This is a genomic window from Tabrizicola caldifontis (assembly GCF_004762095.1).
Taxonomy (GTDB): Bacteria; Pseudomonadota; Alphaproteobacteria; order Rhodobacterales; family Rhodobacteraceae; genus Tabrizicola; species Tabrizicola caldifontis.
Genome location: NZ_SIJH01000016.1, coordinates 54105 through 95010, shown reverse-complemented (window position 1 = coordinate 95010; position 40906 = coordinate 54105). Strand labels below are relative to the sequence as shown.

At 65.5% G+C, this 40906-nt stretch carries 37 protein-coding genes (1 of these 37 running past the window's edge); 9 read left to right on the top strand and 28 right to left on the bottom strand.

What is annotated here, in order from left to right; translation table 11 throughout:
* The 10 genes from EYB42_RS14435 to EYB42_RS14390 form a co-directional block, all read right to left on the bottom strand.
* Positions 1–127: GTP-binding protein (locus EYB42_RS14435; RefSeq protein ID WP_231555447.1), on the bottom strand; the 127-nt coding region annotated here is incomplete at its 3' end.
* An 87-nt stretch (positions 128–214) separates the two neighbouring features.
* A complete protein-coding gene (fusA, locus tag EYB42_RS14430; RefSeq protein ID WP_135450827.1) occupies positions 215–2332 on the bottom strand; it encodes an elongation factor G in 2118 nt (705 codons plus the stop codon).
* Between the two features lie 12 nt (positions 2333–2344).
* Positions 2345–2815: a 30S ribosomal protein S7 gene (gene rpsG, locus EYB42_RS14425; RefSeq protein ID WP_135450826.1), complete on the bottom strand. Its 471-nt coding sequence runs from the start codon at positions 2813–2815 to the stop codon at positions 2345–2347.
* An 11-nt stretch (positions 2816–2826) separates the two neighbouring features.
* Positions 2827–3198, bottom strand: coding sequence for a 30S ribosomal protein S12 (rpsL, locus tag EYB42_RS14420; RefSeq protein WP_125325006.1), 372 nt, complete (start codon positions 3196–3198; stop codon positions 2827–2829).
* Between the two features lie 270 nt (positions 3199–3468).
* Positions 3469–4266 carry a carnitinyl-CoA dehydratase gene (locus tag EYB42_RS14415; protein WP_135450825.1) on the bottom strand — a complete coding sequence of 266 codons (798 nt, stop codon included), beginning with the start codon at positions 4264–4266 and terminating at the stop codon, positions 3469–3471.
* A complete protein-coding gene (locus tag EYB42_RS14410; RefSeq protein WP_135450824.1) occupies positions 4263–6251 on the bottom strand; it encodes an acetate--CoA ligase family protein in 1989 nt (662 codons plus the stop codon). Before EYB42_RS14410 ends, EYB42_RS14415 begins: the two co-directional genes overlap by 4 nt.
* A gap of 263 nt (positions 6252–6514) precedes the next feature.
* Complete coding sequence (locus EYB42_RS14405) at positions 6515–7678, bottom strand: acyl-CoA dehydrogenase family protein (RefSeq protein ID WP_135450823.1); 1164 nt, start codon at positions 7676–7678, stop codon at positions 6515–6517.
* A 7-nt stretch (positions 7679–7685) separates the two neighbouring features.
* Positions 7686–8441 (bottom strand): SDR family oxidoreductase, encoded by a 756-nt coding sequence (locus EYB42_RS14400; RefSeq protein WP_135450822.1) that lies wholly within the window; start codon positions 8439–8441, stop codon positions 7686–7688.
* On the bottom strand, positions 8438–9913 hold the full coding sequence (locus EYB42_RS14395) for a carnitine 3-dehydrogenase (RefSeq protein WP_135450821.1): 1476 nt from the start codon (positions 9911–9913) through the stop codon (positions 8438–8440). Before EYB42_RS14395 ends, EYB42_RS14400 begins: the two co-directional genes overlap by 4 nt.
* Before the next feature lie 160 nt (positions 9914–10073).
* Complete coding sequence (locus EYB42_RS14390) at positions 10074–10988, bottom strand: BKACE family enzyme (RefSeq protein WP_135450820.1); 915 nt, start codon at positions 10986–10988, stop codon at positions 10074–10076.
* A 72-nt stretch (positions 10989–11060) separates the two neighbouring features.
* Between EYB42_RS14390 and EYB42_RS14385 the strand changes: the two genes are divergently transcribed.
* Entirely contained in the window at positions 11061–12026 is a 966-nt protein-coding gene (locus EYB42_RS14385; RefSeq protein WP_135450819.1) for a GlxA family transcriptional regulator, read from the top strand.
* A gap of 102 nt (positions 12027–12128) precedes the next feature.
* Here EYB42_RS14385 and EYB42_RS14380 read toward each other — a convergent pair whose 3' ends face one another.
* From EYB42_RS14380 to EYB42_RS14370, 3 genes are all read right to left on the bottom strand, one after another.
* Positions 12129–14138, bottom strand: coding sequence for a M3 family metallopeptidase (locus EYB42_RS14380; protein WP_135450818.1), 2010 nt, complete (start codon positions 14136–14138; stop codon positions 12129–12131).
* 181 nt (positions 14139–14319) lie between these two features.
* Entirely contained in the window at positions 14320–15123 is an 804-nt protein-coding gene (locus tag EYB42_RS14375) for an amino acid ABC transporter permease (RefSeq protein WP_135450817.1), read from the bottom strand.
* Positions 15124–15162: 39 nt separating this feature from the next.
* Complete coding sequence (locus EYB42_RS14370; protein WP_135450816.1) at positions 15163–15948, bottom strand: transporter substrate-binding domain-containing protein; 786 nt, start codon at positions 15946–15948, stop codon at positions 15163–15165.
* A 267-nt stretch (positions 15949–16215) separates the two neighbouring features.
* On the opposite strand from EYB42_RS14370, the gene EYB42_RS14365 reads away from it, so the two are divergent.
* Positions 16216–17010, top strand: a complete 795-nt coding sequence (locus tag EYB42_RS14365) for a DODA-type extradiol aromatic ring-opening family dioxygenase (RefSeq protein ID WP_135450815.1) — start codon at positions 16216–16218, stop codon at positions 17008–17010.
* 68 nt (positions 17011–17078) lie between these two features.
* Positions 17079–17852, top strand: coding sequence for a tRNA pseudouridine(38-40) synthase TruA (gene truA / locus EYB42_RS14360; RefSeq protein WP_135450814.1), 774 nt, complete (start codon positions 17079–17081; stop codon positions 17850–17852).
* Positions 17853–17917: 65 nt separating this feature from the next.
* Here the strand turns inward: truA and EYB42_RS14355 are convergent, their stop codons facing one another.
* The 9 genes from EYB42_RS14355 to EYB42_RS14315 form a co-directional block, all read right to left on the bottom strand.
* Positions 17918–19990: an exonuclease domain-containing protein gene (locus EYB42_RS14355; protein WP_135450813.1), complete on the bottom strand. Its 2073-nt coding sequence runs from the start codon at positions 19988–19990 to the stop codon at positions 17918–17920.
* Positions 19991–20212: 222 nt separating this feature from the next.
* Positions 20213–20593, bottom strand: coding sequence for a response regulator transcription factor (locus EYB42_RS14350; RefSeq protein ID WP_135450812.1), 381 nt, complete (start codon positions 20591–20593; stop codon positions 20213–20215).
* A 3-nt stretch (positions 20594–20596) separates the two neighbouring features.
* On the bottom strand, positions 20597–21115 hold the full coding sequence (locus tag EYB42_RS14345; RefSeq protein ID WP_135450811.1) for a hypothetical protein: 519 nt from the start codon (positions 21113–21115) through the stop codon (positions 20597–20599).
* Between the two features lie 4 nt (positions 21116–21119).
* Positions 21120–22943: a DUF294 nucleotidyltransferase-like domain-containing protein gene (locus EYB42_RS14340; protein WP_135450810.1), complete on the bottom strand. Its 1824-nt coding sequence runs from the start codon at positions 22941–22943 to the stop codon at positions 21120–21122.
* Between the two features lie 57 nt (positions 22944–23000).
* The gene (locus EYB42_RS14335; RefSeq protein ID WP_135450809.1) at positions 23001–24956 is read right to left on the bottom strand and encodes a sodium:solute symporter family protein; all 1956 of its coding nucleotides are present in this window, start codon (positions 24954–24956) and stop codon (positions 23001–23003) included.
* A gap of 14 nt (positions 24957–24970) precedes the next feature.
* Positions 24971–25228, bottom strand: a complete 258-nt coding sequence (locus tag EYB42_RS14330) for a DUF4212 domain-containing protein (RefSeq protein ID WP_135450808.1) — start codon at positions 25226–25228, stop codon at positions 24971–24973.
* 61 nt (positions 25229–25289) lie between these two features.
* The gene (locus EYB42_RS14325) at positions 25290–25952 is read right to left on the bottom strand and encodes an adenylate kinase (protein ID WP_135450807.1); all 663 of its coding nucleotides are present in this window, start codon (positions 25950–25952) and stop codon (positions 25290–25292) included.
* A gap of 2 nt (positions 25953–25954) precedes the next feature.
* Positions 25955–27919 (bottom strand): acetate--CoA ligase, encoded by a 1965-nt coding sequence (acs, locus tag EYB42_RS14320; protein ID WP_135450806.1) that lies wholly within the window; start codon positions 27917–27919, stop codon positions 25955–25957.
* Between the two features lie 298 nt (positions 27920–28217).
* Positions 28218–29867: a SulP family inorganic anion transporter gene (locus tag EYB42_RS14315; protein ID WP_135450805.1), complete on the bottom strand. Its 1650-nt coding sequence runs from the start codon at positions 29865–29867 to the stop codon at positions 28218–28220.
* Positions 29868–29971: 104 nt separating this feature from the next.
* Here EYB42_RS14315 and EYB42_RS14310 point away from each other — a divergent pair, with 104 nt between their 5' ends.
* Positions 29972–30463 (top strand): pyridoxamine 5-phosphate oxidase, encoded by a 492-nt coding sequence (locus EYB42_RS14310; protein WP_135450804.1) that lies wholly within the window; start codon positions 29972–29974, stop codon positions 30461–30463.
* 106 nt (positions 30464–30569) lie between these two features.
* Here EYB42_RS14310 and EYB42_RS14305 read toward each other — a convergent pair whose 3' ends face one another.
* Both EYB42_RS14305 and EYB42_RS14300 read right to left on the bottom strand, forming a co-directional pair.
* Entirely contained in the window at positions 30570–32858 is a 2289-nt protein-coding gene (locus EYB42_RS14305; protein WP_135450803.1) for a right-handed parallel beta-helix repeat-containing protein, read from the bottom strand.
* Between the two features lie 222 nt (positions 32859–33080).
* A complete protein-coding gene (locus EYB42_RS14300) occupies positions 33081–33485 on the bottom strand; it encodes a DUF4864 domain-containing protein (protein ID WP_346763310.1) in 405 nt (134 codons plus the stop codon).
* A gap of 130 nt (positions 33486–33615) precedes the next feature.
* On the opposite strand from EYB42_RS14300, the gene EYB42_RS14295 reads away from it, so the two are divergent.
* The gene (locus tag EYB42_RS14295) at positions 33616–34485 is read left to right on the top strand and encodes a CHAD domain-containing protein (RefSeq protein WP_135450802.1); all 870 of its coding nucleotides are present in this window, start codon (positions 33616–33618) and stop codon (positions 34483–34485) included.
* Between the two features lie 43 nt (positions 34486–34528).
* Here EYB42_RS14295 and EYB42_RS14290 read toward each other — a convergent pair whose 3' ends face one another.
* Positions 34529–36109: a lysine--tRNA ligase gene (locus EYB42_RS14290; RefSeq protein WP_135450801.1), complete on the bottom strand. Its 1581-nt coding sequence runs from the start codon at positions 36107–36109 to the stop codon at positions 34529–34531.
* Positions 36110–36217: 108 nt separating this feature from the next.
* Between EYB42_RS14290 and EYB42_RS14285 the strand changes: the two genes are divergently transcribed.
* Positions 36218–36637 carry a tellurite resistance TerB family protein gene (locus tag EYB42_RS14285; protein WP_135450800.1) on the top strand — a complete coding sequence of 140 codons (420 nt, stop codon included), beginning with the start codon at positions 36218–36220 and terminating at the stop codon, positions 36635–36637.
* 306 nt (positions 36638–36943) lie between these two features.
* Here EYB42_RS14285 and EYB42_RS14280 read toward each other — a convergent pair whose 3' ends face one another.
* The gene (locus EYB42_RS14280; RefSeq protein WP_135450799.1) at positions 36944–37819 is read right to left on the bottom strand and encodes a 3-hydroxybutyryl-CoA dehydrogenase; all 876 of its coding nucleotides are present in this window, start codon (positions 37817–37819) and stop codon (positions 36944–36946) included.
* A gap of 231 nt (positions 37820–38050) precedes the next feature.
* Here EYB42_RS14280 and EYB42_RS14275 point away from each other — a divergent pair, with 231 nt between their 5' ends.
* Complete coding sequence (locus tag EYB42_RS14275) at positions 38051–38848, top strand: DUF6473 family protein (RefSeq protein WP_135450798.1); 798 nt, start codon at positions 38051–38053, stop codon at positions 38846–38848.
* Here EYB42_RS14275 and EYB42_RS14270 read toward each other — a convergent pair.
* Entirely contained in the window at positions 38836–39582 is a 747-nt protein-coding gene (locus EYB42_RS14270; protein WP_135450797.1) for a class II aldolase and adducin N-terminal domain-containing protein, read from the bottom strand. The two genes, EYB42_RS14275 and EYB42_RS14270, sit on opposite strands and share 13 nt — an antisense overlap.
* 269 nt (positions 39583–39851) lie before the next feature.
* On the opposite strand from EYB42_RS14270, the gene EYB42_RS14265 reads away from it, so the two are divergent.
* On the top strand, positions 39852–40283 hold the full coding sequence (locus EYB42_RS14265; protein ID WP_135450796.1) for a hypothetical protein: 432 nt from the start codon (positions 39852–39854) through the stop codon (positions 40281–40283).
* 42 nt (positions 40284–40325) lie between these two features.
* Here EYB42_RS14265 and EYB42_RS14260 read toward each other — a convergent pair whose 3' ends face one another.
* Positions 40326–40532: a cold-shock protein gene (locus EYB42_RS14260; RefSeq protein ID WP_103258321.1), complete on the bottom strand. Its 207-nt coding sequence runs from the start codon at positions 40530–40532 to the stop codon at positions 40326–40328.
* A 245-nt stretch (positions 40533–40777) separates the two neighbouring features.
* On the opposite strand from EYB42_RS14260, the gene parA reads away from it, so the two are divergent.
* A protein-coding gene (parA, locus tag EYB42_RS14255; protein WP_135450795.1) for a ParA family partition ATPase crosses the window boundary here: on the top strand, positions 40778–40906 show its beginning. Its footprint extends 501 nt past the window's final position; 129 of the gene's 630 nt are visible here — the first part of the coding sequence; the start codon lies at positions 40778–40780; its stop codon lies beyond the right edge, outside the window.

The following is a 40906-nucleotide window of genomic DNA, read 5'->3' as shown; positions in this document are numbered from 1 at the left end:
CGTAGGCCTTGAATTCACCGAAATACTTCGTGATCGCCGCCGTCAGCGTCGTCTTCCCATGGTCAACGTGACCAATGGTCCCGATGTTCACGTGCGGTTTCGTCCGTTCAAACTTTGCCTTCGCCATGATGGCTTCTCCTCATTCGGTTCTCGGTTGCGGTGCGCGGGTGCGCACCCTACGGGGTGGTAGGGCGGGGTTCTCCCCGCCGCACCGTCATGCGTATTTCTTCTGGATTTCCTGGCTAATGTTCTCCGGCACCGCGTCATAGTGGTCGAAGAGCATCGTGAACACCGCCCGGCCCGAGGTCATCGAGCGCAGGTTGTTGATGTAGCCGAACATGTTGGCCAGCGGGACCATCGCGTTGATCACGTTGGCGTTGCCGCGGCTGTCCTGCCCGGTCACCATGCCGCGCCGCGAGGTCAGATCGCCGATGACGCTGCCGGTGTATTCCTCCGGCGTCACCACCTCGACCTTCATGATCGGTTCCAGAAGCTTGGCGCCGGCCTTTTTCAGGCCCTCACGCATCGCCGCACGGGTCGCGATCTCGAAGGCAAGGACGCTCGAGTCGACATCGTGGAAGGCACCGTCCACCAGCGCCACCTTGAAGTCGATGACCGGGAAGCCGGCCAGCGGGCCCGAGTCCATGACCGACTTGATGCCCTTCTCAACGCCGGGGATGTATTCCTTCGGCACCGCGCCGCCAACGATGCGGCTTTCGAAGCTGAAGCCCTCGCCCGGTTCGGTGGGGGTAATCTCCAGCTTGACGCGGGCGAACTGGCCCGTGCCGCCGGTCTGCTTCTTGTGGGTGTAGTCGATCTCGGTCGGCCGCGAGATGGTTTCGCGGTAGGCCACCTGCGGAGCGCCGATGTTCGCCTCGACCTTGAACTCGCGCCGCATGCGGTCGACGAGGATGTCGAGGTGAAGTTCGCCCATGCCCTTCATGATCGTCTGGCCCGATTCCAGATCGGTCTCGACGCGGAAGGACGGATCCTCGGCCGCCAGACGCTGCAGCGCCAGCGCCATCTTTTCCTGGTCGGCCTTCGACTTCGGCTCCACCGCGATCTCGATCACCGGCTCGGGGAAGGTCATGGTTTCCAGCACGAGCGGCTTGTTCGGATCGCACAGCGTATCGCCGGTGGTGGTTTCCTTCAGTCCGGCCAGAGCGATGATGTCGCCCGCGAAAGCCTCTTCGATCTCTTCACGGTTGGCGGCATGCATCATCATCATGCGGCCCACGCGCTCGCGCTTGCCCTTGGTCGAGTTCAGCATCTGGTCGCCCTTCTTCAGGGTGCCCGAGTAGATGCGGGTGAAGGTCAGCGTGCCGACGAAGGGGTCGTTCATGATCTTGAACGCCAGCGCCGAGAAGGGCTCGGCATCATCGGGCTTGCGCTCGATGTTGCGGGTCTCGGTCTCGTCGCCGGGGGCGTAACCCATGTAGGGCGGGATATCCAGCGGCGAGGGCAGGTAGTCGATGACCGAGTTCAGAACCGGCTGGACCCCCTTGTTCTTGAACGCGGACCCGGCGGTGACCGGCACGAAGGACATGCTGAGGCAGCCCTTGCGGATCAGCTTGCGCAGCGTGTCCACGTCCGGCTCCTGGCCTTCGAGATAAGCCATCATCGCCTCGTCGTCCTGTTCGACGGCAAGTTCGATCAGCTTGCCGCGCCATTCGTTGGCTTCGGCCTTCAGGCTGTCACGGATGTCGCGGATTTCCCAGGTCGCGCCCAGGTCTTCACCCTGGTAGACCCATTCCTTCATCGTCACCAGGTCGATGATGCCTTCCAGCTTGTCCTCGGCACCGATCGGCAGGGCGATCGGGGCGGGGGTCGCGCCGGTGCGGTCCTTGATCATCTGGACGCACTTGAAGAAGTCGGCACCGATCTTGTCCATCTTGTTGACGAACACGATCCGCGGCACCTTGTAGCGGTCGGCCTGACGCCAGACCGTTTCGGTCTGCGGCTCGACGCCGGCGTTGGCATCCAGCAGGCACACCGCACCATCAAGAACCGCAAGCGAGCGTTCGACCTCGATGGTGAAGTCCACGTGGCCGGGAGTGTCGATGATGTTGAAGCGATGCTTCGGCCCCTCGGCGGTCTTGCCGTCGGTGGTGCGCTCCCAGAAGGTGGTGGTGGCAGCCGAGGTGATGGTGATCCCGCGCTCCTGCTCCTGCTCCATCCAGTCCATGGTCGCGGCGCCGTCGTGGACTTCGCCGATCTTGTGGGACTTGCCAGTGTAGTACAGGATCCGCTCGGTCGTCGTGGTCTTGCCCGCGTCGATGTGGGCCATGATCCCGAAGTTGCGGTAGAGGTGCAGCGGATATTCGCGTGCCATGATCTGCGCTCCTTACCAGCGGTAGTGGCTGAACGCCTTGTTCGCGTCGGCCATCTTGTGGGTGTCTTCGCGCTTCTTCACGGCGGTGCCGCGGTTCTGCACGGCATCGGCCAGCTCGGCGGCCAGACGCTCTTCCATCGTGTTCTCGTTGCGCTTGCGGGCGGCCTGGATCAACCAGCGGATCGCCAGCGCCTCACGGCGTTCGGCCCGGACTTCGACCGGAACCTGATAGGTCGCACCGCCCACACGGCGGGAACGGACCTCGACCGAAGGCTTCACATTGTCGAGCGCCTCGTGGAAGGCTTCGACGGCGGGGCGCTTCAGTCGGTTCTGCACGCGATCAAGCGCGCCATACACGATACGCTCAGCGACCGACTTCTTGCCGTCGAGCATCAGGTTGTTCATGAACTTGGTGACCACCCGGTCGCCAAACTTGGCATCGGGCAGGATCTCGCGCTTTTCGGCGGCGTGACGACGGGACATTCCTTATCTCCTCACTTCGGACGCTTGGCGCCGTATTTCGAACGACGCTGACGACGCTCTTTCACGCCCTGGGTATCCAGAACGCCGCGGAGGATGTGGTAACGCACACCCGGAAGGTCCTTGACCCGGCCGCCACGGATCAGGACGACCGAGTGTTCCTGCAGGTTGTGCTTTTCGCCGGGGATGTAGCTGATCACCTCGAACCCGTTGGTCAGGCGCACCTTGGCGACCTTCCGCATGGCCGAGTTCGGCTTCTTCGGGGTGGTGGTGTAGACGCGGGTGCAGACCCCACGCTTCTGCGGGCAGGACTCCAGGTGCTGAGACTTGGATTTCCGCGGCGCTGCTTCCCGGGGCTTCCGGATCAGCTGTTGAATCGTCGGCATTCACGTTCCTCGTTTCGATACTCGCCGGGTGCCACCCCGACGCCGCTTCTCGACCGTGTCTTGCGCGAATCGCAAAACACGAAAACCGCAACCACCGCCGTTCCCGGCGATGCCGCGGTGGACTTCCAGAGGATCGGGGCGGAAGGCCCGGATCATGACCACTTCAAGCGCTCTGACCCCGGCACCAGAGGACAGACCTCGGGCTTCGGGTTGGCGGGCGTATAGGGGGAATCGCGGGGGGTGTCAACATCAACCCCACCCCGGGCCAGCCTACCGCCCCTTCCAGACCGGATCGCGCTTTTCGGCGAAGGCGCGGGCGCCTTCCAGCTGGTCCTCGCTGGAATAAAGTCGGTCCACCGTCGCGAACTGGCGCTTCGTGATCCGGTTCAGCGCGTCCTGGAATCGCATGTCTTCGGCCTCGCGCACGATTTCCTTGATCGCGGCATAGACAAGGGGGGGACCGGATTCGAGCAGCCGCGCCAGATCCCAGGCCTTCGCCATGAGATCCTCGGGCGCGCAGATCTCCTTCACCAGCCCCCAGCGATGCGCCTCTTCCGCGTCGAACCAGCGCCCGGTCAACAGCAGGTCCATCGCCACATGATAGGGAATGCGCTTGGGCAGCTTGATACTGGCCGCATCCGCCACCGTGCCCGACCGGATTTCCGGCAGCGCGAAGGTGGCGTTCGTGGAACAGAGGATAAGGTCGGCCGACAGCGCCAGCTCCAGCCCGCCCCCGCAACAGATGCCCTGCACTGCGGCGATGACGGGCTTGTTGAGGTTCGGCAGCTCCTGTAGGCCGCCGAAGCCGCCCACGCCATAGTCGCCGTCCACCGCATCGCCCGCGGCCGCGGCCTTCAGGTCCCAGCCGGGGCAGAAGAACTTCTCGCCCGCCGCGCGCAGGATGCAGACGCGCAAGCTGTCGTCGTCGCGGAAGTCGCGGAACACCAGCCCCATGATCCGGCTGGTCTTCAGGTCGATTGCATTGGCCTTGGGCCGGTCCAGCGTGACCTCGAGGATGGCGCCCTCGCGCCTTGTTAGGATCGGCCCTTCGGTCCGCATTTCCATCATGTCGCCCTCCTGACCAGCGCATCCACCGCCACGGCGCCGGTTTCGCGCACCATGACCGGGTTGATCTCGATTTCCTCCAGGCTCGCGTCTGCTGCCATCAGCGCCCCCAGCCGCACCGCCAGCGCCGCGACAGCCCCCATGTCCGCCCTCGGCCGTCCGCGATAGCCGTCGAGCAGCGGCCAGAGCCGCAACCCCTTCGCCGCCTCCAGCACCTCGGCCTCGCCGACGGGCCAGACGAGCGTCACCGTATCGGCCAGCACCTCGGCCGTGACGCCGCCCAGCCCCAGGGTCAGCGTGATGCCATAGACCGGATCGCGGCGCAGTCCCAGCAGCACCTCGGCCACCGCGCCCGTCACCATCTCCTCGACCAGATAGCCGGTCGCCCCCGGCATCTCTGCCTGCCCCTCCAGCGTGGCAAGCCCCAGCCGCACCGCGCCTGCCTCCGTCTTGTGCGCAAATCCAAGCCCCTTCAGCACGAAGGGCGGCACCAGTCCCGCAAGGTCGAGACCGGCAAGCGTTGCAGCCGTCGTGGATTTCGGCACTGCCACCCCCACCGCGGCAAGAAGCGCCTTGGCCTCGGCTTCGTCCAGCATCCGGGTTTCGCGCTGGGGCAGGCTGTCCAAGGGCCGCCATCCCGGCTGCCCCGCAGGGGTCTGCGCCGCCCGAATTGCCGCAAGCGCCGTCTCGATCCCCAGAAGGGGACAGATGCCCTGCTCCATCATCGCCTGCACACGCGCCTCGCCGAAGTTTTCGGGCAGCGATGCCACCGGGAAGGCCGGCTTGCCCGCAGCCTTCTGGGCATCGACAATCGCCCGGAAGGCCGGGTCGTAGCCCGAGGGATCACTCCGGTCCGCCCGTGGCGCGTCGATGATGTAAAGGCCGGCGTCATAAGCCTCCAGCATTGCGCTGAAGACCTCGGTCGTCTTCGGCCCGTCGCCCCAGATGAAGGTGTGGTAGTCCAAGGGGTTCGAGATGGTCGGAATCTCTCCCAGCACGGCGAAAAGCCGGTCGTGCGTCGGCTGCGGCACCGGCGGAAATTCCAGCCCGAAAGGCGCAGCCAGATCGGCAACCAGACCTGCCTCGCCACCCGAGCAGGACAGCGAACAGAGACGCCTGCCAAGCCCCGGCCCATGCACATGGAAGATCTTCAGCGTCTCGATCAGTTCGGCCGGAGTATTCACCTCCGCCACCCCCGTCTGGCGCAGGAAGGCACTGGAAGCTGCCCCGCCGCCGGCCAGTGAAGCCGTATGCGAGGCGGCCGCACTGCGGGAAAGTTCGGTCTTGCCGGACTTGATCGCCACCATGCCCTTGCCCATGGCGCGTGCCCGCTCGGCCAGCTCGGCAAAGGCCGGGACATCGTCGATTCCCTCGATGTACAGCCCCACGGCGGTCACCCTGGGATCATCCAGCAGCGCCCCGGTCAGTTCCGCCAGCCCCACCACCGCAGCATTACCCAGACAGGCGACATAGGCCACGGGCAATCCGCGCTGCTGCATGCCGAGGTTGATCACGATGTTCGAGGACTGGCTTACCAGCGCCACACCCCTATCCACGCGCACCCCGCCATGCTGATCGGGCCACAGAAGCGCGCCATCCAGATAGTTGATCACCCCATAGCAGTTCGGCCCGAGGATCGGCATCTCGCCTGCGGCTGCGACAAGCCGGTCCTGCAGACCAGGCTCTCCGGCCTCGGTCCAGCCCGAGGCGAAACAGATGGCGCCCCCCGCCCCCATCGCAGCCAGTTCCGCGACCACCTCCAGAGTGGCAAAGCGGTTTACCCCGATGAATGCCGCATCCGGCGGTTCCGGCAGATCGGCAAGGCTGGGATAGGCCCGTAGCCCTCCGATCTCGGATCGGGTCGGATGCACCGGCCAGACCGGGCCCTGAAAGCCCATCTTGCGGCATTGCTCGATCACGTTCACAGCCCAGCCGCCACCCAGAACGGCAATGTGGCGTGGTCGCAGAAGACGGTCCAAGCGGCTCATCTCTGGCCTCGCGCTGTGGCATCGGCCCCGGGGGCTGTCTGCCCCCGGACCCCCGAGGATATTTGGGAACGGAAGAAGGGGCAGACCATGGCAACGCCCCGCCCGGAAAGGCCGGACGGGGCGCCTTCTCCCGTTACGGTCATCGGCGTCCCCGCCTGTACCGTGGCGCCACTGTGGCGATTCGAAGTTAACATTCCGTTGCTTCTTCCGTTCTCAAATATCCTCTGGGGGTCCGGGGGGCGAAGCGCCCCCGGTGCGACCGTTCAACCCCCGACCGCCCGCAGAAGTTCGCGGCTGATGATGTGGCGCTGGATCTCCGAGGTGCCTTCCCAGATCCGCTCCACCCGCGCGTCGCGCCAGATGCGCTCGAGCGGCAGCTCGTCCATCAGGCCCATCCCGCCATGGATCTGGATCGCCTCGTCCGCGATCATCGCCAGCACCTCGGTCGCCTTCAGCTTGGCCATGGCCATGTCGCCATCGGTCACCGTGCCCTGGTCGTACTTCCAGGCCGCCTCGCGCGTCAGCAACTCGGCCGCCTTCAGCTCCATCGCCATGTCCGCAAGCTTGAAGCTGATCCCCTGGAACTTGCCGATCTGCTGGCCGAACTGCTTCCGCTCGGCCGCATAGGAAATCGCAAGGGCCAGCGCCCGCTCTGCCCTGCCCAGACAGGTAGAGGCCACCTGCAGCCGCGTCGCGCCCAACCAGGAATTGGCCACCTCGAACCCCTTGTGGACCTCGCCCAGCACGTTTTCAGCCGGCACCCGGCAATCGTCGAACTCCAGCACCGAATTGGTGTAGCCGCGATGGCTGACGTTGCGATAGCCCTCGCGCACGGTGAACCCGGGGGTGCCCTTGTCCACGAAGAAGGCGGTGATCAGCTTCTTCGGGCCCCGCGGGGTCTGTTCCTCGCCGCTGGCCATGAAGACGATGGCGAAGCCGGCCAGATCGGCATGGCTGATGAAATGCTTGGTGCCGTTCAACACCCAGTCGCCGCCCTCCCGCCGGGCCGATGCCTTCATCCCCCGCAGGTCCGACCCTGCGCCGGGTTCGGTCATCGCCAGGCAATCCCACGTCTCGCCCCGGATGCAGGGCATCAGATACCGCTCGCGCTGTTCGGCGTTGCCGGCCAGAAGGATGTTCGAGGGCCGCGCGACGCAGGTCCAGTGCAGGGCATAGTTGGCCCGACCCAGTTCCTTTTCGTATAGAAGCCAGGACAGCGTATCCAGCCCCGCCCCGCCGACCTCGACCGGCATGTTGGCGGCGTAAAGCCCGGCGGCGATCGCCTTCTGCTGGATCTCGCGGATCAGCTCCAGGGGAAGGTGGCCGGTGCGTTCGACCATCTGCTCGTGCGGATACAGCTCTGCCTCGACAAAGGCCCGCGTCGTGGCGACGATCATCGCTTGTTCTTCGGTCAGTCCGAAATCCATGTTGTCCTCACGGGTCCACGTTGTAGGTCATGCCGTCCACCGCCAGCGCCTGTCCTGTAACCATGCGCGCGCCATCGGACGCCAGAAAGACCGCCATATCGGCCACATCCTGAGCCTCGGTCAGCCGCTTCATCGCCGTGCCCGAGGCATAGCCCTGCCGCACCGCTTGCGGGGTCATTCCCTTGGCCGCCGCTTCCGCCTCGATCACCCGGTCGATCCGGGGGCCGTTCACCGAACCCGGACAGATCGCGTTGGCGCGAATGCCGTGCGGCCCAAGTTCCATCGCCACGGTCTTCATCAGCCCGATGACCCCCCATTTCGCCGCCACATAGGGTGCACGGAACGGGGTGCCGTAAAGGCCCGAGGTCGAGGAGATGAAGATGATGACCCCCTGCCGTGCCGGTTTCATCAGCCGCGCCGCGCCGCGCGCAAGCAGCATCGCCCCGTCCAGGTTCACCCCGAGGCACTGGTGCCAGCCTTCCAGCGGCATTTCCTCGATGGCGGCGGTCGGACCCTTGATCCCGGCATTGGCGACAGCGATGTCGAGGCCGCCCCACTCCTGCGCAATGTCCGCAAAGAGGAGGTCTATCGCCGCCTCGCTGGCCGCATCGCAGACCGTGCCCCGGATCCCCGCCGGCAGTGCGGCCACTGCGGCCTCGTCCACATCCGTCACCCGGACCCGGTCGCCCAGCGCGGCGAAGGCCCGGGCCATGACCAGCCCGATTCCGTTCGCGCCCGCGGTGATGAGGACCCGGCGGTTCACTTCTTCTGCCCGACCGCCCGGCCCGCACCTTCCGGCATCGGCAGCGCGGCGTGGGCGTCGGCAATGGCCTTCAGGTTCTTCCAGACCTCGACCGACGCCGGCACGGTCTTGCCCGCCTGCATGTCGACATGCAGGCACAGCTGTTCGACCGTCGCCACGCAGTCCTCGCCCTTCATGATCCGCACGAAGCTGCGGAAGCGCTTCTCGTCGGCGCCGATGATCTGCAATTCTCCCCGCAGCTGGTCGCCGAGCTTTGCCTCGCCCAGATGGCGGATGTGGGTTTCGGCGGAATAGTAGCTGTGACCGGCAGCTACATAGTCCATGCCCGCGCCGATCATCCGCAGGAAGTTGTCCACAGTTTCCGAATTGCAGAAATAGTAGCGGCTTTCGGTCATGTGGCCGTTGTAGTCGATCCAGCCCGGCAGCACCTGCCCCTGCCACATGACCAGGGGCGCAGGTTGCGGGCCCGTGTCCAACCCCTTCTGCATCTCGGCAAGGAAGGCCGCGGCACGGCGTTCATCGTGTTCCTTCAGCACCTTCCCCGCACCCCAGTTCCGCTCCTTCAGCGCGCGCAGGAAGCCCACCAGGTTGCGGTCGCGGATGCGTTCAAGCTCCCGGATGCCATACATGCCGGACTGCGCGTCGGACTGGCTGGCCACAAGATCCACCAGTTCGCCATTGAACTCGGGCACGTCCATGAGTTTCGTCCAGGGCCATTTCAGCGCCGGGCCGAACTGGGCCATGAAATGTCGCATCCCTGCCTCGCCGCCCGCGATGCGGTAGGTTTCGAACAGGCCCATCTGCCCCCAGCGCAGACCGAAACCCATGCGGATCGCATCGTCGATCTCTTCGGTCGTGGCTATGCCGTCCTTCAGCATCCACAGCGCCTCGCGCCACACCGCCTCGAGGAACCGGTTGCCGATGAAGGCGTCGATCTCGTGCCGGATCACCAGCGGGAACATCCCGATGTCGCGCATGATCTGCACGGTGCGATCGACCACCTCGGGCGGGTTCGCCGGGCTACCCGAGACTTCCGACAACGGCAGCAGATAGACCGGGTTGAACGGATGCGCGACGATGATGTTTTCGGGCGCAGGAGAACCCTTCTGCAGGTCGCTTGCCTTGAACCCGCTGGTCGACGATCCGATCAGGACGCCGGGATTAGCCTGTTGCAGCTGGGCATATACCTTGTGCTTAAGTTCGATCCGCTCGCTGACCGATTCCTGCACATACTCCGCCCCTTCGACCGCCTCGCCGATGGTGCCGTGGAAGCTGAGCTTGCCTTCGGGTGGCATCGGGACATCCGACAGCGCGGGCAGGGCCGCCCGCGCGTTCGACAACACCGCGGCGATCTTGCGCTCTGCCTCGGGATCGGGATCGAACACCCCGACGTCCCAGCCATTCAGCAGGAACCGCGCGGCCCAGCCGCCGCCGATGACCCCGCCACCGATGATCGCTACCTTGCGCGCCATGTGTCCCGTCCCATTGCGGTTCCCCCATCCCGGCCCATCCCCGGCAAGCGGGGAAGGGCAGTTCTTACCTTCCGATGGCAGGCCGTGGGCACCCGCTCCGCGCTCGCCCCCGCGTCGAAGAGGGAAAGGGAGGGGGGCCGATCCGCGATCGGTTTCGCGGCTACCTTGCCAGCGGTGCGCGCTTTTCCAGCTTCAGCCGCGCCCGCACCTCGGCCGGGGTGATGACCCGCGCGCCAAGGTTCTCGATGATGTTAGCCGCACGTTCTACCAGCTGGGCATTGGTGGCCAGCACCCCCTTTTCCAGCCACAGGTTGTCTTCCAGCCCCACCCGCACATTGCCCCCTGCAAGCACGGCCGCGGCAACATAGGGCATCTGATGCCGTCCCAACGAAAAGGCCGACCAGTGCCAGCCCTGCGGAACGTTGTTCACCATCGCCATGAAGGTATTCAGGTCATCCGGCGCGCCCCACGGCACACCCATGCAAAGCTGTACCAGCACCGGCTCGGGGATCACACCTTCCTTCACCAGTTCCTTGGCCAGCCACAGATGGCCAGTGTCGAAGGCCTCGATCTCGATCCGCGCGCCTGCGGCCGTCATCCGCCGGGCCATGTCGCGCAGCATGCCGGGCGTGTTGACCATCACATAGTCGGCCTCGTTGAAGTTCATCGTGCCGCAGTCCAGCGTGCAGATCTCGGGCCGGCATTCCACGACATGGGCCACGCGCTCTTCCGCGCCGCACATGTCGGACTTGTCGGCCATCCGGGTCATGGCCTCGGTGCCGTCAAAATACATGTCGCCGCCCATGCCCGCGGTCAGGTTCAGTACCACATCCGTGTCGCTGTCGCGGATGCGCTCGGTCACTTCGCGGTAGTATTCCAGCTTGCGGCTGGGCTTGCCGGTTTCCGGGTCGCGGACGTGGCAATGCACCACAGCAGCCCCCGCCCTGGCCGCTGCGATGGCACTTTCGGCAATCTGCTTCGGGCTGCGCGGCACATGCGGGCTGCGGTCCTGCGTTCCGCCCGATCCGGTCACGGCACAGGTGATGAAGACCTCACGATTCATGGTCAGCGGCATGGCTTTCTCCCAAAAGGTTGGCGACACCATAGCCGCCTTGCCAGCCCACGCTTTGCGTATTACGAAATATTCATGACGGAAAACGCTATCTTTCTGCCTTCGGACCAGAGCCTGACGATAGCGCTGTTCGTGCTGCCGCAAGCCTCGATCCTGGAGGTTGCCAGTGCCCTCGACCCGCTGCGCAACGCCAATCGCCATCTCGGCAACGAAGCCTATCGCTGGCGTGTCGTCACCCCGGACGGCCGTCCCGCGCCGCTGACATGCGGGCTAGAACTGCCCTCCTCCGGCCCCCTCGCGCATGCCGCCGGGGCCGAGGCATTGATCGTTATTGCGGGATACCGGCTGAACGAGGTGGCCACCCGCCCGCTGATCAGCGAACTGCGACGGATCGCACCGCGCTTTCGGCTGGTCGGCGGCATCGATGCTGCCCCCAGGGTGCTGGCCAGGGCGGGGCTTCTTGACGGATACCGCGCCACGGTCCACTGGGAGGATCTGGAGGATCTCGCCGCGGCCCATCCCGAAATCGACGTGGTTCCCGACCGTTTCGTGATCGACCGTAACCGGGTGACGATTTCCGGTGCCGCACCGGCTGCGGACTTCATGCTGCATCTGATCCGCGCCCGCCACGGCGCGGCGCTGGCACGGCAGGTTGCGGCCAGCTTTCTGGCAACAGTGCGCAAGGGGTCTGAACCGCAGATCGGTCGGGGCCCCGATCCCGACCTCGATCCCCGCGTGGCTGCGGCGCTTGCGCGGATGGAGGCGCGGATCGACGCGCCCGAACCTGCCTCGGCCACGGCCCGCGCGGTCGGCGTTTCGCCACGCCGCCTGGAAGGCCTGTTCCGGGCAAGCCTGGGCACGACGCCCGCGGCCCATGCACTTGATCTGCGCCTGCAGGCCGCCCGTCGGATGCTGACCGATACGCGGCACCCCTTGGCAGAGGTCGCGCTGCGCACAGGCTTTTCCAGCCCCTCGACCCTGTCCCGCGCCTTACGCGCACGGTTCGGCCAGCCACCCGGCGCCCTGAGGCGCCAGATCTGAAGCGTCAGCACGTCCCGGGCGACGCAGCCGTCCACCCGGGGGTCAAGGCTGCATTGAACTCATCGCCGGGTTGCGGGGGCCCGGGCACCGTCGGATGCCCCTTCAGGCCGCGTCCAGAAGACCCCGCCCCTTCAAGAGCGCCTCGACCCCCGGCATCCTGCCGCGGAACTTCAGATAAAGCGCCTCGGCCTCTTCGGACCCGCCCGCCGACAGGATATACCGCTCCAGCCGCGCCGCGGTTGCGGGGTCGAAGGGATCGCCCGCCTCCTCGAAGGCCGCGAAGGCATCGGCATCCATCACCTCCGACCACATGTAGCTGTAATAGCCGGCGGAATAGCCGTCGCCGCTGAACACATGCGCGAAATGCGGTGTCGCATGGCGCATGCGGATCGCGCGCGGCATGCCCAGCGCCTCCAGCACCTCGGCCTGGCGCTGCATCGGGTCGGCGGGCGGCTGGCCGGTGTGGAACTCGAGGTCCACCATGGCCGAAGCCACGAATTCCACCGTGGCAAAGCCCTGGTCATAGGTGACCGCGTCCAGAAGCCGCTTCAACATTTCGGCGGGCATCGGCTCGCCGGTCTCATGGTGCCGCGCATGGGCCTCCAGCACCTGCGGCACCTCCAGCCAGTGTTCGTAAAGCTGGCTCGGCAGTTCGACGAAGTCGCGCGCCACGGATGTCCCGCTGATGAAGCCGTAGGTCACGTCCGACAACATCTGGTGCAGCGCATGGCCGAATTCATGGAACAGCGTCCGCGCATCGTCCCAGGACAGCAAGGCCGGCTCGCCCCTGGCGAAGTTGCAGACGTTCACCACGATCGGCCGCTGATCGCCCCCAAGCTTCCTTTGCGACCGCATCGCCGAACACCAGGCGCCCGAGCGTTTCGATCCCCTGGCAAAGTAATCCCCCAAGAAGACCGCGACATGGCGGCCATCGCGCGTGACCTCCCAGCCGCGCACATCGGGGTGATAGAATGGCCCCTCGATCTCGCGGAACTCCAGCCCGAACAGCCGCGTCGCGCAGTCGAACATCGCCCGCAGCATCGCCTCCAGCGACAGGTAGGGCTTCAGCGCCGCCTCATCCAGGTCATGCTCTGCCTTCCGCCGTTTCTCGCTGTAATAGTGCCAGTCCCAGGGTTCCAGCGGCCCGGTGAACCCGTCGGCATGCAGCATCGCTTCCAGCACAGCCGCATCCGCCAGCGCCCTGGCCCGCGCCGGCTGCCAGACCCGCAGCAACAGTTCGCGCACCGTATCGGGGGTCTTCGCCATCTCCGGTTCCAGCTTGAAGGCCGCGAAGTCGGGATAGCCCAGAAGCTGCGCGCGCTCTGCCCGCAAGGCCAGGATTTCCGCTGCAATCGCCCGGTTGTCCGTTTCGCCGCCGTTCGCCCCGCGCGCCACCCACGCATGGTAGGCCCGTTCGCGCAACGCGCGGTTGGGCGAGAACTGCAGGAACGGCACGATCAGGCTGCGGTTCAGCGTCACCACCGGGCCAAGGCCCCGCTCGGCCCCCGCCGCCCGAGCAGCATCCTGCACGAAGGCCGGCAAGGCGGCCAGATCGGCCTCGGCCAGCTCCATGTGCCAGCCCCGCTCCTCGGCCAGCAGGTTCTGCGCGAATTGTGTCCCAAGCACCGCAAGCCGCGCCTTGACCTCGGTCAGCCGCTTGGCCGCCGCCCCCTCCAGCGCCGCGCCCGACCGCAGGAACATCCGCCGATACAGCTCCAGTACCCGCGCCTGCTCTGCCGTCAGATCCAGACCATCGCGCCCCTGCCACAATGCTTCGATCTTGGCCCAGAGCGCCTTGTTGTTGGTAACCTCGGACGAGAAGGCAGACATCTTCGGCGCCAGATCGCGCATCAGTGCCTCGCGAGCATCGTTGCTGTCCGCACCCGCCAGGTTGTAGAACACCCCCGCCACCCGATCGAGATCGCCCTCCGCCAGTTCCAGCGCCTCGATCACCTCGGCAAAGGAAGTGCCCGGCCCCTCGGCAATCGCTGCAATGGTTGCCCGCGCCCGCGCCAACGCCTCGTCGAAGGCCGGTCCGAAATCCTCGTCCCGGATGGCCGCAAATGGTGGCAGGCCGAACGGGGTATCCCAGCGGTCCAGAAGCACGTTCATCGCAGATCTCCTTTTCGACGGAAGCTAGGCCCCCGTCTCGCCAAGGTCCACCCCGCAACCCCGGATTGCTATTGCGCAAATACTCTCGGAAAGGTCCGGGGGCCGAAGCGCCCCCGGCAACCGAGGAGGAGGGCGCAGGCCCCACGACGAGACAAATGGCATGCGGCCACAAGGCCGCTCACTAAGGCTGCCGCGCCTCATGCCCGCGCAGCCGCGCCTCCAGCCGGCGCAGCAGCAGCGAAAGACCGATTGTCATCGTCAGATACAACAGCGCCGCGACGTTGTAGGTCTCGAAATAGCGGAAATTGCCGGCCGCCGTGACCTTGGCCAGCTGGGTGATATCCGTTACCCCCAGCACGCTGACCAGCGAAGAATCCTTCACCATGGCCACGAAATCGTTGCCGAGCGGCGGCAGCACCATGCGGAAGGCCTGCGGAAAGACGATGTGGCGGAACCGCTGCCATCCGTTCAGGCCCAGCGACTTTGCCGCCTCGATCTGGCCCTTGTCCACTGCCTGCAGCCCTGCCCGGAAGATCTCGGCAAGAAAGGCCGAATAGGCCAGCATCAGCGCGATGACCGCCCGCCAGAGCAGCGGAAAGTCCCGCCCCCGCACCTCCTCGAACCCGAGCGGCACGAACGCCCAGTTCCAGGCCGTTACCAGCGCGGGCGCCAGAACGAACGCAACATAAAGAAGCAGCACGATGATCGGGATGCCCCGCATCACCTCGATATACAGCCGCGCCACCTGCCGCAGCACGACCCAGCGCGACAGCCCCGCCAGCGCGAGTCCAAGGCCAAGAAGGCAGGCCCCGAAATAGGCGACCAGCGTGACGATCACGGTGATCCAGATTCCCTTGGCCAGGACGGCCAGAGACGCCGAATAGACGTCGTCCGCCAGCACCTCGTAGAACAGCCACAGGCCGGTGATCGCGACGATCACCAGCCACCAGGGAAAGTCGGCATCAGGCTTGGGATTGGGCGTCATGCTAGAGGGCCCGGGCCGAACGGCCCGGACCGGCGGCCCTTACTCGGCCATCTTGTATTCGAGGAACCACTTCTTGTTCAGCGCGTCGATCGTGCCATCCGCCTTCATGCTGGCAATCGCCGCGTTCATCGGCGCGACCAGGTCGCTGCCCTTGGGGAAGATGAAGCCGAAATCCTCGGTCCCCAGCTTCTCGCCCACGATCTTCAGCCCGCCGTTCGACGCGTCGACATAGCCCTGGCCCGAGGTGCCATCGGTCAACACCAGATCGACGTCGCCCGCCTTCAGCGCCTCGACCCCCGCGCCGAAGGTCTCGAACAGCTTGATCCGCGGGTTTGCCTCGTTCCCGTCCAGCACATCATAGACCCCGACATAGAAGGGCGTCGTACCGGGTTGCGCCGCCATCAGCAGGTCGGGATTGGCCGCGAACGATGCCGCATCGGAAAAGCGCTCCTCATCCCCGCGCACCATCATCACCATCTCGCTGGTCATGTAGCTGTCCGAGAAATCAACCTGCTCCTTGCGGTCGTCGCGGATGGTGATCCCGGTCATCCCCATGTCGTACTGGCCTTCCGACACTGCCGGGATCATCGCGTCCCAGCTGATGTTCTCGTATTTCACGGTGATGTTCAGCCGCTTGGCGATTTCCGCCATCGCGTCGTATTCCCAGCCCACGGCGGCACCCGACTTGTCGAGGAACTGCAGCGGCGGATAGGCGTTTTCCGTCACCACCACGACCTCGCGGCCGCCCAGATCGGGCAGATCCTGCGCAAGGGCGGGCGCGGCAAGAAGGCTGAGGCCCAGAAGGGCGGCGAGGGTGGATTTCATCGGTCATGCTCCCGGCTGAATGGTCAGGGGCCGACTATGCCATTCCGCCCCGCCGATGCAAGCGGGCCCGCCTGGCCCGGGGCCGGAACGAATGGGACGAATCATGTCGCTGCCCGATCCTTCGGCAACAGCGCCAGATCCCGTACTGCAGCCGGCCTGCGACAGAAAAGTATTGTGCATAATTGCACTTCAATACGTTATTTATGCCTAATTGCGCGAAGGGTCACAGGATGGCATCTTGGATACACCCGAAGGACGGAGCCTGACATGACCCGCATGCCCACCTATTTCATCAGCCACGGCGGCGGCCCGTGGCCGTGGATGCCCGACTGGCGGGCGATGTTCGCGAACCTCGAGGCCTCGTTTGTCCGGATGGTCAAGGATCTGCCGCAACCGCCGAGGGCGATCCTCATGATCTCTGGGCATTGGGAGGACGATGGCTTTGCCGTCATGTCCTCGCCCAGGCCGCCGATGGTCTATGATTACCACGGTTTTCCGCCTCATACCTTCCAGATCACCTACCCTGCCCCCGGTGCCCCCGGCCTTGCCCGTCGCGCAGCCGAACTGATCGGCGCCGCCGGCCTGCCGGTTCGGCTGGACGACAAGCAGGGCTTCGACCATGGCACCTTCGTGCCTGCCTATGTGATGTATCCCGATGCCAGCACGCCACTGTTCCAGGTCTCGCTGCGCAAGGGCTACAACCCGCAAGAGCACTTCGCTCTTGGCCGCGCCCTCGCCCCGCTGCGCGACGAGGGTGTGCTGATCATCAGCTCTGGCCTGTCCTACCACAACCTGCGCCTGTTCGGCCCCGGCGCGAAGGAACCCTCCGAAGCCTTCGATGCATGGCTGGCCGAAACCATGGCCGCCCCGCCCGCAGAGCGCACGGACCGGCTTCTGCATTGGGAAAGCGCGCCCTATGCCCGCGTCTGCCACAAGCAGGAAGATCACTTCGTTCCCCTCTTTGCCGCCCTTGGCGCGGCCGAGGACGAGCCGGCCACCATGGTCTATCACGACACCGACCTGTTTGGCGGCGTCACTGCGTCAAGCTACCGGATCGGCTGACGCGGGGGCCCGGCCGCAGGCCGTCGAGGCGCATTCACATGGCACGCCATCCGGTATAGGTGGGGCGCATGCCACGCTATGCCCTTCGTATCGACTATCACGGCGGCCCCTTCGCGGGCTGGCAGCGCCAGGCCGGCGGCCTGCCCTCGGTTCAGGACGCCATCGAGCAGGCCCTGGCCAAGCTGGAGCCCGGCCCGCACAGCATCGCTGCCGCCGGGCGGACCGACGCCGGTGTGCATGCCACGGCGCAGGTCGCCCATGCCGACCTGCGCCGAGACTGGGATCCTTTCCGGCTATCCGAGGCGCTGAACGCGCACCTTCGGCCCGCCTCGGTGGCGATCACCGCCTGCGCGCGCGTTCCGGATGACTTTCATGCCCGCTTCTCGGCCACCGGGCGGCGCTATGCCTTCCGTCTGGTCGCGCGCCGTGCGCCGGTGACCCATGACCGGGGCCTGGTCTGGCAGGTGCTGAACCGTCTGGATCTGCAGGCGATGCGGGCCGGCGCGGCGGAATTGGTGGGGCATCATGATTTCACCACCTTCCGCTCAACGCTTTGCCAGGCGAAAAGCCCGGTGAAGACGCTGGACAGGATCGACATTACCGAACACCCCTATCCCGGCGGCATTGAATACCGCTTCGATCTTGCCGCACGGTCCTTCCTGCACAATCAGGTCCGCTCGATCGTCGGAACGCTGGAACGGGTCGGCACGGGCGCCTGGTCCCCTGCCGATGTGCGCGCTGCGCTTCAGGCGCGAGACCGCGCGGCCTGCGGACCCGTGGCGCCGCCGCAGGGCCTGTATCTGGTGGGGGTGTGCTATCCGGTCGATCCCTTCGCCGGGTAAGGCTCGGGACTGCATCCCCCCTCACGAGGGTGCCCTTATGAGCAGACGAAGTCGAACAGGAAGGCTCAGTTAAGGTCCTTCAGCAGCCGGCCATGCTTGCGAACCTCGGTCAGGACCGCGCCGAACGTAGCCAGACCCCGGCCCGCCAGCATGGGCAGAAGCTTCAGGAAGGCATCGGCCGTGGCGATCGTGTCGCCCAGCGCGGTATGGCGCGCCTCTTCCGGGATGGCGATGCCCAGCCGGTGCGCCAGCGCGTCGAGGCTGTGCACCTCGTGCTGGCCATAGACCACCGCCGACAGAAGCACCGTGTCCAGCACCGGCATGTCGAAGCGCAGGCCCAGCGTCCCCTCCTGCCGGCGGAGGAATTCCATGTCGAAGGGCGCATTGTGCGCGATCAGCACCGCGCCTTCAGCGAACTTGTGAAACCGGCGCACTACATCTTCCACTCGCGGCGCATCGGCAACCATCGCATCGGTGATGCCATGCACCGCGGTCGAGACCGCAGGTATCGGCCGGCCCGGATTGACAAGCGTGTCGAAGACCTCGCCCTCGACCCGGCGGCCGTTGACGATGCGCACGGCTGCCAGCTGCACGATCTCGTCGCCCTGACGGGGGTTGAGGCCTGTCGTCTCGCTGTCGAAGACGACATAGGTCAGCCGGTCCAGCCGACGATCGGCCAGCGCATCGGTGCGCGCGGGGGATAGGAGATCGAAGTCATAGATCACCTTGCGCACCACGGGCTTCGGGCGGGCAACCGCGCGACGGGCCTGGCGGATCGGCAGACAAAGCGCGTGACGGCCGTCTGCCGCCGTCTCGGGCCAGATCTCGGTGGCATGAGCCGACAGGACCGCGCGCGCCGGGCGTTCGGCGGTTTCCTCTGACAGGGGCAGGGCCAGCCAGCTGTCCAGCTCGCCCACGCCGATCCGGGGGCCGGTCCAGGACAGGCGGATGGTCGCGCCGCTGTCCTCTTCCTCGATGGAAAGGTGCAGCCGGCCCACCGCGCGGTCAGCCAGGTGCCGGGCCAGATGCTCAAGCACCGTGATGATCTCATAGCCGTTGCAGCGCAGGATCAGGTCGGCCGTCTCGACCGTCACGATCAGCCCCTGCGTGGCCAGGCGCGCGACCAGCCCTTCCGCCAGGTCCGAGGCGCGGGTCTGCGGCAGGGCGGCGGCCTCGGCCTGACCCTCCTCCCGCGCGGCGCCAAACCGGGTAACGGCCTGCGCCAGCCGCGCGACCTCTTCCCGCAGCGCGGCTTGCATCGGCGCGGGCAGCGCATCCTCGGGCATCACGCCGACGATGGTGGACAGCGCGGCGGCCGGGCGGCGCAGGCTGTCGAGCGCGCCCTCAAGCATCGCTTCGCGCCGGGCATCAGCGGCCATGTCGGCAGTAATGTCGCGCAGGGTCAGCACATAGCCGCCGTCCCCGCCTTCGCCCAGAAGCCGCATCCGCGCGGCCAGCACCCTGGCACCTGCGGTGGTGGTGCAAAGAAGGTCCGACACCGCGTCGGGGTCGCCTGTGGCCATGAGCCGCTCATGTGCATGGCGCAGCGGCGCGGCATGAATGTAGTCGAAAAGCTTGCGGTCGAGCCCCGCCTCAAGCCCCCCCGCCCGTCCGGTGCCGATGATGTCGGCGGCCGGGCCATTGTAGAACACCAGCGCATGGTCGGCCGAACACAGGATCACCCCAACCGGCACGTCCGACAGCAGCGCCTCCAGCCGGGCCTTCTCTGACCCCAGCCGTAGGGTCTCGCGCGCCACCGCCTCGGCCAGCGCGCTGCGCGTCTCGGCCAGGCTTTGGGCGGCGGCCTGGGCGGCGGGGGCCAGATCGCCCAGATAGCGGGCGATGGCTGCGTCCATCTCGGCCGTCACGTCGGAATGGGCACGGGCGCGCAAGGCACCTGCGAGCGTCTCGATGGGTTTGGCCACATGCAGGTCGAACAGATACCAGACCCAGGCCACCAGCCCCAGTGCCGCGAAACCAGCCAGCACCCCGGCCTGCACGAAGCCCTGCAGCGCGCCCGGTTCACCCAGCCGGCTGTAACCCAGCCAGAGGCCGAGGGTGGTAGCGACAACGATCGCCCCGGCAAGACCGGCGAAGATCAGAAAGATGCGCAGGCGCAGGCTGAGACGCGTCAGCATGATGAGCCCCCGGCTGGCCACGGACGCAACAGGGCCGCTGCCGCTCCCCCCCTGCCCCCCGTGGAGAAGGGCGGGAGGCGGGGGGCACCATGTCGAAGGTGGGGCGCGCCCGGTCGGAGGCGTTGGGCCCGGGGTGCGGGCGTCAAGACCCCGCTCCCTCTTCCTCCCCCACAAGGGGGGGCGGGAAGCGCCGCACGCCCCTGTCGCGCCCCGGTCACGGCCTCAGCCCGCCCCGCCCAACAGACGGCGCACCTCGTCGCGCAGGTCCTTCAGCTCGAAGGGTTTCGAGATGAACCCATCCGCGCCAAGCGCCAGGCCCTTGCGCCGTTCGATTGCCGAGCCCCGTGCCGTCATCATCAGCACCTTCACATCCGCAAGCGAGGGGTCGGTGCGGATCCCCTCGCAGATCTCGTAGCCTGAAACCTCGGGCAGCATGACGTCCAGCAGAACAAGGTCGGGGTGGGTTTCGCGGATCCGGGGCAGCGCCTCGGCGCCATTGGCGACGCGGTCGTGGTCATAGCCCTCACGCGTCATCAGGTAATCCAGCGCCACGGCGATGTTGTCCTCGTCCTCCACCACAAGGATGCGCGGCTTGCGGTCCATGCCCTACCCCTCCCTGCACGCGGCAGCCTGCAACAGGTCGCCCGCGGGGGCCGGCTGCCAGTCGGCCCCCGTCAATTCTCCCGTCTCGGAAATCTTCACCCCCTCGACGACCGGCACCTGCCGTCCGCCCGCGCAATCGACCGCGATCAGCCCGTCCTCCACCGGCCGCCAGCGGGCGAATTTCAGGACCGGGACCATGCGCAGGCTGCCGACTTGGGGATGGATCATGCGCTTGCGCTGGTCGATGGCCCAGAACCGCATGCGGATCGGTTTCAGATAGGTCCAGGGCCGCAGGGGCATGGCTTCTTCCTCGACGCGGACCACCTCGATCCCCGGCGGCAGCTCGGCCACGACGCGGTCGTACCAGCTGTATTCCAGCACCAGGGTCGCGCCGATCAGGCCGACGGCGGCAGCAAACGGGACCAGCCAGCGCGGCAGGCCCGGCCGCCAGCGGCGCAGCGCCCAGGCCAGAAGGCCCAGCGTGGCGGCGGCGATCAGGGCTCCGATCAGTTCCAAGGCCATCGCGTCAACTCCGTGCGCCGCGGGCCTGGCCCACGGCGGATTGCATGGTGCGCACGACGACAAAGGCGTCGCGCAGATGGCTGCGCTCGAAATCCGAAAGTTCCGACGGCGCGATGAAATTGTCGGGCTTCTCGCCCGCCTTCACCCGCCGCGCCTGGTGTTCCAGCCGGGTCTGGGCGATCAGGTCGTAGGCCTCGATCAGGTCGCGCCCGCCGCTGTCCGAGATCACCCCGGCCTCCACCGCCGCCTCCAGCCGGGCGCGGGTGTTCACCACCCCCTGCTGCCCGATCAGCGAATAGACCCGCCCCAGATCGACCACCGGCACCACGCCGTTGTGCTTGAGGTCGATGTGGTTCTTGTATTCCCCCGACCGGATGGTGGCGAAGCCGCGCAGAAGGCCCAGGGGCGGGGTGTGCTTCAAGCTGTTGGAAATCATGTGCGCGACGAAGATCGAGTTCTTCGCCGCCATCTCCAGCACCTCGGCCTGCAGGTCGCTGTAAAGGTTCGCCGTCCCGCCAATGGGACGCAGGTCGAACATGACCGAGGCCAGCATCTGCGCCATCGGGTCGGGTGCGTTCACCCATTTGCGGAAATAGCCACGCCAGACTGCCATGCGCTGGCACCATTGGGGGTTGGTGGCCATCATGTCGCCGGGGCAGTAGACATAGCCGCAGGCGTTCAGCCCGTCCGAGACAATCTTCGCCAGCCTGGCGAAATAGCCCATGTCGGCCTCGGTCGCGGCGTCGTCGATCATCAGGCAGTTGTCCTGATCCGAAACGCCGGTCTGCTCCTGCCGCCCCTGCGACCCGCAGGCGAGCCACAGGTAGGGCACAGGGGCCGGGCCAAGCTCGGCCTCGGCCATGGCCAGCAGCCGCCGCGTCACCGTGTCGGCGATGTCGGTGATGAGCCGCGTCACCACCTCATGCGCCGACCCGCCGCCCACAAGCTGCACGAGGAGCCGCGGGATGCGGGCGGTGGTCTCGGCCAGTTCGGCCACGCTCTGCGCCGTGGCCGCATCCCGCACCAGAAGCGCCGAGCTGACCGCCTGGAACCGCACCAGATCGGTCTGGGTGATCATGCCGACCAGCCGGCCGTCCTCGACCACCGGCAGATGCCCGATCCGGTGCTCCAGCATCCGGTTCAGCACGTCCGACCCCAGGCTGTCCGGCGTCAGCACCATCGGATCGCGCGCCATGACCGCGCTGACTGGCGCGGCCGGGTCCAACCCCTCGGCCAGCACCTTGTTGACGAAATCCCGCGCGGTGATGATGCCGACCAGTTGCTCGCCCTCGGTGATGGCGAGGCAGGAGATATGCGCCGCCCGCATCCGTTCGGCGGCCGCCCGGATCGTCGTTTCGGGCGGCACCGAGATCGGTGCGCGGGCGATCAGGTCGCCCACCTTGCGGGTCGAGATGTCAGCCTCGCGGTTTTCCTGATGCCGGCCACGGTGGAAAAAGCGTTCGAAGGCAGGATAGGAAGCGATCAGGCGGCGGAACTCTGCCGCGGGCAGCATCAGGATCTCTGCCCCGCCGTTGGCGCGCGCCGTCGTCACCGCCGTGCCGTCGCGCATCAGACCGCGTTCGCCGAAACTGTTGCGCGGGCCCAGCAGCGAGACCAGGCCGCCCGAAGGTTCCAGCACCTCGACCGAACCTTCGAGGATCAGGAAGATCCCGGTCAGCGGTTCGCCGGCGGTGTAGATCATTGCGCCGTCGTCGTAATGCCTGCGGCTGAAGGAGGCGGCGACGCGCGCCATCTCGTCCCGCGGCAGGCTGTCGTAGGGATGCACCGTCTCCAGGAAGGCCAGAAGCGGATTGCTGTCCTGATCCATGATCCTGCGCCCGGTTGAAGGGATGCGCCCCCGGGTCTCCCCGGAGGCGCAGAGGGCTTAGTGGGCCACGGCCTTGCCGGCGCCTTTCGGCACACGGATCGATTCCACCAGGTCCACCACATGCTGCGGCGGAGCCTTGGTGGCCATCGAGACCGCATAGGCGACGACGAAGTTCACCACGGCGCCGATCGTGCCGATCGACAGGGGCGAGATACCGAAGAAGTGCTGGTCGGGCGTGTTCGGATACACGTTCGTGCCGGGGATGAAGAACCAGCCCAGGTAGAGGAAGATGTAGACCGAGGTGAAGACCAGACCGGCCAGCATCCCGGTGATGGCCCCGGCGGTGTTCACGCGCTTCGAGAAGATCCCCATCATCAGGACCGGGAAGATCGTGGCTGCCGCCAGACCGAAGGCCAGGGCCACCACCTGCGCGGCAAAGCCGGGCGGGTTGAGGCCAAGGTAGGTGGCCAGGGCGATGGCGAAGGCCATCGAGATCCGGGCGGCCAGAAGTTCGCCCTTCTCGCTGATGTTCGGGTTGATCGCACCCTTGATCAGGTCGTGGCTGACGGCCGAGGAAATGGCCAGCAGCAGGCCCGCGGCGGTGGACAGCGCGGCGGCAAGACCACCCGCGGCGACCAGCGCCACGACCCAGCCCGGCAGGGCCGCGATTTCCGGGTTCGCCAGCACCATGATGTCGTTGTCGACCTTGGTGACTTCGTTCCCGACAAAGCCCAGTTCGGCCAGGGTCTTGTCGCCCAGCTTCGCTTCGGCCAGCGCGGCGTCACGCGCCGTGGTGGCTTCGGCAACGGCGGCTTCCAGCGGGGTCTTGTCGGCATCCGCAGGGGCATCCGCCAGGGCCTTGGTGGCCTCGGCCAGCTTCTTGTTGGCGTCCGCCACCGCCTTCGGCTCGTTGAAGTACTGGATCAGCCCGTCGCCGTTCTTGTCGCTGAACTCCAGCAGGCCGGTCGCCTTCCAGGTGTTGATCCAGCTCAGCTCCGGCTTGCTGTCGATGTCGGCCAGCGACAGGGCCGGGGCCGACAGGGCCGAGCCTTCCTTGGCGCCGGGCCAGAAGGTGGTGGTCAGGTTCAGACGGGCCATCGCGCCGACCGCCGGGGCGACCGTGTAGAGAAGCGCGATGAACACCAGCGCCCAGCCGGCAGACGACCGCGCGTCAGCCACTTTCGGCACGGTGAAGAAGCGCACGATGACGTGCGGCAGACCCGCGGTCCCGATCATCAGGGCCATGGTGAAGAGGAACATGTTGAACATGTTCGTCGTGTCGGCGGTATAGGCGGTGAAGCCCAGTTCCGTGACCACCTGGTCCAGCTTGGCCAGCATCGAGATTTCGCCACCCTGCGGCGCATAGCCGCCGATCAGGCCAAGCTGCGGCAGGAAGTTGCCGGTCAGCGACAGCGAGATGAAGATCGCCGGGATCGTGTAGGCGATGATCAGCACGATGTACTGGGCAACCTGGGTGTAGGTGATCCCTTTCATGCCGCCAAGCACGGCATAGGCGAACACCACGGCAGCGCCGATGTAGAGGCCCATGTCGGTCGAGACTTCCAGGAAGCGCGAGAAGGTCACGCCCACGCCGCGCATCTGGCCGATAACGTAGGTGACCGAGATCACGATCAGGCACAGCACCGCCACCAGTCGCGCCGTTTTGGAATAGAAACGGTCGCCGACGAATTCCGGCACGGTGAACTTGCCGAACTTGCGCAGGTAGGGCGCAAGCAGCATGGCCAGAAGCACATAGCCCCCGGTCCAGCCCATCAGGAAGGCCGACTGCGTGTAGCCGCCGACCGGGGCCAGGGCGATGATCCCCGCCATGGAAATGAACGAGGCCGCCGACATCCAGTCCGCGCCCGTCGCCATGCCGTTCATGATCGGGTTCACACCCTGACCGGCCGCATAGAATTCCGCGGTCGAGCCCGCCCGGGCCCAGATCGCGATCCCGATGTAGATGGCGAAGGTAAAGCCAACGACGATCAGGTTGAGGGTAAACTGATCCATCTGTCCCGTTCCCCCTATTCTTCCACGCCGTGTTCGCGGTCGACCTTGTTCATCATCTTCGCATAAATGAAGATCAGCGCGATGAAGACGTAGATCGACCCGTTCTGCGCCATCCAGAAGCCCAGGTCGGCGCCGCCGACCATGATGCCCTTCAGCGCAGGCCGAAGCAGGATGCCAAGCCCGAAGGAGCAGATGAACCAGACCGCCAGAGAAATCAGGATGATCCGGACGTTCGCTGCCCAATAGGCGTTGGCAGATGATTTGTCTGCCATGAGTACTCTCCCTTGTTTGTTTTCCGCACCCCCGGGGGATCCAGGGGAACGGCCCCTCCCGTCAGGCTGAGACGCGCCCCACGATGTCGGCCAGCATGGCACGGATGCCGTCGATGGATCCCATCGCCGGCACCCGTTCCAGCACTGACTGGCACTCGTAATGCACGATCAGCGGTGCCGTCTGGGCGTGATAGGCTTGCAGCCTTTCGCGCACCGTTTCGGCATTGTCGTCGGCGCGGCGCTTGAACGCCGTGCCGCCGCATTTGTCGCAGACCCCGGCTTGCGCGGGCCGCTTGAACTCGTCGTGATAGCCCTCACCGCAGGCAGCGCAGGTGTAGCGGCCGGACACACGGGCAACCATCGCGTCATCGTCCACCTCAAGGCTGATCGCGGCAGTCACCTTCTGCCCGGTCTCGGCCAGAAGCCGATCCAGCGCTGCGGCCTGACCCGTAGTGCGCGGAAAGCCGTCCAGAATGATGCCCTTGGCCACATCGGGCTGCGCCATGCGGTCCTTCAGGATCGCCAGAACGATGTCGTCCGACACCAGCTGCCCGGCCTCCATCACCGCCTTCGCCCTGTTGCCCGCTTCCGTTCCGGCCGCCACCGCGGCGCGCAGAAGGTCACCCGTGGAAAGCTGGACGAGACCGAAGTCCTCTTCCAGCATCCGTGCCTGGGTGCCCTTGCCCGCGCCGGGCGGTCCGAGAAGGATGATCACCGGCGCCATCGTCAGCCCCGGTTCATCCGGTTGGCGATCAGATCGTCCACCACCGACGGATCGGCCAGCGTCGAGGTATCGCCCAGCGACCCGAAGTCGTTCTCGGCGATCTTGCGCAGGATGCGGCGCATGATCTTGCCCGAACGCGTCTTGGGCAGGCCCGGCGCCCACTGGATCAGGTCGGGCTTGGCGATCGGGCCGATCTCCTGGCGCACCCAGGCTTCCAGCTGCTTGCGCAGATCCTCGCTGGGCTCGATCCCCTTCATCAGCGTGACATAGGCATAGATGCCCTGCCCCTTGATGTCGTGCGGATAGCCGACGACGGCAGCCTCGGCCACAGCCTCGTGCGCCACCAGCGCGCTTTCGATTTCGGCCGTGCCCATCCGGTGGCCCGAGACGTTGATCACGTCATCGACCCGCCCGGTGATCCAGTAATAGCCATCCTCGTCGCGGCGGCAGCCGTCGCCGGTGAAGTAATAGCCCTTGTACTGGCTGAAATAGGCTTCCTCGAACCGCTGATGGTCGCCCCACAGCGTGCGCATCTGCCCGGGCCAGCTGTCGGTGATGCAAAGCACGCCTTCCGTCGCGGTTTCGCCCTGCACCTTGCCTGTGGCAGGATCCAGAACCTCGGGTTTGACGCCGAAGAAGGGCTTTGTCGCAGAACCCGGCTTCTGCGGGATCGCGCCTGGAATGGGCGTGATGATGTGCCCGCCGGTTTCCGTCTGCCAGAAGGTATCGACGATCGGGCATCTGCCCTTGCCGACATGGGTATTGTACCAGCTCCACGCTTCCGGGTTGATCGGCTCGCCCACCGAGCCCAGAAGCTTCAGGCTGGAGAGGTCGTGCTTTTCAACCCACTCCGCGCCAAGGCCCATCAGCGACCGGATCGCTGTCGGCGCGGTATAGAACTGGTTGACCTTGTGCTTGGCGCAGACTTCCCAGAACCGGCCCGGATCGGGGTAGGTCGGCACGCCCTCGAACATCAGCGTCGTCGCTCCGTTGGCCAAGGGGCCATAGACGATGTAGCTGTGCCCGGTAACCCAGCCCACGTCCGCCGTGCACCAGAAAATGTCGCCATCATGGTAGTCGAAGGTGATCTGGTGCGTCATCGAGGCATAGACCAGATACCCCCCCGTCGTATGCACCACACCCTTCGGCTTGCCGGTCGAACCCGAGGTGTAAAGAATGAACATCGGGTCTTCCGCTCCGACCTCGACATAGGGGCAATAGGGCTTGGCCGCGGCCATCTCCGCCGTCAGGTCGAAGTCGCGCCCCTCGACCCAGCTGGTCTGGTCGCCGGTGCGCTTGACCACCAGCACCTTGACCTTGTCCGAACAGTGTAGAAGCGCCTTGTCGGTATTGTCTTTCAACCCCGTCTTCTTGCCACCACGCGGGGCCCAGTCGGCGGTGATGACGACCTTCGCCTCGCAGTCGTTGATCCGGTTGGCCAGCGCATCGGGAGAGAAGCCGCCGAACACCACCGAATGGATCGCCCCGATCCGGGTGCAGGCCAGCATCGCATAGGCTGCTTCGGGAATCATCGGCATGTAGAGAATGACCCGGTCGCCCTTCCCTACACCGTGCGCCTTGAGCACGTTAGCAACGCGACAGGTGTTTTCCAGCAGCTGCGCATAGGTGATGTGCTGGGCGGGTTCCTTCGGATCGTCCGGCTCCCAGATGATCGCGGTCTGGTTGGCGCGGGTCAGCATGTGGCGGTCGATGCAGTTGGCGCTGACGTTCAGCACCCCGTCCTCGAACCACCTGATACTGATGTTGCCAGGCGCAAACGAGGTGTTCTTCACCCTGGTGTAGGGCTTTATCCAGTCCAGCCGCAGCCCCTCCCGGCCCCAGAACACGTCCGGATCCCGCACCGACTCTGCATAGAGTGCCTCGTAGGTGTCGGCATCCACATGCGCCTTCGCCACGAAGTCGGGCGAAGCCGGGTAGACGGATTTCAGGGCAGTCTGGTCGGTCATGGCGGTCCTCCTCTCGACGGGGTCCGGCCAAAGACCCCATCGCTCTGCGTCGCTCCGCGAGGCGCGGAATGCTCTCTACCGCCAAGCAGGATAGCACTTCGTAAAGAAAATCGTAACCCCATAATTATCATGAATAATTCTGTAAATTACTTGACGGAATCATCGTCAATTCTGCAAATTCGTGAAAATCGCGTCGGGGAATGCGTTCAATTTCAAATGCCTGCCGTTCACGGCGGCGTGAAGGGGCCATTCCCGTCCCGGAAAGGTTCGGACGCGGCGCGCTCGCCTTCTGTCTGGGTCAGTTTGATTCGACCGCCCGATCCAGGATCCGGTCCACCGCTGCGACATCGGGCAGGAAGCGCACTTCCGGCTCGCCCAGGCCCTGTGCCTCCAGCTGCCGCCGCAGGCTGTCGCGGAGGCCCACAAGATAAAGCTGCCCGCCCCGCCGTCGCACCCGGGCGGCCAGCGTATGGAAGCTCCGCGCCCCCGAACTGTCGATCAGCGGCACGCCTGACATGTCCAGAACCAGGGCGCGCGGGGCCTCGGCTATCCGGTCCAGCACGCCGCCCAGCTGCGCGGCCGCACCGAAGAAATAGGGCCCCTCAAGAAAATAGACGACACGATCCTCGCGCGCAGTGACCTGATGTTCCGCAAGGGGGCGCATCGCCGTGCCCTCGGACATCCGCTTGATGAACACGATCCCGGCAAGCGCAAAGCCGACGATGATGCCCTCGGTCAGATCGCGGAAGACGACAAGCAGGAAGGTCACGCTGACCACCATGGCATCCCCGCGCGACGACCGCAGAAGGGCCACGAACTCGTGCCGCTCTGCCATGCCCCAGGCCACCACTGCCAGCACGCCCGCCAGGGCGGCAAGCGGGATGTAAGCTGCCAACGGTGCCGCGACCAGCATGAACGCCAGAATGAACAGCGCATGCAGCATGCCCGAGACCGGCCCCCGGCTGCCCGCCCGCACGTTCGTCGCCGTCCGCGCGATGGTGCCGGTCACGCAGAACCCGCCGAACACGGCCGAGCCGATGTTGGCCACGCCCTGCGCCACCAGTTCTGCGTTGGACCGGTGCCGCGCCCCGCTCATGCCGTCAGCGACTACCGCTGACAGCAGCGACTCGATCGCACCCAGCAACGCGAAACTCATCGCCCAGGGCAGCGCCGCCTGCACCTCGGCCCAGCCCAGGTCTGGCAGTGCCGGCATGGGCAGCATGTTCGGCAGCGCCCCGAACCGGGTGCCGATGGTTTCCGCCGGAAGGTCCAGCACGGCCACGACAAGCGAGGCAAGCGCCACCGCAACCAGCATGCCCGGCCAGCCGGGACGCAGCCGCTTCAGCCCCACGATCGCCGCCACCGTCAGCGCCGCCACTGCAACCGCCGACGGGGTCACCGTCCCCCTTGCAGCCCATAGCGCCTGCACCTTCTGCAGGATCTCGGCCGGCTCCCCTCCGGACAGGCTCAGCCCGAACATCTCGCGCAGCTGGCTGGCGAAGATGATGACCGCGATGCCGGCGGTGAAGCCCACCGTTACCGGATAGGGCATGTAACGGATATAGGTGCCAAACCGCAGCAGCCCCGCCGCGATCAGCACAAAACCCGACAGGAAGGTCGCCAGGATCAGCCCCTGCAGCCCGATAGTCATGACGCAGGCCGAAACCAGCACGATGAAGGCCCCCGCCGGCCCCCCGATCTGATAGCGCGAACCGCCCAGCGCGCTGACCAGGAACCCGCCGACGATGGCCGTGAACAACCCCCGCTCCGGCCCGACCCCGCTGGCGATGGCAATTGCCATCGACAGGGGCAGGGCCACGATCGCCACCGTCAGGCCGGCCATCACATCGGCCCGCAGGTCGGCAAGACCATAGCCCTCGCGCCAGACGGTCCAAAGCTTCGGCAGGAATTCGGTCCGGTCATTGCGGCCGGAAGGGGCGTGGGTCATGATCGTGTCCGGGCGAAGGATGGCGCCAGTAATCGCTGACATGTCAGTGTGAATGAGCGCATCAGACTCTTCGACCCGCACCTTGTCAACCGCGATAAGCCCCGATGTCCGACCACCCCACCCGTACCGATCCCGTGCAGCCCGCCGATGCCGAGGCGCTGCGGCTGGCGCGCGACCTTCTGTCGCTGGCTCACGCCGCCCTTGCATGGACCGACCCCGACACCGGGACGCCCGGAATCAGCCGTATCGCCTTCGCCCGCGACCCCGAGGCCGGGATGCTGACCCTTGTCTCGGGCCTCGCGCCGCATTTCCGCGCCCTGCGCGACCGGCCCGATTGTGCGCTGATGCTGGGCGAGGTCGGGCCCAAGGGTGATCCTCTGACCCATCCCCGTCTGATGATCCGCGCCCGCGCGGCCTGCGTTGCGCCAGACGATCCGGCCCTGCCCGCGATCCGCGCCCGCTGGCTGGACCGCAACCCGAAGGCCCGGGCCTATATCGACCTGCCCGACTTTGCCTTCTTCCGGCTGACCCCGGTCTCGGCACTTCTGAACGGCGGCTTCGCCCGGGCCTTCCGACTGGCACCTGAGGATCTGTGATGTGGCTCGGGCGGCCCCGAAGGACCGCCCGTGTTCGAAAAGGTCAAGCCGGTGCACCGGCACCGTCCGATGGCCCGGTCAGGCATCCCGAGCCTCGACACTTCGCTCAGGCCGGCATGTCCATCCGCATTGTCACGATCGCCTTGCCGCGAACCGCCTCGCCCCAGCGCAGTTGCGCCTCGTTGCCCTGGGTGCCGGTTCCGGGGGTCGCGTTCGGAAACATGTAACGCGCCGTGTTGGAGCTTGTGCTGATCGTGCCTTCGGGCTGCACCGATTCGACCATCCTGATCCGCGCGCCAAACGGAATGAACCCGCCCGCGCTGACATTCCAGGTCTCGGCTGCGGTGTTTTGTGTATGGGTCACGATCACCGGGTTCAGAATGCCCTGCGCCACGTTGTTGAAGCTGTTACCCTCGACCCGCACGTTGCGCGACCTGGCGAAATCCAGCGTGGCAAGGCTGGAATCGACCATCTCGACCCGATCGATCGTGGCATTGAACACGCGGAAGCTGTTGGACACCAGCGAGAAGCCGTTCAGATAGTGCCCCGGCCCGTAGGGACGCACCACCAGCCAGCGAAAGGAACTGCTGGTGTTCGACGCGATGAACACGTTGCCCACGATGTTCAGCCCGCCGAACGAGAACTCGCCATCCCATTCGGGCGCCGAATCATGCTCGTTGCCCCATTCGATGAAGCAGTTGTCGATGTAGTTGCCCGTCACCACTGTCGAGACATTGGTCTGCGTGAAGATCAGTCCGGCACGGCGCAGGCCGGCGGGATTCTCGTCGCCCTGGAAAAAGTGGTTGGCATGGATCAGATGGCCCGTGCCGTTCACAACCGCGAAGTGCGCGAACCGCACCACGCGATTGTTGCGCAGCTTGGTATCGTTCGCATTGATGTTCAGCGCGATCGTGGTCCGGTCCACCGCGTTCAGTGCCTGTTCGTTCGAAAGGAACTGGCACATGTCCACGAACATGCCCTGACAGCCCGTGCCGATCGAGGTGATTCCGCGATCCCGCGGCCGGTTGAAGCTGCACGACACGAAGCGCATGGTCGCCCCGGTCACCGGCAGCATGACCCCCGAACAGACCCCCTGCCCGAAGAACTCGATATCCTCCAGTTCAAAGCGGGACAACAGATCGAAGCCGCTGAAATCCAGCATGTACTTGAACCGGCGGAAGGTGTAGGGCCGCGTCCCCGCTGCGCCCCACAGGGGCTGGCTCAGCTCGATCGTTCCCGCGGCCACGTTCTTCGACCGCACATAGACCTCTCGCCCGACGCCCGTTCCGATCACCAGCGAACCGACAGGGATGCTGGCGACGTTCGCCACACCGGTCAGGACCAGGTTGTTCGCCGGCGAATAGGTCGCGACCGACGTGAATTCCTCTGTCTGCCACCCCGGCCCGGGAACGGCATTCAGCGACCCGTTGCGCACCACCCTGCGGGTGCTGAAGTTGGTCAGCCCCGCCACTGCTGCAACGTCCAGCGGTTCGGTCAGATCGACCCGGCGCCCGGACAGGTCAAGTGTCACATGGTCGGTGAAGTAGAACAGCGCCTGCATCGCGCGGCGGAACCCCTCGACCTCGGACCCGAAGGCCTGGCTGTAGGTGTCCAGGTCGTAATTCCGCGTCAGGACCAGCCGACGGTTCGACGGCATCGACACCGTTCCCTCGAACCGGATCCGGCCTTTGATCGTGACGTTGCTGTTCAACCGGAATACACCCGAAGGCACCAGGATCGCCCGTCCCTGCGCATCTGCATCGGCAGCCAGGAAGGCCGCGCTGTCATTCGCTGTCCCGTTGCCCAGCGCGCCGTAGTCGCGCACATCGACCCAGTCCATCAGCTTGCGGATGAAGATGTTCGTCACATCCTCGACCACCAGATCGTCGATCCGCACCACCCCGCCGTTCGGCCCGGTCAGATCCAGCCCGACATGGGCATATGCAACCTGGGTGGTCCATGCCAGATCCACGCCCGTCCGCCTGGCCGGAGAGATGATCGCGCTGACCGTCACAACCTCGCCATAGCCTGTCAGCGCGACCGAGGATCCCTCCTGCACGACAGTCGCCACATTCTGCCCGTTCACATCCCCCGCCCAGGCGGCGATGCGCACCGAAGGCAGGTTCCCCGACACCGCCTTGACACGCGCCGAGACACGCAGATACAGACCCGGCTGGATCGGCGTGTGGGCAAAGCTGCGCAGCCGCTGCGTTGCTTCGGTCTTCTGCAATTCCAGACAGCCCGCGAAATCCTGGTCATTCGTTACCAGCGCTGCGTTTGGCTGGCCCTGATACGACGCCGATCCGGGCGTCCCGTCCTCGCGCGACCACAGGTTCAGCCCGGCCGAGAACGGCGGCGGCATCAGGACCAGCCCGTCGGTGATTGCCTTGTTCATCTGAGAATTCCCTCGCCTCGCTTTGCGCCATGCCAAGGGCGAAGCGGGAGGGAAAGACCCCGGTAACCGCGCCGCCTTGGGCATGACGAGGTAGCAGGGAAGGCTTAAGCCACTCTCAGACCGCCGCGCGCCAGCGCGACTGCCGCGCAACGCCGTTCCATCCCGGTGACGCCCTTCCCCCTTGTGGGGAGAGGGGCAACGAGCGGGGCAAGGTTGACCGCCTCAGGCGCCAACCTCCGGCGCCGGAAGGATGTGCACGGCATTGATCTGCCAGCCCTCGGGCGTCTCGACCATCATGTAGTCCAGCGCCCAGGCGCGCCCCGCCTGATCGACGATGTGCACCCGCTGCCAGAGATTTCCCGCAACAGTGCGCAGCTCTCCCATCTCGACCTGGGCCGGGCGGTAGACCATGGGATAGCCGTTCTTTACCATTTCGCCGAAATTCTCAGGCGTGCCGAAGATGCCCTTGATCGTCGGGCTGGCGAATGTGAAGGCGCGGGCGGAATCGTCGGCCTGAAACGCCTCTATCTGTCGCCGGATCGTCTCGCGGATCGGGCCCTCCTGCGCATCTGCGGCCAGGCTCAGGCCCAGGACAAGGGTGGATCCAAGAATAAGGGATCGCATCATCGGGCCCTCCGGACTGCGTACCTGTCAGCTAGGCTGCAACCACGACCTACCAAGTCCTGCTTGCGACGGCGGCGGATTGGCCCCACATCGACCGCAAGACCGCCTGACCAACCGCCGCAGGAGCCACCACATGGCCTATGCCTTCCACCGCGACGACCGCTCGCCCGATCACAGCCTTCGCCGGATCGCGACGGAGGAACTTTCGACAGCGCTGAACCGCTTCGAGGCTGTCCCTGCGCCCGAGGCCATTCATGGCATCCGCAAGAATCTGAAGAAGACCCGTGCCCTGCTACGGCTCTTCCGTTCGGCCCTGCCCGAACAGCCCGCCGCCAACGCCGTCCTGCGCGAGGTGGCGGCCGCACTCTCTGCCCGGCGTGACGCGGCCGTGCGTCTGGCAACGTTCGACCGCCTCTTCCCGGAACCGCCCGAAGCCCTGCAGCCCTTGCGCATCCGCCTCGTCGCCGACAGTCTCGCCCCTGCACAGGACATCCCGCACGGTCTTTCCGAAAGGCTGTCGGACCTCAGGGATCAGGCGGCCACCTGGCGGCTGCAGGGCAAACCGCATCGCGCGCTGAAGGATGGCCTCGCCCGCACCCGCCGGAAGGCGCGTCAGGCCTGCGACGCCGCGCGCAAGGCGCCAGAACGCGCCGATCTTGTCCACGAGTGGCGCAAGCGCGTGAAGGATCTCTGGTATCAGACCCGCCTGGTCGTTCCGGTATGGCCCGACCTCTTCCGCGTTCTCACGGCAGAGGCCGACGCCCTGGGCGAGGCGCTAGGCAACCATAACGATCTGGCCATCCTGGCCAACCATCTGGCCGTCCTGCCCGAGGATCTGTTGCCCGGCCCGGCGCGAGATCTGGTTCAGGCGCAGATCGACCAGGCCCGGTCGGACATCCTGGCCAGGGCATTCCCCGCCAGCGACCGCCTTCTGGCCGGCGACCCGGAAGCCATGGCTGATACCTGGGTTGCGTGGCTCAAGCTCTGGCACCGGTCCCGCTGATCCGGGTCGGAAAGCTGCATATCAGCCTCGCGCGTGTTTCGGCTCAGCCGACAAGTTCGCCCCGCAAACCGCGCTCGATCAGCGCCACGCTTTCCTCCACGCCGTAAAGCGCGATGAAGCCTCCGAAACGCGGACCCTCCGACGCGCCCAGCAACACCTCGTAAAGCGCCTTGAACCAGTCGCGCAGCGGCTCGAACCCGTGATCCTTGCCAACCGCGAAGACCATCGACTGCAAGGCCTCGTCGTCCAGCCCCCCGTCCCAGACCTTCAGCCGCGCCACCAGATCCTCCATTGCCGCACGTTCCCTTTCGGTGGGCAGCCGGAAATGACGGCTCGGCGCGATCTTGTCTGCGAAGTAGCGGACGGCATAGCCCGCCGCGGCATCCAGGTCGGGATGCGTCTCGGGGCTCGCCTCCGGGGCATAGCGGCGGATGAACTTCCACAGCCCCGCCGCGTCCTTTGCCGCCGCGACCGAGGCCAGGTTCAGAAGCATGGCAAAGCTCACCACCATCCGACTTTCCGGCGGCTTGCCGTTGTGGATGTGCCAGACCGGATTGTTCACCTGCTGCTCCAGGCTCTGCTCCGGAAAGGCCTTGAGCTGCTGGTGATATTCGTCCACCGCCTTCGGGATCACGTCCCACCACAGCCGCTTGGCCGTCTTCGGCTTCTGATACATGAAATAGGACAGGCTTTCCGTCGCCGCATATGTCAGCCATTCGTCGATGGTCAGCCCGTTGCCCTTCGACTTCGAGATCTTCTGTCCCTTCTCATCCAGGAACAGCTCATAGGTGAAATGGTTCGGCTTCCGTCCGCCCAGGACCTCGCAGATCCCGTCGTAGATCGGCGTGTTCGTGCTGTGGTCCTTGCCGTACATCTCGAAATCCACGCCAAGCGCGGCCCAGCGGGCGCCGAAGTCCGGCTTCCACTGCAGCTTCACATGGCCCCCGGTGACGGGCAGCGTCCACTCGCGCCCCTCCTCGTCGTCGAAGGTTATGGTGTGGTCGCGCTTGTCCACATGCTTCATCGGCACGTAAAGCACGCGCCCCGTCTCGGGGTGGATCGGCAGGAAGCAGCTGTAGGTCTGCTGCCGCTCCTCCCGCAAGGACGGCAGCATGATCTCCATGATCTGCTCATACCGCTCCGCCGCCAGCCGCAGCGTGTCATCGAACCGGCCCGACTTGTAGAACTCGGTCGCGCTGATGAACTCGTATTCGAAGCCGAACGTATCCAGAAACCGCCGCAGCATCGCGTTGTTGTGGTGGCCGAAGCTCTCGAACTCCCCATAAGGATCGGGAACACTGGTCAACGGCTTCTGCATGTGCTGCCGCAGCATTTCCTGGTTCGGAACGTTGTCAGGCACCTTGCGCATCCCGTCCACGTCATCGCTGAAACAGATCAGCCGGGTCGGAATGTCGCTGATGATCTCGAAGGCGCGGCGGATCATCGTCGTCCGGGCCACTTCCCCGAAAGTGCCAATATGCGGTAGGCCCGATGGGCCATAGCCCGTCTCGAACAGCACATAGCCCTTTTCAGGCTCCTTGCCGCCATAGCGTTTCAGCACGGCGCGCGCCTCCTCGAAAGGCCAGGCCTTCGAATTCATCGCCGCATCGCGCAGGGAAGTCATGTCCGCCACTCCTGAAACGCCCCGGACCCTGTGCCCGTGACCCGTCGTCCTCTATTGCCCCACCGCCCCCCCGTCAATAATCTGCCGCAAACCGCAGCCGAGGCCCCAATGTCCGACACACCCGCCATGTCTCCGCAAGACGCGCTCGTCGCCGTGATGGTCGCCTGTTCCGCCGCCGATCAGGATGTGCGGACGGCCGAACTGGTGGCCATTACCCGCATGGTCAACCACATGCCGATCTTCGCCGAATATGACCCCGATCGGATCCAGCGCGTCACCCGAACGGTGTTCGACCTGTTCGAAGAGGAAGACGGCCTCGACGCCCTCTTCGGCCTGATCCGCGAGGCCCTGCCCGAGCGCCTTTACGAGACCGCCTATGCGCTGGCCTGCGACGTCGTCACCGCTGACGGTCGGCACAGCCAGGTCGAGCTTCGGATGCTGGAAGAGGTGCGCCACGAACTGAGGATCGACCGCCTCCACGCCGCCGCCATCGAATGGGGGGCAAGGGTGCGGCACATGGGCCTGTAACCCGATCGCGGGTTTCGATCCCGGGTGCTGGGGGCCTTGAGCCCGGAACGCAGCACTTGTCTCCGTGTCCTTCGGCATCTCGGACGGCAGCCAGACCGCACGCGGCCCAGGTGCGGCAGTGCAGTATCCGTATGGTCGGGTCGGGGCGGGCCAGTTGGCGACGCACGGTTTGCCATGAATCCTTGCCGGGAAGGCTTGCGGCCGCCCTGTCCGGGCCTCCGGGCCTGATCACGGGGCTGTCGCCATCAAGCGTCTGGTTCAGTCAGACAGCCTGAAATGAGGTGCGCTGGAACCCGACCGTCAGGATCACCGCGTCGGCACCGGCACCTCGCCGCGATAATCGTAGAACCCCCGCTGCGTCTTGCGGCCCAGCCAGCCGGCCTCGACATATTTGGTCAGCAGCGGGCAGGGTCGATACTTGGTATCCGCCAGCCCCTCGTGCAGCACGTTCATGATCGCAAGGCAGGTGTCCAGCCCGATGAAATCGGCAAGCTCCAGCGGGCCCATCGGATGGTTGGCGCCCAGCTTCAGCGACTGGTCGATCGACTGCACCGAGCCCACGCCCTCATACAGCGTATAGACCGCCTCGTTGATCATCGGCATCAGGATGCGATTGACGATGAAGGCAGGGAAATCCTCGGCATGGGCGGCGGTCTTGCCCAGGCGGCGGACGACCTCGTGCAGGGTATCGACGGTTTCCTGATCGGTGGCTATGCCGCGGATCAGTTCCACCAGTTGCATCACCGGGACGGGGTTCATGAAATGGAAGCCCATGAACTTTTCCGGCCGGTCGGTACGGCTGGCCAGCCGGGTGATAGAGATCGACGAGGTGTTAGAGGTCAGGATCGTCGTGGGCTTCAGATGCGGGATGAGATCCTCGAAGATTGCCTGCTTCACCGTTTCACGTTCGGTCGCGGCCTCGATGATCAGATCGCATTGCCCCAGATCGGACAGTTTCAGTGTGGTACGGATCCGCTCCATCGCCGCGCGCTTGTCGGCCGGCAACACCTTGCCCCGCGCCACCTGACGTTCGATGTTCCGCTCGATCGTGGCCAAAGCCTTTGCAAGGCTCTCTTCCGAGATGTCGTTCAGCAGCACGTCATAGCCTGCCAAGGCGAAGACATGGGCAATGCCGTTACCCATCTGCCCCGCGCCCACCACGCCCACCTGCCTGATCTCCATCGCACGTCTCCTTCTGCCGTCCCAGGTTATGCCTGCTGCCCGGCAGTCGTGCAAGCCGGCGAGAAATGCCAAGAAGTTTAGGCATCTGCCCGATTTTAGCCATTCGGCAACCACCCTTGGGCAGGCTTCGCGGCGGGTGAATGGCGAACGGGGGGGGCCATGCTGCCAATCCATGCGGGTGCGACGGTGCATGAGCATGCTGCAGACAATGACCAATGTTCACGACCGGCCGTGTCCGGGCGACCGGTCGATCCTTCACGACCCTTCATCGCCCTGCTGGGTGGCCTGCAATTGGCTGGCGAGGATCCGGCGCAATCCTTCGCAGAACTTATCGGGTCTGCGGCGGGTCTTAAGACTGTCAACCTTGCCGCGCCGCATGCAGGGCCGGATTACTACCTTTCCAACCCTGCGCTGCTTGAGACTGCTGCCCGGGCCGTGCTTGTCGTCATCCTGCTGCCATGGCCGGGGGCGCTTACGACTCCGTACTATAGGGTCCACAGCCGCCGAAACGATCGCGTTGTGGCCACAACGCCCGCCCTGCGCGCGCTGTTTCCCGAGGTCGAGCTTGCCGAAATCCACTATGTCCGGCATCTGCATCAGGTTCTGGAACGGATGGATGCCGGCAGGCATGCACAGGTTGCCCGCAGCGTCCACAACACTTGGCTGCTCCGCATGGGCGAGATGCTGGACCGTCTTACAGCTCCGCGAATACTGCTTTCACCGGGATGGCCGCCCCCCCCATCTGCGTGCGGTGAAACAGACCCCTACATGGTGGATCGCCCCTTGCAGGAGGCCCTGCGCAGCAGGCATGCCGGTTCGCTGAAACTGGTCACCCCCAACTGCGAAGCTTGGGGCGCCGGGCCGGCGGGGGATGACAGCGCCAGGATGCAAACGTCCTGCCTGCCAAGTCAGACGACCGAAGCGGGTCTCGCGACCCGACTTGCCACGGAAATTCGGGCACTTCTGGCACCTCAATGCTCGGCTCCGCTGCAGCTGGGTCCGGCGATGGCCTGCGGTCAGGTCGCGTAGCCGGGGTCTTCTTCATCCAGGATGGCGCGCAACTCGCGCAGGTGCGCATCGGCAAAGCCGGGGTAGGTTTCCCATTCGCGCGCCGTCTTTTCGGCTATCTCCTCGGGAAGGACGCGCAGGGGCCGCCCGGTTTGCAGCGCGCGGATATAGGTCTCGGCCGCACGTTCCAAATAGTAGAGCCGGTTGAACGCTTCAGCAACGGTCGCGCCGATGACCAGGACACCGTGGTTGCCCATAACCATCGTGGTTATCCGTGGATCGGACAGCATAGACGCGCATCGCTTGCCCTCTTCCTCGAAAGCCATGCCCCCGAAGTGCTCGTCAACGACCAGCCGGTTATGGAACATCGCCGTGTTCTGATCGATGGCCGGCAGGCGGCTGTCCGCAAGGCTGGCCAGCACCGTGGCATGAATGGAATGGACATGCATCACGCAGCGAGCATGCGGACAGGTGCGATGGATCGACCCATGCAGGCCCCAGGCGGTAGGGTCAGGTGCATCCGGGCGCGAGAGGGTTTCGGGGTCGTTCGCATCGATCTCGATCAGCGATGATGCGGTGATCCGCGAGAAATGGCGCCCGTTCGGATTGATCAGGAAACGTGTGCCTTCCGGGTTCAAGGCCAGCGAGAAGTGATTGGCCACTGCTTCATGCATCCCCAGACGCGCAGTCCAGCGAAAGGCGACGGCAAGATCCTGGCGAAGGCTCCAGTGGGTCAGGTTCGCGTGCTGGTTCATGGCGCAGGCTCCGAATCACTCTTGTGTCACTGTAGCGCAGGAAGGGCTGCAATCGGTCGCAAAATGGTTTATCAAGGTGACCAAGAATAGCCGGAAGGTCGCGACGGGCCGCAGATGCAACCCAAGCGAGGGTGGACACGGCCAATTGGGCAACCAAGACGGGAATGTGGCCCGGACGCCCTAAAATGCCTGTGACTTTCCTTTTTTCCGGCTGATGCTAGGCGCATTGCTGGTCCAGACAATGATGAGGTTTGGTGGAGGCAACGCGCGTGCACATCTTGATCGGGACAGGCCAGAAGCCGCTTCATGCCGCTGCGCCCGGCGTTCGTGTGCTGCTTCTTACCGACCAGACCGACGGTGCCACAGCAAGGCGTCTTGCCCAATATGGCAGCCTTCTTGACATCGAGACTACCTTCGACACGGCCCTGAACACGCTTCTGGGCGATCCGCTCGGCTACGATCTTTTCGTGATGGATTGTGACGGGTTCGGCGGCGTCACGGCTGCCGAACGGGCGATTGCCACGCTGATTGCCGCCGATGCACGGATGCGGGTGATGCTGGTCAGCTGCGAGTTTGATGAACCAGCCTATCCGCTGGGGCGCCGCGCTGCCGTCTGCCTTCCGGAAGTCGTCTCGGAGGAGGCGTTCCGTTTCGGCTTCGACCACGTTCTGCGCGACAGGGCAACCGTGACCTACATGTAGAAGACCAGGGGCAGTTCACTGCCCCCGGCCATTGTCGTCGGCTCAGGCCAAGGCAAGGTTGGTGGCGGATTCGCGCCCGTCACGACCTGCCTCGATGTCGAAGGTGACCGGTTGGCCATCCTTCAGGCTGCGCAGTCCCGCGCGCTCCAGAGCGGTGATGTGAACGAACACGTCCTTCTTGCCACCTTCCGGGGCGATGAAGCCGTAGCCTTTGGTTTCATTGAACCATTTCACGGTGCCTTTGGCCATCGTGAAGTCTCCTGTCTAGTCTGCCGCCCGCGGAAGTGCGGCGGCCCGGCCCCGTCAGCTTGAAGTCGATTGCTGTGGCCGAAGGTCGGAGACAGTGGTCGAAAAGATAACGTCGCAGTCATAACATCGCACATTTCACCCAGAGTTCCAAGAGCTTCCACAGTCCCGGCCGCTCAGGGCCGTTTCAGACTGTGCCATGCGCACGAAAAACGCTATGCTGCATTGCGGCAAAAGAGGGATTCGCAATGGGCAAGGTCTTGACCGTGGCGCAACAGAAGGGCGGCTCAGGCAAGACGACGATTGCCGTCAACCTCGCGGTCGAACTACGCCGCCGAGGTCTCGGCATCGCGCTTCTTGACACCGATCCCCAGGGC

Coding starts and splice junctions, on each gene's coding strand:
- fusA (WP_135450827.1), bottom strand. CDS start 2,332: ATGGCACGCGAATATCCGCTGCACCTCTACCGCAACTTCGGGATCATG.
- rpsG (WP_135450826.1), bottom strand. CDS start 2,815: ATGTCCCGTCGTCACGCCGCCGAAAAGCGCGAGATCCTGCCCGATGCC.
- rpsL (WP_125325006.1), bottom strand. CDS start 3,198: ATGCCGACGATTCAACAGCTGATCCGGAAGCCCCGGGAAGCAGCGCCG.
- EYB42_RS14415 (WP_135450825.1), bottom strand. CDS start 4,266: ATGATGGAAATGCGGACCGAAGGGCCGATCCTAACAAGGCGCGAGGGC.
- EYB42_RS14410 (WP_135450824.1), bottom strand. CDS start 6,251: ATGAGCCGCTTGGACCGTCTTCTGCGACCACGCCACATTGCCGTTCTG.
- EYB42_RS14405 (WP_135450823.1), bottom strand. CDS start 7,678: ATGGATTTCGGACTGACCGAAGAACAAGCGATGATCGTCGCCACGACG.
- EYB42_RS14395 (WP_135450821.1), bottom strand. CDS start 9,913: ATGGCGCGCAAGGTAGCGATCATCGGTGGCGGGGTCATCGGCGGCGGC.
- EYB42_RS14390 (WP_135450820.1), bottom strand. CDS start 10,988: ATGCCGCTGACCATGAATCGTGAGGTCTTCATCACCTGTGCCGTGACC.
- EYB42_RS14385 (WP_135450819.1), top strand. CDS start 11,061: ATGACGGAAAACGCTATCTTTCTGCCTTCGGACCAGAGCCTGACGATA.
- EYB42_RS14380 (WP_135450818.1), bottom strand. CDS start 14,138: ATGAACGTGCTTCTGGACCGCTGGGATACCCCGTTCGGCCTGCCACCA.
- EYB42_RS14375 (WP_135450817.1), bottom strand. CDS start 15,123: ATGACGCCCAATCCCAAGCCTGATGCCGACTTTCCCTGGTGGCTGGTG.
- EYB42_RS14370 (WP_135450816.1), bottom strand. CDS start 15,948: ATGAAATCCACCCTCGCCGCCCTTCTGGGCCTCAGCCTTCTTGCCGCG.
- EYB42_RS14365 (WP_135450815.1), top strand. CDS start 16,216: ATGACCCGCATGCCCACCTATTTCATCAGCCACGGCGGCGGCCCGTGG.
- truA (WP_135450814.1), top strand. CDS start 17,079: ATGCCACGCTATGCCCTTCGTATCGACTATCACGGCGGCCCCTTCGCG.
- EYB42_RS14355 (WP_135450813.1), bottom strand. CDS start 19,990: ATGCTGACGCGTCTCAGCCTGCGCCTGCGCATCTTTCTGATCTTCGCC.
- EYB42_RS14350 (WP_135450812.1), bottom strand. CDS start 20,593: ATGGACCGCAAGCCGCGCATCCTTGTGGTGGAGGACGAGGACAACATC.
- EYB42_RS14345 (WP_135450811.1), bottom strand. CDS start 21,115: ATGGCCTTGGAACTGATCGGAGCCCTGATCGCCGCCGCCACGCTGGGC.
- EYB42_RS14340 (WP_135450810.1), bottom strand. CDS start 22,943: ATGGATCAGGACAGCAATCCGCTTCTGGCCTTCCTGGAGACGGTGCAT.
- EYB42_RS14335 (WP_135450809.1), bottom strand. CDS start 24,956: ATGGATCAGTTTACCCTCAACCTGATCGTCGTTGGCTTTACCTTCGCC.
- EYB42_RS14330 (WP_135450808.1), bottom strand. CDS start 25,228: ATGGCAGACAAATCATCTGCCAACGCCTATTGGGCAGCGAACGTCCGG.
- EYB42_RS14325 (WP_135450807.1), bottom strand. CDS start 25,952: ATGGCGCCGGTGATCATCCTTCTCGGACCGCCCGGCGCGGGCAAGGGC.
- acs (WP_135450806.1), bottom strand. CDS start 27,919: ATGACCGACCAGACTGCCCTGAAATCCGTCTACCCGGCTTCGCCCGAC.
- EYB42_RS14315 (WP_135450805.1), bottom strand. CDS start 29,867: ATGACCCACGCCCCTTCCGGCCGCAATGACCGGACCGAATTCCTGCCG.
- EYB42_RS14310 (WP_135450804.1), top strand. CDS start 29,972: ATGTCCGACCACCCCACCCGTACCGATCCCGTGCAGCCCGCCGATGCC.
- EYB42_RS14305 (WP_135450803.1), bottom strand. CDS start 32,858: ATGAACAAGGCAATCACCGACGGGCTGGTCCTGATGCCGCCGCCGTTC.
- EYB42_RS14300 (WP_346763310.1), bottom strand. CDS start 33,485: ATGATGCGATCCCTTATTCTTGGATCCACCCTTGTCCTGGGCCTGAGC.
- EYB42_RS14295 (WP_135450802.1), top strand. CDS start 33,616: ATGGCCTATGCCTTCCACCGCGACGACCGCTCGCCCGATCACAGCCTT.
- EYB42_RS14290 (WP_135450801.1), bottom strand. CDS start 36,109: ATGACTTCCCTGCGCGATGCGGCGATGAATTCGAAGGCCTGGCCTTTC.
- EYB42_RS14285 (WP_135450800.1), top strand. CDS start 36,218: ATGTCCGACACACCCGCCATGTCTCCGCAAGACGCGCTCGTCGCCGTG.
- EYB42_RS14280 (WP_135450799.1), bottom strand. CDS start 37,819: ATGGAGATCAGGCAGGTGGGCGTGGTGGGCGCGGGGCAGATGGGTAAC.
- EYB42_RS14270 (WP_135450797.1), bottom strand. CDS start 39,582: ATGAACCAGCACGCGAACCTGACCCACTGGAGCCTTCGCCAGGATCTT.
- EYB42_RS14260 (WP_103258321.1), bottom strand. CDS start 40,532: ATGGCCAAAGGCACCGTGAAATGGTTCAATGAAACCAAAGGCTACGGC.